Annotated in this window: 58 protein-coding genes (1 of these 58 running past the window's edge); 21 read left to right on the top strand and 37 right to left on the bottom strand. The window is 30.4% G+C overall.

Features of this window, described 5'->3' with window-relative positions; genetic code table 11:
• From gndA to WG951_RS10705, 9 genes are all read right to left on the bottom strand, one after another.
• A protein-coding gene (gndA, locus tag WG951_RS10745; protein ID WP_105049806.1) for an NADP-dependent phosphogluconate dehydrogenase crosses the window boundary here: on the bottom strand, positions 1 to 350 show its start. It extends 1,549 nt beyond the left edge of the window; the window shows 350 of its 1,899 coding nt (coding positions 1-350); the start codon lies at positions 348 to 350; its stop codon lies beyond the left edge, outside the window.
• Positions 351 to 1,059: 709 nt separating this feature from the next.
• Positions 1,060 to 1,656: an MCP four helix bundle domain-containing protein gene (locus tag WG951_RS10740; protein WP_105049807.1), complete on the bottom strand. Its 597-nt coding sequence runs from the start codon at positions 1,654 to 1,656 to the stop codon at positions 1,060 to 1,062.
• A 221-nt stretch (positions 1,657 to 1,877) separates the two neighbouring features.
• Complete coding sequence (locus tag WG951_RS10735) at positions 1,878 to 3,215, bottom strand: TrkH family potassium uptake protein (RefSeq protein ID WP_105049808.1); 1,338 nt, start codon at positions 3,213 to 3,215, stop codon at positions 1,878 to 1,880.
• Positions 3,216 to 3,256: 41 nt separating this feature from the next.
• On the bottom strand, positions 3,257 to 3,403 hold the full coding sequence (locus tag WG951_RS10730; RefSeq protein ID WP_170062915.1) for a hypothetical protein: 147 nt from the start codon (positions 3,401 to 3,403) through the stop codon (positions 3,257 to 3,259).
• A gap of 91 nt (positions 3,404 to 3,494) precedes the next feature.
• A complete protein-coding gene (locus WG951_RS10725) occupies positions 3,495 to 4,172 on the bottom strand; it encodes a response regulator (protein WP_105049809.1) in 678 nt (225 codons plus the stop codon).
• Positions 4,165 to 5,247, bottom strand: a complete 1,083-nt coding sequence (locus tag WG951_RS10720; RefSeq protein WP_211296738.1) for a sensor histidine kinase — start codon at positions 5,245 to 5,247, stop codon at positions 4,165 to 4,167. Before WG951_RS10720 ends, WG951_RS10725 begins: the two co-directional genes overlap by 8 nt.
• Positions 5,248 to 5,429: 182 nt before the next feature.
• Positions 5,430 to 6,350: a hypothetical protein gene (locus WG951_RS10715; RefSeq protein WP_105049810.1), complete on the bottom strand. Its 921-nt coding sequence runs from the start codon at positions 6,348 to 6,350 to the stop codon at positions 5,430 to 5,432.
• 108 nt (positions 6,351 to 6,458) lie between these two features.
• On the bottom strand, positions 6,459 to 6,917 hold the full coding sequence (gene mscL / locus WG951_RS10710) for a large conductance mechanosensitive channel protein MscL (RefSeq protein ID WP_105049811.1): 459 nt from the start codon (positions 6,915 to 6,917) through the stop codon (positions 6,459 to 6,461).
• A gap of 11 nt (positions 6,918 to 6,928) precedes the next feature.
• Positions 6,929 to 7,903: an acyl transferase gene (locus WG951_RS10705; RefSeq protein ID WP_105049812.1), complete on the bottom strand. Its 975-nt coding sequence runs from the start codon at positions 7,901 to 7,903 to the stop codon at positions 6,929 to 6,931.
• A gap of 73 nt (positions 7,904 to 7,976) precedes the next feature.
• Here WG951_RS10705 and WG951_RS10700 point away from each other — a divergent pair, with 73 nt between their 5' ends.
• The 6 genes from WG951_RS10700 (at position 7,977) to WG951_RS10675 (ending at position 11,884) form a co-directional block, all read left to right on the top strand.
• A complete protein-coding gene (locus WG951_RS10700; protein ID WP_170062916.1) occupies positions 7,977 to 8,321 on the top strand; it encodes a DUF4377 domain-containing protein in 345 nt (114 codons plus the stop codon).
• A 12-nt stretch (positions 8,322 to 8,333) separates the two neighbouring features.
• The gene (locus WG951_RS10695) at positions 8,334 to 9,026 is read left to right on the top strand and encodes a hypothetical protein (protein ID WP_105049814.1); all 693 of its coding nucleotides are present in this window, start codon (positions 8,334 to 8,336) and stop codon (positions 9,024 to 9,026) included.
• Positions 9,027 to 9,044: 18 nt separating this feature from the next.
• The gene (locus WG951_RS10690) at positions 9,045 to 9,452 is read left to right on the top strand and encodes a hypothetical protein (protein WP_105049815.1); all 408 of its coding nucleotides are present in this window, start codon (positions 9,045 to 9,047) and stop codon (positions 9,450 to 9,452) included.
• Positions 9,448 to 10,020 (top strand): RNA polymerase sigma factor, encoded by a 573-nt coding sequence (locus WG951_RS10685; protein WP_340916171.1) that lies wholly within the window; start codon positions 9,448 to 9,450, stop codon positions 10,018 to 10,020. Before WG951_RS10690 ends, WG951_RS10685 begins: the two co-directional genes overlap by 5 nt.
• Positions 10,007 to 11,359 carry an outer membrane beta-barrel protein gene (locus tag WG951_RS10680; RefSeq protein WP_105049817.1) on the top strand — a complete coding sequence of 451 codons (1,353 nt, stop codon included), beginning with the start codon at positions 10,007 to 10,009 and terminating at the stop codon, positions 11,357 to 11,359. Before WG951_RS10685 ends, WG951_RS10680 begins: the two co-directional genes overlap by 14 nt.
• Positions 11,360 to 11,539: 180 nt before the next feature.
• A complete protein-coding gene (locus WG951_RS10675) occupies positions 11,540 to 11,884 on the top strand; it encodes a hypothetical protein (protein WP_105049818.1) in 345 nt (114 codons plus the stop codon).
• On the opposite strand, the gene WG951_RS10670 is transcribed toward WG951_RS10675, so the two are convergent.
• Positions 11,872 to 12,930, bottom strand: a complete 1,059-nt coding sequence (locus WG951_RS10670) for an isoaspartyl peptidase/L-asparaginase family protein (protein WP_105049819.1) — start codon at positions 12,928 to 12,930, stop codon at positions 11,872 to 11,874. The two genes, WG951_RS10675 and WG951_RS10670, sit on opposite strands and share 13 nt — an antisense overlap.
• Before the next feature lie 112 nt (positions 12,931 to 13,042).
• Between WG951_RS10670 and WG951_RS10665 the strand changes: the two genes are divergently transcribed.
• The 4 genes from WG951_RS10665 to WG951_RS10650 all read left to right on the top strand — a co-directional run bounded on the left by WG951_RS10665 (position 13,043) and on the right by WG951_RS10650 (position 18,421).
• A complete protein-coding gene (locus tag WG951_RS10665; protein WP_105049820.1) occupies positions 13,043 to 14,584 on the top strand; it encodes an aldehyde dehydrogenase family protein in 1,542 nt (513 codons plus the stop codon).
• Positions 14,585 to 14,683: 99 nt separating this feature from the next.
• On the top strand, positions 14,684 to 16,057 hold the full coding sequence (locus WG951_RS10660; RefSeq protein ID WP_105049821.1) for a DUF1800 domain-containing protein: 1,374 nt from the start codon (positions 14,684 to 14,686) through the stop codon (positions 16,055 to 16,057).
• A gap of 101 nt (positions 16,058 to 16,158) precedes the next feature.
• Positions 16,159 to 17,349, top strand: coding sequence for a DUF1501 domain-containing protein (locus WG951_RS10655; protein ID WP_105049822.1), 1,191 nt, complete (start codon positions 16,159 to 16,161; stop codon positions 17,347 to 17,349).
• A gap of 97 nt (positions 17,350 to 17,446) precedes the next feature.
• Positions 17,447 to 18,421, top strand: coding sequence for a YitT family protein (locus WG951_RS10650; protein WP_105049823.1), 975 nt, complete (start codon positions 17,447 to 17,449; stop codon positions 18,419 to 18,421).
• A gap of 34 nt (positions 18,422 to 18,455) precedes the next feature.
• Here the strand turns inward: WG951_RS10650 and WG951_RS10645 are convergent, their stop codons facing one another.
• The 20 genes from WG951_RS10645 to WG951_RS10550 form a co-directional block, all read right to left on the bottom strand.
• Positions 18,456 to 19,595, bottom strand: coding sequence for an ATP-binding protein (locus WG951_RS10645; RefSeq protein ID WP_105049824.1), 1,140 nt, complete (start codon positions 19,593 to 19,595; stop codon positions 18,456 to 18,458).
• A 2-nt stretch (positions 19,596 to 19,597) separates the two neighbouring features.
• Positions 19,598 to 20,350 (bottom strand): SDR family NAD(P)-dependent oxidoreductase, encoded by a 753-nt coding sequence (locus tag WG951_RS10640; protein WP_105049825.1) that lies wholly within the window; start codon positions 20,348 to 20,350, stop codon positions 19,598 to 19,600.
• A gap of 193 nt (positions 20,351 to 20,543) precedes the next feature.
• Positions 20,544 to 21,485, bottom strand: coding sequence for a hypothetical protein (locus WG951_RS10635; protein ID WP_105049826.1), 942 nt, complete (start codon positions 21,483 to 21,485; stop codon positions 20,544 to 20,546).
• A 79-nt stretch (positions 21,486 to 21,564) separates the two neighbouring features.
• Positions 21,565 to 22,032: a hypothetical protein gene (locus tag WG951_RS10630; protein WP_146105296.1), complete on the bottom strand. Its 468-nt coding sequence runs from the start codon at positions 22,030 to 22,032 to the stop codon at positions 21,565 to 21,567.
• Between the two features lie 97 nt (positions 22,033 to 22,129).
• The gene (gene atpG, locus WG951_RS10625; protein WP_105049828.1) at positions 22,130 to 22,996 is read right to left on the bottom strand and encodes an ATP synthase F1 subunit gamma; all 867 of its coding nucleotides are present in this window, start codon (positions 22,994 to 22,996) and stop codon (positions 22,130 to 22,132) included.
• A 49-nt stretch (positions 22,997 to 23,045) separates the two neighbouring features.
• Positions 23,046 to 24,623: a F0F1 ATP synthase subunit alpha gene (gene atpA / locus WG951_RS10620; protein ID WP_105049829.1), complete on the bottom strand. Its 1,578-nt coding sequence runs from the start codon at positions 24,621 to 24,623 to the stop codon at positions 23,046 to 23,048.
• A gap of 21 nt (positions 24,624 to 24,644) precedes the next feature.
• The gene (gene atpH, locus WG951_RS10615) at positions 24,645 to 25,202 is read right to left on the bottom strand and encodes an ATP synthase F1 subunit delta (RefSeq protein WP_105049830.1); all 558 of its coding nucleotides are present in this window, start codon (positions 25,200 to 25,202) and stop codon (positions 24,645 to 24,647) included.
• Between the two features lie 8 nt (positions 25,203 to 25,210).
• A complete protein-coding gene (locus tag WG951_RS10610; RefSeq protein ID WP_105049831.1) occupies positions 25,211 to 25,711 on the bottom strand; it encodes a F0F1 ATP synthase subunit B in 501 nt (166 codons plus the stop codon).
• Between the two features lie 154 nt (positions 25,712 to 25,865).
• Complete coding sequence (atpE, locus tag WG951_RS10605; RefSeq protein WP_013993139.1) at positions 25,866 to 26,054, bottom strand: ATP synthase F0 subunit C; 189 nt, start codon at positions 26,052 to 26,054, stop codon at positions 25,866 to 25,868.
• A 36-nt stretch (positions 26,055 to 26,090) separates the two neighbouring features.
• Positions 26,091 to 27,224: a F0F1 ATP synthase subunit A gene (gene atpB, locus WG951_RS10600; RefSeq protein WP_105049832.1), complete on the bottom strand. Its 1,134-nt coding sequence runs from the start codon at positions 27,222 to 27,224 to the stop codon at positions 26,091 to 26,093.
• An 84-nt stretch (positions 27,225 to 27,308) separates the two neighbouring features.
• Positions 27,309 to 27,695 carry a DUF6168 family protein gene (locus tag WG951_RS10595; protein ID WP_105049833.1) on the bottom strand — a complete coding sequence of 129 codons (387 nt, stop codon included), beginning with the start codon at positions 27,693 to 27,695 and terminating at the stop codon, positions 27,309 to 27,311.
• The gene (locus WG951_RS10590) at positions 27,688 to 27,906 is read right to left on the bottom strand and encodes an AtpZ/AtpI family protein (RefSeq protein WP_105049834.1); all 219 of its coding nucleotides are present in this window, start codon (positions 27,904 to 27,906) and stop codon (positions 27,688 to 27,690) included. The genes WG951_RS10595 and WG951_RS10590 overlap by 8 nt, the downstream gene beginning before the upstream one ends.
• Positions 27,872 to 28,243 (bottom strand): bactofilin family protein, encoded by a 372-nt coding sequence (locus WG951_RS10585; protein WP_317044734.1) that lies wholly within the window; start codon positions 28,241 to 28,243, stop codon positions 27,872 to 27,874. The genes WG951_RS10590 and WG951_RS10585 overlap by 35 nt, the downstream gene beginning before the upstream one ends.
• 43 nt (positions 28,244 to 28,286) lie before the next feature.
• A complete protein-coding gene (locus tag WG951_RS10580) occupies positions 28,287 to 30,509 on the bottom strand; it encodes a tetratricopeptide repeat protein (RefSeq protein ID WP_105049836.1) in 2,223 nt (740 codons plus the stop codon).
• Positions 30,510 to 30,637: 128 nt separating this feature from the next.
• Positions 30,638 to 31,333, bottom strand: a complete 696-nt coding sequence (locus tag WG951_RS10575; RefSeq protein ID WP_105049837.1) for an ABC transporter ATP-binding protein — start codon at positions 31,331 to 31,333, stop codon at positions 30,638 to 30,640.
• 11 nt (positions 31,334 to 31,344) lie between these two features.
• Positions 31,345 to 32,811 carry a DUF5687 family protein gene (locus WG951_RS10570; protein WP_105049838.1) on the bottom strand — a complete coding sequence of 489 codons (1,467 nt, stop codon included), beginning with the start codon at positions 32,809 to 32,811 and terminating at the stop codon, positions 31,345 to 31,347.
• A gap of 61 nt (positions 32,812 to 32,872) precedes the next feature.
• Complete coding sequence (locus WG951_RS10565; RefSeq protein ID WP_105049839.1) at positions 32,873 to 33,571, bottom strand: hypothetical protein; 699 nt, start codon at positions 33,569 to 33,571, stop codon at positions 32,873 to 32,875.
• Between the two features lie 3 nt (positions 33,572 to 33,574).
• A complete protein-coding gene (locus WG951_RS10560) occupies positions 33,575 to 34,252 on the bottom strand; it encodes a hypothetical protein (RefSeq protein WP_105049840.1) in 678 nt (225 codons plus the stop codon).
• Positions 34,253 to 34,254: 2 nt separating this feature from the next.
• The gene (locus WG951_RS10555) at positions 34,255 to 34,905 is read right to left on the bottom strand and encodes a hypothetical protein (RefSeq protein WP_105049841.1); all 651 of its coding nucleotides are present in this window, start codon (positions 34,903 to 34,905) and stop codon (positions 34,255 to 34,257) included.
• 12 nt (positions 34,906 to 34,917) lie between these two features.
• Positions 34,918 to 35,256 carry a PadR family transcriptional regulator gene (locus WG951_RS10550; protein ID WP_105049842.1) on the bottom strand — a complete coding sequence of 113 codons (339 nt, stop codon included), beginning with the start codon at positions 35,254 to 35,256 and terminating at the stop codon, positions 34,918 to 34,920.
• 250 nt (positions 35,257 to 35,506) lie between these two features.
• Between WG951_RS10550 and WG951_RS10545 the strand changes: the two genes are divergently transcribed.
• The gene (locus WG951_RS10545) at positions 35,507 to 36,853 is read left to right on the top strand and encodes an OmpA family protein (protein WP_170062917.1); all 1,347 of its coding nucleotides are present in this window, start codon (positions 35,507 to 35,509) and stop codon (positions 36,851 to 36,853) included.
• Positions 36,854 to 36,925: 72 nt separating this feature from the next.
• Here the strand turns inward: WG951_RS10545 and trxA (WG951_RS10540) are convergent, their stop codons facing one another.
• Positions 36,926 to 37,285, bottom strand: coding sequence for a thioredoxin (gene trxA, locus WG951_RS10540; RefSeq protein ID WP_105049844.1), 360 nt, complete (start codon positions 37,283 to 37,285; stop codon positions 36,926 to 36,928).
• Between the two features lie 195 nt (positions 37,286 to 37,480).
• On the opposite strand from trxA (WG951_RS10540), the gene WG951_RS10535 reads away from it, so the two are divergent.
• The 3 genes from WG951_RS10535 to WG951_RS10525 all read left to right on the top strand — a co-directional run bounded on the left by WG951_RS10535 (position 37,481) and on the right by WG951_RS10525 (position 43,034).
• Positions 37,481 to 39,538, top strand: a complete 2,058-nt coding sequence (locus WG951_RS10535) for a prolyl oligopeptidase family serine peptidase (RefSeq protein WP_105049845.1) — start codon at positions 37,481 to 37,483, stop codon at positions 39,536 to 39,538.
• A gap of 263 nt (positions 39,539 to 39,801) precedes the next feature.
• The gene (locus WG951_RS10530) at positions 39,802 to 41,880 is read left to right on the top strand and encodes a M13 family metallopeptidase (protein ID WP_105049846.1); all 2,079 of its coding nucleotides are present in this window, start codon (positions 39,802 to 39,804) and stop codon (positions 41,878 to 41,880) included.
• A gap of 230 nt (positions 41,881 to 42,110) precedes the next feature.
• Positions 42,111 to 43,034: an ABC transporter ATP-binding protein gene (locus tag WG951_RS10525; protein ID WP_105049847.1), complete on the top strand. Its 924-nt coding sequence runs from the start codon at positions 42,111 to 42,113 to the stop codon at positions 43,032 to 43,034.
• A gap of 149 nt (positions 43,035 to 43,183) precedes the next feature.
• Here the strand turns inward: WG951_RS10525 and WG951_RS10520 are convergent, their stop codons facing one another.
• The gene (locus tag WG951_RS10520) at positions 43,184 to 46,012 is read right to left on the bottom strand and encodes a WD40/YVTN/BNR-like repeat-containing protein (protein ID WP_211296739.1); all 2,829 of its coding nucleotides are present in this window, start codon (positions 46,010 to 46,012) and stop codon (positions 43,184 to 43,186) included.
• 164 nt (positions 46,013 to 46,176) lie between these two features.
• On the opposite strand from WG951_RS10520, the gene WG951_RS10515 reads away from it, so the two are divergent.
• The 6 genes from WG951_RS10515 (at position 46,177) to WG951_RS10490 (ending at position 52,768) form a co-directional block, all read left to right on the top strand.
• Positions 46,177 to 47,496, top strand: coding sequence for a DEAD/DEAH box helicase (locus WG951_RS10515; RefSeq protein ID WP_105049848.1), 1,320 nt, complete (start codon positions 46,177 to 46,179; stop codon positions 47,494 to 47,496).
• Positions 47,497 to 47,990: 494 nt separating this feature from the next.
• Positions 47,991 to 49,283, top strand: a complete 1,293-nt coding sequence (locus tag WG951_RS10510) for an aminopeptidase P family protein (protein WP_105049849.1) — start codon at positions 47,991 to 47,993, stop codon at positions 49,281 to 49,283.
• Positions 49,284 to 49,624: 341 nt separating this feature from the next.
• Complete coding sequence (locus WG951_RS10505; protein WP_170062918.1) at positions 49,625 to 49,786, top strand: hypothetical protein; 162 nt, start codon at positions 49,625 to 49,627, stop codon at positions 49,784 to 49,786.
• 141 nt (positions 49,787 to 49,927) lie between these two features.
• Positions 49,928 to 50,710, top strand: a complete 783-nt coding sequence (locus tag WG951_RS10500; RefSeq protein ID WP_105049850.1) for an MbnP family protein — start codon at positions 49,928 to 49,930, stop codon at positions 50,708 to 50,710.
• Between the two features lie 56 nt (positions 50,711 to 50,766).
• Positions 50,767 to 51,819, top strand: a complete 1,053-nt coding sequence (locus WG951_RS10495) for a cytochrome-c peroxidase (protein ID WP_105049851.1) — start codon at positions 50,767 to 50,769, stop codon at positions 51,817 to 51,819.
• Positions 51,794 to 52,768 (top strand): hypothetical protein, encoded by a 975-nt coding sequence (locus WG951_RS10490; RefSeq protein ID WP_105049852.1) that lies wholly within the window; start codon positions 51,794 to 51,796, stop codon positions 52,766 to 52,768. The genes WG951_RS10495 and WG951_RS10490 overlap by 26 nt, the downstream gene beginning before the upstream one ends.
• Positions 52,769 to 52,834: 66 nt before the next feature.
• On the opposite strand, the gene WG951_RS10485 is transcribed toward WG951_RS10490, so the two are convergent.
• Together WG951_RS10485 and WG951_RS10480 are read right to left on the bottom strand one after the other, a co-directional pair.
• Positions 52,835 to 53,839: a sugar kinase gene (locus tag WG951_RS10485; RefSeq protein ID WP_105049853.1), complete on the bottom strand. Its 1,005-nt coding sequence runs from the start codon at positions 53,837 to 53,839 to the stop codon at positions 52,835 to 52,837.
• A gap of 264 nt (positions 53,840 to 54,103) precedes the next feature.
• Complete coding sequence (locus tag WG951_RS10480; RefSeq protein WP_105049854.1) at positions 54,104 to 54,889, bottom strand: alpha/beta fold hydrolase; 786 nt, start codon at positions 54,887 to 54,889, stop codon at positions 54,104 to 54,106.
• A gap of 164 nt (positions 54,890 to 55,053) precedes the next feature.
• Here WG951_RS10480 and ppk2 point away from each other — a divergent pair, with 164 nt between their 5' ends.
• On the top strand, positions 55,054 to 55,854 hold the full coding sequence (gene ppk2, locus WG951_RS10475) for a polyphosphate kinase 2 (RefSeq protein WP_105049855.1): 801 nt from the start codon (positions 55,054 to 55,056) through the stop codon (positions 55,852 to 55,854).
• A gap of 61 nt (positions 55,855 to 55,915) precedes the next feature.
• Here the strand turns inward: ppk2 and WG951_RS10470 are convergent, their stop codons facing one another.
• From WG951_RS10470 to trxA (WG951_RS10460), 3 genes are all read right to left on the bottom strand, one after another.
• Complete coding sequence (locus WG951_RS10470) at positions 55,916 to 56,272, bottom strand: cupredoxin domain-containing protein (RefSeq protein WP_105049856.1); 357 nt, start codon at positions 56,270 to 56,272, stop codon at positions 55,916 to 55,918.
• 42 nt (positions 56,273 to 56,314) lie between these two features.
• The gene (locus WG951_RS10465; RefSeq protein WP_105049857.1) at positions 56,315 to 56,863 is read right to left on the bottom strand and encodes a carboxymuconolactone decarboxylase family protein; all 549 of its coding nucleotides are present in this window, start codon (positions 56,861 to 56,863) and stop codon (positions 56,315 to 56,317) included.
• Between the two features lie 280 nt (positions 56,864 to 57,143).
• The gene (gene trxA / locus WG951_RS10460) at positions 57,144 to 57,458 is read right to left on the bottom strand and encodes a thioredoxin (protein WP_105049858.1); all 315 of its coding nucleotides are present in this window, start codon (positions 57,456 to 57,458) and stop codon (positions 57,144 to 57,146) included.
• Positions 57,459 to 57,671 lie beyond the last annotated feature (213 nt).

The following is a 57,671-nucleotide window of genomic DNA, read 5'->3' as shown; positions in this document are numbered from 1 at the left end:
TCTTTTATTTGCTCGAAAGAACCATTTAGAAAAACCCATTTTGCATTTTCTTTTATTTTTGCATTTAAAATATCGCGATATTTTTCTTTTAAAGCAGAACAAACAATAATACAACCGCCTTTTTTTAATTGCTCTTTGGCAAGTTTATTTAAGGTTTGTAACCAACCCAATCTGTCATTATCATTTAATGCCTCTCCTTTAGACATTTTTAAAATATTTTCTTCGGGATGAAAATCATCTCCATCAAAAAACGGAATGTTTAATTTTTCTGATAGCAAGTTTCCTATGGTGCTTTTACCAACCCCAGAAACTCCCATAATAAAGATAATTGTTGATTTTTTTTGAAGCATAATTTTGGTTAACCAGTTTGGGTACCCAAATATATGTTTTTTAAATTTAAAAAAGTGCTTAAGAATCAGATTATTATAAAATTTATAAGAATTTGATCTTTAACGGATTAAAAAAGAGGGGTGTTTTGTACGTGTTTTCGCTTTCTTTTCGAAGAGATAAAATAGTTAAAGAAATATTACTTTTAACTGTTGATGAATTTCTGTTTCTAGTGATTTAAATTCAGGGAATTGAAAGGTAGATTTAGGGTTAAGAACTGTGTAAGAAATAAAGTTGAGGTATTGTAGGGAAGGATTAAAACAAAAAGAGTGAAAATTTTAAAATTTTCACTCTTTTTGTTTTTTTAAAGGTTTTTTTAAAGGTTTTTTTAAAGGTTTTTTTAAAGGTTTTTTTAAAGGTTTTTTTAAAGGTTTTTTTAAAGGTTTTTTTAAAGGTGTTTGGTTATTGGCGTGTTTAAACCATTAATTATACACGGCTTAAGTTACTTTTGATTTATTTTTTATAATAGTGTATTAGCTTGTACGTTGGGTAGATTTCACATTTTTAATGCCAATATTTGCGTCAACAGATTGAGAATCATCAACGATTTGTAATAAGAATAGTCCGAGGAATAATGAGTATTTAATGCTTTATAATTTAGGTTTTGTGTTTTTTATAAAGCGAATGCTTTTTATTATTCTGTGTGTAGAAAATTAATAGATGCTTTAAATTTTAGTTTTCTTTTGGTTTGTAAATAACAATTACTTGAATTAGAATTGCAAGAAAAATCAATATATAAATTTCTATTTTTGTAAAAAGCTCTACCGAATCAATGGCTTTTTCACTTAAAAACATTTGTCTTTTACCTTCATCTAACTGAATTTTTGACAAATCATTAAGATTTAGTTTTACTGATGAAATATGATTGATTAAAGGTGTTTTATCAGCAAATTTAGACTGGATGAAATTGGTTTCTGAGCTTTTTAATATTTCTAAATTATTTTTATAATCACTAAATATTTTTTTCTCTTGTAGTGTTAGATTTGTTTGTTCAAACAGCTTAACAAAATCTTGAATATCTTGGCTAACTTTTTTATTTCTGTTTGAAAAAAATACGGAATCTGAAGCAACAACAGCCAACTCTTTTTCTTGTACTGAGTTAGACATTTTAAAGATTAAATCTTTTGCAATAAGTCTATCTTTATAAATTGCAACAACAGAATCTTTAACTCTAGAAAAATTGTTTCTATCAATAAGATTTGTTGCAATAATTAATATAAAAACCATTAAAATACCAAGAACCCATTTTACTTTGTTGTAGAATACCATAGTTTATTGTAAAAATTAATACCTATCAAATTTAAATAAAATGTAAACTATTAACAAAAAAAAGTCATAACTGCTTATAATTCTACAATAGAAGAAACTAATTTACTGAATAGAAAACCAAAGAGTTTGTTAATAATTTAACTTTAAATATTCTCTTTTTAACTACACCTGTTAATTTATGTTTTTAAAAGAAGAGTGCTTTTAAAATTGATATTATTTTATTAAACAGCCAAATCGCTTTCATCTTCAATGGTTTTAAGTTTGTTTTTTCTAGCTAAAATAGCTAAACCAAAAGTTAGCAAGCCTAACCTGCCTATAAACATCACAAAGATTATTACCAATTTTCCCCAGGTACTTAGATTACCAGTTATGCCTGTACTTAAACCCACGGTACTAATAGCAGATGTAGTTTCAAATAAAATTTGATGAAGAGGTAAATTTTCTGTGATAGCTAATAAAAAGGTAGAAATAAAAATAACAGATGCATACAACATAAAAATGGAAGTTGCTACATATAAACGTTCTAACGGAATTACTTTTCCTAAAAAAGTAACTTGTTTATTATTTCTAATTCTGTTCCACATTATAGCAATTAGTGCTGTTAAAGTGGTTGTTTTTAAACCACCGCCTGTACCAGACGGAGAAGCGCCCACATACATTAAAAAGATAATTATTAGCATAATACCTAAAGAAAACGAACCTATTGGTACAGTGTTAAAACCTACTGTAGTTAAGGCAGTCATAGATTGAAAAAAGGAAATCATAAGTTTGTTTTCGCTTAAATGATTTACAGAAGGTTCAAAAAAGTAAATCATTGCTGTACCAATGGATAGTAGTGTAATAATTGCCCCGAAAATAATTTTGGTTGTAAAGGTGATATTTTTTGTTTTACCAACAATTCTATTCCAAATATCGGTAACTACAATAAAACCTAATGATCCACTTATGGCTAATACAGAAATAATAGTGTTTATAGAAGTGTTACCAGAAAATTGTTCAAAGCTATTGTTATAGAGTCCAAAACCAGCAGTACAAAAAGCAGAAACACTATGAAAAATACTGCTCCAAATGGCAAAATTATGTTCAACTCCTTCTTGTCTAAAGGCAATGTAAAAACACAATGCACCAATGGTTTCTACTATAAATGTAAAAATGATGACCGATTTTAAAAAATCTTTCAATTCAAAACCTTTAGGCATGGTAAATTCTGCATTTAATACACGGTGATGCCAATGTGTTAACGGACTCTTTTTTGATAGTAATATAAAGGAAGTAAAAGTCATATACCCAATACCACCAATTTGAAAAAGCAACATGATAATAAATTGACCCAAGCCATTATAAGTGTCAAAAATACTAGCAGTTACTAATCCGGTGGTTGAAATAGCCGATGTGGCAATAAACAAATTGTCTACTATTGAAATGGTTTGCTTGTGAAAAAACGGGACGCACAGCAATGCCCAACCTATTATAGTATAAGTTAAAAAACCATAAAGTAGATTTTGTTGGGGAGTTAGTGATAATTGAAATTTTCGATATGTTTTTGTAATCTTTTTCATGTTATTTAATTTTATTATTTAACAAGGTTTATAGTATAAAATTAGAAAGAGAAATAGAGATAAATGGCAATTACAAAAGCCACCATTATAATTGTAGGAATAATTAAATGCGCTATATCTTTATGCCAATTTTTAATAGATTGGTATGGTTTTGCATTATCCTCATTATAAAAAATATCCCATTTCATTTCTTTGTTTTTTTTGATACTACAAAGGTGGGCTGAAAGGGATAAGTAAAAAATTAATAATTAGACAGTATCTATAAAGATTTTATAAAGACTATTGAAAACGATAACCAACACCGCTTTCTGTAATAATATGTTGTGGGTTATTTGGGTTTTTTTCAATTTTTTTACGAAGTGTACCAACAAAAACACGCAGGTATTGCGTTTCGGTTTGATAGCTGTAACCCCAAATTTCTTTTAGAAGATATTGATGTGTTAAAACTTTGCCTTCGTTTTTAGCAAATAAGGCCAATAAATTATATTCTGTAGATGTAAGTTTTATAATTTCATCATTTCGTTTTACAATGCGGGCTACTAAATCAATGATAATAGATCCACAAATAATAACAGAATTATTTTCGGTATTTTGACTTCGTTTTATTGCAGAACGTATTCTAGCCAAAAGTTCGCCTGTGCGGAAAGGTTTGGTTAAATAGTCGGTTGCACCATTATCTAGCGCAGAAACAATATCGGTTTCATTGTCTAGTACAGATAGAATAATGATAGGTTTATTATACCATTCTCTTAGTTCTTTTAAAATGTCGTGGCCGCTTTTATCGGGTAACCCAATATCTAGTAAAATTAACTCTGGTGGATGGTTGGCAGATAAAATTAAGCCTTCATTTCCGGTACTGGCTTGGGTTACTTTATAATTGTTACTTTCTAAATTTATTTGAAGTAATTTTCTTATTTGTGGTTCATCATCAATAATGAGTATTTCTGCCTTATTCATTTTCTATATGTATGTTTAGTGAAAATTCACAAGGAATTTCAATTCTAAATTTAGCGCCACCTTGCAATAAATTTTCTAAATAAACTTTTCCGTTCATTGCTTCTGTAAAGCCTTTTACAATAGAAAGGCCTAAACCAGTTCCGCCAGTAGAGGTTCTTGTTAAACGGTAAAATTTATTAAAAACATTATCAATTTCATTGTCAGGGAATCCTTTTCCATTATCAAAAATAGAGATAATACAATGTGTTTCATTATAGTCTAATTCAATTGATATAGTAGTGTTTTTTGGTGTATGCTGAATAGCATTATGAATTAAGTTGTAAAGAATTTGTTGTATTAAACCGTTGTCTATTTTAAAAAGTGGTAGCTGCTCATTTGCTAAAAACTTAATGTTATGCTGGCTAGCGTCATCTGCATTGTCTTTAATTGCAGCGAAAACAAGTTCGTTTAAATCGCACCAGTCTATTTTGGGTTTAATAAAACCAGCCTCAAGCCTGCTCATACTTAAAAGATTTTCTACTTGTTGGTTTAACCGAAAGCTTGCAATTTCAATCTCTGTATAAAGTTCATTTTTGTTGTTTTCAGAAATGTTAGTTTGGGGGTCTTTAATGGTGTCTATTGCACCAATTATGGTTGCAATGGGGGTTCTTAGTTCATGAGAAAGTGAATTAAGTAAAGTATTGTATAATTTAATAGATTTTTCTTTTTCAGCCTCATCTCTTTCCTTTCGTTCTACTTCTCTAATTTTGTAAGTTAAAACGGCATTTATAGAGGCAATAACAAAATACATTAAAAACATTAATGCATCTTCTGCTGTGCCAATGTGTAAATTAAATGTTGGCGGAATAAAAAAGAAATTCCAAATTAAGGCACTTAATATTGAAGAAAGTAATACAGGGTAAATGTCAAAAAGAATGGCATTAACAGAAACTACTAAAAGCAAAATAAGGGCAACAGCTCTGTAACCAATAATATTAATAGATATAAAACATAATACAGCCGTTATTGTAATAAGTAAAACACTTATTAGGTATTGTTTTTTTCTGCTGTATTTTCTTGTTTTAAATAAGTCCAATCTTTTTATTCAAAGTTAATGATTGAGTTGTAAATATTTTATAAAAATTTTAAGCATTGGTAAGGTTGAGTATTTTAATTTATTTTATCAAAATTTAACGCTTAGAATCGTTTTGTAAGGAAATTAAAATTTATCAGTAAAATAATTAAATATATATCGATTTTAAGAGAAAAAAGACGCTATTAGTAATTTAACTTTAGCTCTTTTCTTTTGGGCTTGTTTGCTAATTTATGTTGTTCCCAATAAGGTTCATTTCTACTTGCTTTTAGTGTAGCTGTTGTTATTAAATTAGTTTCATCACTTTCTGACCAACCTAAAATTTTGAACGGAAATTGTTTTTCTACATCAATAGAAACTATTCTATCAATATTTAGGTATTTTATTTGATAATTTAAGGTGTTGTCTGTTGTTGTTTTGCTGATGATTGCTTTTTCTACGTCCATTTTTTTATGCTTAAAACGACTGTAAATAGTAGATGGAATTAAATCTATTTTTCCTTCTGGTAATTGCCCTTTGTTAATACGAATTCGGGTCATTAAATCTTCTTCTAAAAAGACTTTTTTTATTGTTTTTTCTTCGTCGCCTTCAGGTTCAAAATAAGAGAATTGTTTAAAATTATATGCGTTATCACCAAGGTTTAATTGCGTAAAAGTATGTCCGCACCATTCTTGTATACTTGTAGATGATTTTAATGTAAAGGGATGCTTTGTAGTGTTGACAGGTGTAAAAGTAGAGGTGATGATAGAATAATCATAAATACCAGTATAAAACTTACGTACATGGTTTAATTTCATTACAGAAACGTTGTCGTTACCTGCCTTTTTGGGGTAGTCTAATTTAACTTGTTTGCTTATAGAAAAAGGTTCTGTAACAAAAACTAAAACAACTTCACCATCGCGTATTTCACCGTATCTAGCTTGTTTTAAAGTATAACTACTTAATTCTGCTTTACCAGAATACCAGTATTTATTAAATGCATCGTTTATAGAAAGTGCGTTGTTTTCTTTATTTACAGTTACTTGGGGAGCTGTATTGGTTTGTCCGGATTGGCAACCGATAAAAGAAAAAAGAAATAGGTAAAAAAGTGTTGTTTTAATATTCATAATTTTCGATTTACTAATTATCTGATAAAACTATTAAGCGGTTTTAATGCAGAGGTTAAAAATAAGTAAGTCGTTTTTTATAAATAAGTTTACAAAACGAGTTTATAGTTATTTTTTATCATTTAAAACCTTTAATAGATATTCATTTTGTTTTTCTAAAAGTTCATTGGTTTTGTTCATCAACTCAATGTTTTTAGGAGTAACAATAGCTTTGTTTTTTGGGTCGTCTGCTTTCTTTTTCATGGCATTCATTGCTTTTACAACCATAAAAACGGTAAAAGCAATAATTAAAAAATCGATGCCTGCTTCAAATAGTTTACCATAACCAATGGCAATTTCTTCAACAGTAATCTTCTCTTTAACAAGAACAGCTTCTCTTAATATAATTTTTTTGTTTTCCCACTTTGTACCATCTGTTATAAACGCTAATGGAGGCATTAAAACTTCTTTTACTAAGGTACTAACTACTTTATTAAAAGCAGCGCCAATAATAACACCAATAGCAATATCTATCATGTTTCCTTTTACGGCAAACTCTTTAAATTCTTCTAATAATTTAAATTTCATCGCTTATTTTTTTACAATACCATTAAATTACAACCTCTAATATCAGAATTGTCAAAACGACCAATAATCTCAAAAGTTCCGTTTTGGTGTACCTTGCCTAAATCTTGCGTAGCAATAAAAGAGCAAGAATTATAATTGGCCAAATCTATTACATTAATTCCGCCTGTTTTTCCAACTTGTTGAATGGTTAAGGCATCTTCTGTGTCTCTGGTAAGAATCTGCATCCAAGGAGGCGTATCAAAAATACCATTTCCGTTAGAATATCCTTGGCTCAATAATTCTGTCATTCCGTATTCTGAGTGAATTTTAGAAACTCCAAATCCGTTTTGTAAAATATCGTGTAATTCTTCTCTAATGAGTTCTTTTCTACGCCCTTTCATACCACCTGTTTCCATAATAATGGTATTTTTTAGGTAGAATTGTTGCATTTCTACCAAATCTAACAAAGCAAAAGAAACACCTATTAAAAGTACTTTTTGTCCTTTTTGGTCTAAATCTGTTAGTTTTTTGGCTAATTCTGCTATATTATTAAGATAAAATCCGCTTTCTGAGTTTTTAGATTTCTTAATTAAATCATCTACCATATAGACTAAAGAAGAACCATTTCTTTCTAAATAATTTGGTAATAACGCCAAAACTACATAGTCTTCTATATTGCCATAAAAATGAGCAAATCCTTTTAAATAACTTTCCTCGTAAAGCTTAATGTCTGTTACATAATGGTTGCTTGTTAGGCTACCTGTGGTACCAGAGCTTGTAAAAGTTTCTTGAATCTCTTTGGTAGAAGAAAGTACTTCTCTACTCTTAAAAAACTGAATCGGTAAAAACGGAATTTCATCCACCTTTGTAACGTCTGAAGGATGAATATATAATAAATCGCAAAAAGATCGGTACACTCTATTATTTTTAAATTGATGTTTAAAAACGGATAAAGCAACTTGCTTAAAATCTTCTTGATTTTGGATGTTAAAAATATTGTTTTCCATATACTTTGCAAAAATAACATTATTAGACGCAACCTTTTTAAAATTTCTGCATCTTATAAGAAATAACCCAATAATGAAATTAAAAACTATAATGCTAGCAATTTTTATTTTGATGGTTTCATGCGAAAAAAATGATTTTGGGTTAAATAATAAAACACTTGTAATTGCATCAGAAAAAGTAGATTGTGTGGGTATTTCTCCTCAAAAATGTTTTTTAGTAAGAGAAGTAGATAAACAAGATTGGCACTTTTTTTATGATTCAATAATCGGTTTTACGTATGAAGCAGGTTTCGAATATGAAATTTTAATTTCTGAAAAAGAATTAGAAAATCCGCCAGCAGACGCATCATCAATAGAATATAAATTGATACGTATTATTTCTAAGATAGAAAAAACATCAGAAAATTTACCCAATTAAAAACAGCTAAAAATGAATTTAAAAAACCTTTTCCTTTTACTCGTTGTAACTGTACTTTTTTCTTGCGAAAAGAATGATGTTGCTATAGATGCAGATAATTTATTGTTAGGAACCTGGGTAAATCCTGTTTATAATGATGAAACTACCACTTTTAAAAGAGCCAACGCTTTACCAAATGATGGATATGGGCTTTCATTTACCGAAAACGGTAATTTGGTAGAACGAACTTCTGGTTGGTGTGGTACACCGCCTTTATCTTACTTTAATATTGAGGGGTCTTTTGAGTTAGATAATACACTTGTTCGTATTTCTACACAAAACTATCCTACAGATTATGCATGGAGAATAATATCGCTTACCGAAAATGAATTGGTGGTAAAAAGAGAGCTTACAGCACAAGAAATTGAGCACAGAAATTTAATGGATTTATTTAATGAAATTCAGGAGTGGTCTTACAGTGTTTCTTGTTCAAACGCTAGTAATTGGTTGTTTACAGCCTATGGAGCGAAAGCCTGTGGAGGTGCGCAAGGTTATATTGCGTATTCCTCTAGAATAGACACTAGTTCTTTTTTAAATAAAATAGCAACTTATACACAAGCAGAAAAAGAGTTTAACGTTAAATGGGGCATAATTTCAGACTGTTCTATAACAAAAGCACCAATTTCTGTAGTATGCCAAAACGGATATCCAACACTTAAATATTAACTTAATTACACAAAAAAAATGAAAAAAACTGCCTTACTTTTATTTGGATTACTTGTATTTTATTCTTGTTTAAATAGCGACAATGATTCGCCAAATTACACTTTTGAGTATGTGCCAATAGATTCTGCCATAACGCCTGCAAGTTTTACTCTCGGTCAAATAGATACAATTACAGTAAAGTATTCTTTACCAAATAGCTGTTTTACTTTTGATCAAATTTATTACCAACCAAAAGATTCTACAAGAACTATTGCAATTATTGCGGCTGTAAAATTAGACGACATCTGTACAGAAGCTATTGTACAAGAAGAAAAAAAGATTGCCGTAAAAGCAACACAAGAAGAAGACTATGTGTTTAAATTTTTTAAAGGAAAAGATAGTGATGGTGAAAATATTTTTGAGGAAGTAATAGTTCCTGTAAATTAGACCCATCAAACAAGAAGAACTCATAAAGGAATGCTGCAAGCAAAATATAGCAGCGCAAGCAAAGGTTTATCAGATTTTTTCTGATAAACTCTTTGCTGTTTGTTTAAAATATTCAAGAAATTATCAAGATGCAGAAGATAATTTACAAGATAGTTTTATGACTATTTTTAGCAAAATAGAACAATATAAAAATAAAGGTTCTTTTGAGGGGTGGTTAAAAAGAATTACCATACATACTGTTTTACAAAAGTACCGAAAGAAATCTCCTTTACAATTTGTAAAAGAAGTTTCTGAAGAGGTAGAAGAAGAAGAAGAACTTAGTTTAGAAACATATAATTTTAGTATTGATGTTTTGTTGAGGTGTATTCAGCAACTTCCAGATAAGTATCGATTAATATTTAACTTATATGTTTTAGATAATTATTCTCATAAAGAGATTGCAGAAATGTTGCAAATTTCTGTTGGAACCTCAAAATCTAACTTGTCTAGAGCAAGAAAAATCTTGAGAGATCAGTTAGAAATTTATCAAAATAAACAACAGAAAATACTCATAAATGAATCAGAATAATTTAGATAAATTGTTTCAAGAACAACTTAATAATTTGGAGGCAACTCCAAATAAAAGAGTATGGAACAATATTGAGTCTAAACTTAAAAAGAAGAAGAGGCGCGTAGTACCTTTTTGGTGGTTTGCAAGTGGCATTGCTGCAATGTTGCTTTTAGGATTGTTTTTATTTCCTTTTTCTGATGATAAAACAGATGCTATTAAAACGGATTCTAAAATTATAATTACAGAAAGCCCAAAAAAGGAATTAGAGATAATAGATAACTTTAAAGTAGATGCTGTAATTAAAAACGAAACAAGGAAAGAAGAAATGTTTGTTGTTGATAAAAAATTAAATGCTAGCTCAATAAAACCTAAAAGAAACACTAGTAAAAATACCGAGAATAAAAACAATTTAGTTAGCACAAAAAACGCTATGAAAAAGAATTTTTTAGCTGATAAATTTACAAAGATAACAGAAGGTTCTGTAAAGAATAAGCAGATTATTCTGGATGAAAACAATGTAGTGATTGCCGAAAATAAGAATACAGGTATTGAAAAAAAAGTTACGCAAATAGATAAAGAATCCCTTAAAAATAAAGTTGATTTAAATAAATTTATAGAAAAAAAGGACAGCGTTTTTTCTACAAAATCGTTAAAAAAGAAATGGTCTATTGCACCTGTTTTTGCGGTGTTAAAATCTAATTCTTTTTCAAGCGGTTCGCCTATAAACGAGCACTTATCTAACTCTACAAAAGGTAAAAGTTCTTTTTCTTATGGCTTTAAAATAGGATATCAAATTACTGAAAGGTGGAGCATTCAATCTGGTGTTCATTTACAAGAAATGGGTTTTAAAAACAATCAAGTAACTGCCGTTCCTTCAATTTCAAAAAGTTCGTTACCAGTTGTATTTAATAATGGAGATTCTTTTTCTTTTAACGAGGAAGAGGTTTCACAAAGTTCAGATTTTATAAGTAACTCTGCATTAAATAAAACCAGTTTAAATGGAGATTTAAGTCAAAATTATGGCTACATAGAAATTCCTTTAGAGTTAAAATATAATTTTTTAAACACTAAAAAATTTAATACACAGGTGGTTGTGGGGTTTAGTTCTTTGTTTTTAAATAAAAATACTGTAAACTTTACCACTTCCATTATCTCTACATCAGGTAAATCTAAAAATTTAAATAACATTAATTTTAGTGGAAACTTAGGTTTCGATCTTAATTATTCTTTAAATAAAAAGTGGTCTTTAAATTTAACCCCAATGTTTAAAGCGCAATTGCATACTTTTAGTGAAGATGTTAATGGTTTTTCTCCTTTTAATTTAGGGGTATATTCTGGTATTAAATATAAATTTTAAGGAGTGTCTTTAAATAGGTGCGTTTAACGAGTTTTATTGTTCATTAATCGAAAAAAAACAAGTAGAAACTTTTAATTAATTAATTTTACTCACTGAGTTTTTTGTATATTTATCAAGGTTTAAGCGTTTGTTTTATGAATTGGTTAATTTGAAGCTCTTAAATTAATAATTAGATAGGATATGACATTTTTAGCAACTACATATAGAACGTTAAGCGGAACGAAAGAAGTTATAGAAACATTAGAAAAAAAAGCAACGCAATGGGTTGTTTATAAAGATAATAAACCATCGTATTTTGTAGATTTTTACGATTTAGAAAAAGAATCTAATGCTATGATGAATAGTTTAGTTTTATGTACAAAAAGATCTATGCAAGAGGTTTTAGAAATTATTAATAAAAAGAATAATATTAATTTATCGGTGCCTGTTGTATCTAGATTAGGTTATAAAAAACTTGTAAAATCTAAAAAAATAGAATTAGATTTAGAGCCTATTCCAGAAAAATGGTTGGCTTATTCTTTGTAAATTTTAACAACCAATTCATCTTTATCATTCATAGAAGCTCTATACATTCCTGCTGTATTAAATTCAAAAGACATATTTCCATTCTTATCTAAAGCAATAACACCACCCGTTCCTCCAAGTTTTGTTAGTTTGTTTTTAATAACATCTGTAGTAGCTTCTTTTAAAGATTTATTTTGATATTCCATTTGAGCAGAAATATCATACGCAACCATACCTCTTATAAAATATTCTCCCCAACCGGTAGATGATACTCCGCAGGTTTTATTATTTGCATAAGTTCCTGCACCAATAATTGGCGCGTCTCCAATTCTTCCCCAACGTTTATTTGTCATGCCTCCTGTAGAAGTACCTGCAGCAATATTTCCATTTTTATCTAATGCAACACAACCTACTGTTCCAAATTTTGCATTTTTAATATCAGCATCATAAAAAGCGGCTTTTTTATCGTTATGATCTAATTCGGTTTTTGTTTTATTTTTTATTCTTTGCAGCGATTGAAAACGTTTTTCTGTGTAAAAATAACTTGGGTCTACAATTTCTAAGCCTTTTTCTTTTGCAAAAATAGAAGCTCCTTTACCAGAAAGCATCACATGGTCAGAATCGGTCATTACTTTTATAGCCAATTCAATAGGGCTTTTTACATTCGTTACACCAGCAACAGCACCCGCATTTAAAGTTTTTCCATCCATAAAAGAGGCATCCAATTCGTTAGTTTCTTCATGTGTAAAAACAGCTCCTTTACCAGCGTTAAATAAAGGAGATTCTTCCATTATTTGTATTGTTTTCATGACTGCTTCTTGGCTTGTTCCTCCGTTTTTTAAAATAGTATGACCTACTTTTACAGCTTCTTCTAGTTTTGCTTTGTAAGCAGCTTCTTTTTCATCAGATAAATTCTTTTTTAAAATTGTTCCTGCACCACCATGAATTATAATTGCAAATTCATGTTGTTGTTTCGTTGTATTTTTTTCTTCGGATGATGGTACTGTTTCTTGTTTGCATCCTACAGAAATTAATACTAACAAGATGATAAAAAAGGCATTTTTCATAGCTAAGTGTTTATAATTAAACAAAATTTATTGTTTTTGTTTAATTTACAATTAATTAAAATTATTCGTAAATTGGTCATTCGAATGTAAACAACAAAAACGGAATAGCAAAATGACAGACTTTGGAATACAAGAAGCTTTACAAGAATTAGGTTTAAAAGCTATCAATAATGGGACTTCTACAGGATCTCATAATTTTTCTAGTGGCGAATTGATAGAAAGTTACTCTCCTGTTGATGGAAAGTTAATTGGAAAAGTAAAAACAACTACAAAAGAAGATTATGAAAAAGTGATGGAAGCTGCCACAAAAGCATTTCTATCATTTAGAAATATTCCTGCGCCACAAAGAGGAGAAATTATTCGTCAGTTTGGTAATAAATTAAGAGAAAAGAAGGCAGCACTTGGTAAATTAGTTTCTTACGAAATGGGAAAAAGTTACCAAGAAGGTTTAGGTGAGGTGCAAGAGATGATAGACATCTGTGATTTTGCTGTAGGTTTATCTCGTCAATTAAACGGACAAACAATTCCGTCTGAAAGACCAGGGCATGTAATGAGAGAACAATGGCACCCAATAGGCGTTGTTGGTATAATATCTGCCTTTAATTTTCCTGTGGCTGTTTGGGCTTGGAACACCGCTTTAGCGTGGATTTGCGGTGATGTTTGCGTTTGGAAAGGTTCGGAAAAAGCACCTTTATGTACCGTTGCTTGCCAAAATATAATTACTGAAATTTTAAAAGAAAATAATTTACCAGAAGGAATTTCTTGCATTATCAATGGAGATTACAAAGTAGGAGAGATGATGACTACCGACACAAGAATTCCATTAATTTCTGCTACAGGATCTACCAAAATGGGACGAATTGTTGGCGCAACCGTTGCACAACGTTTTGGAAAATTCTTATTAGAATTAGGCGGAAATAATGCCATTATTATTACGCCTACGGCGGATTTAAAAGTGGTGGTTCCTGGTGCTGTTTTTGGCGCTGTTGGTACTTGCGGACAACGTTGCACATCAACCAGAAGATTAATTATTCACGAATCTGTGTATGATAAAGTAAGAGATGCAATTGTTGGCGCTTACAAACAAATTAAAATAGGGAATCCTTTAGATGAAAACAATCATGTTGGTCCGTTAATAGACAAAGATGCTGTAAATACGTATTTAGCTGCTATAGAAAAAGCAAAAGCCGAAGGTGGTACTATTTTAGTTGAAGGTGGTGTTTTAGAAGGTAAAGGGTACGAAAGCGGTTGCTACGTTAAACCAGCAATTATAGAAGCCGAAAATCATTTTGAAATTGTACAACATGAAACTTTTGCGCCTATTTTATATCTAATGAAATATAGTGGAGAAGTAGAAAATGCAATTGATCAACAAAACGGGGTTGCCCAAGGATTGTCATCTGCAATTATGACCAATGAACTAAAAGAAGCAGAGAAGTTTTTATCGTATTCGGGTTCAGATTGTGGAATTGCAAACGTAAATATTGGTACTTCTGGTGCAGAAATTGGAGGAGCTTTTGGTGGTGAAAAAGAAACGGGTGGAGGTAGAGAATCTGGTTCTGATGCATGGAAAGTATACATGCGTAGACAAACAAATACCGTAAATTATTCTGATGAGTTACCTTTGGCTCAAGGCATAAAATTCGATTTATAAGAGATACATTTTAATCATTCTATATAAAAACCCAATTCGTAAGAGTTGGGTTTTTTATTGATAAATTAAACTATCTTTAAGTTATTAAGTCTAAAGGTCATGAAATCAGCACATATACAACACTTATATAATAGAATTGGTTTTGGTATTACACCAAAAGAACTTGCACGTTTATCTAAAAAAAGTAAGAAAAATGTGGTAAACGAGTTATTTACTGCCTCTAATAAAACAACAGTTTTAAAGGTTGATATTTCTTTTCTAAAAGGTAAAACGTATAAAGATTTTAAAGATAAAGAGCAGAAGAAAGAGCTTCAAAAAATTAGTAGAAAAAAAGTTTTAGAATTGTCTACAGCTTGGTTTCAAAGATTAAATAATCCTTCTGAAATTTTACGTGAAAAAATGACCTTGTTTTGGGCAAATCATTTTGTGTGTGAGAGTAAAAACATCTTATTTGTAGAGAGTTACAATAATGCATTGCGTAAAAATGCTTTGGGTAATTTTAGAGATTTTACAAAAATTGTTTCTAAAGAACCAGCAATGTTGGCATATTTAAACAACAAACAAAATAAAAAAAAGAGTCCGAATGAGAATTTTGCTCGCGAATTAATGGAGCTATTTACTTTGGGGCAAGATCAGTATACAGAACAAGATATAAAAGAGTCTGCAAGGTCTTTTACAGGGTATAATCATAATTTTAGGGGGCAATTTACTTTTAAAGAAAAACAGCACGACAATAAAGAAAAAACTTTTTTTGGTAAATCGGGTAATTTTAATGGGGATGATATTATAGACATTATTCTACAAAAGGAACAATGTGCAAGGTTTATTTCAGAAAAAATTTACACTTATTTTGTAAATGAAAATATCAATAAAAAACATATTGATGAAATGGTTGCTGTTTTTTATAAAGATTACAACATCGAAAAATTAATGCGTTTTGTATTGCTTTCTAAATGGTTTTATGAGGATGAAAATATTGGAACAAAAATAAAATCGCCCATAGAATTTTTGGTAGGCATTAATACCGTTGTGCCTTATAAAATAGAGAAAACGAGACAAATTATTCTGGTTCAAAGATTATTAGGTCAAATATTAATGAGTCCGCCAAATGTTTCCGGATGGAAAACAGGTAGAAATTGGATTGATAGCAATACCATTGTTACACGTTTACGTTTGCCCTCTGTACTGCTAAATAATGCTGAAATTGCCTATTCTGAAATTGGTGATGAAGAAACTATGATTACCAATTTTAAGAAAAGAAAACTTCGTAGAAAGGCTTTTATAAAAGTAAGTGCAGATTGGAATTCTTTTGAAGAAAACTATAAAAACAATTCTAATAAAGAGTTGGTGCATCAAATAATTACTTCAAAAATAAATAAAGGAACAGAAGAAATGTTAGAAAGAAATCAGCAACTTTCTAAACACGATTTTGTTGTACAATTAATGAGTTTGCCAGAATATCAACTTTGCTAAATAAAAACACATGAACCTTTCTACTAACAAATACATGATGATTTTTCTATTTAATTTTGGAAAGCAACATGTGACCATCAAAAAAAAATAAAAACGACCACATGAAACGTAGAGATTTTTTAAAACAGACAACTTTTGCTTCGGGGATGTTTTTTGTGCCTCAGTTTTTAAAGGCTTTCGAGAACAATTCTATGAAATCTTTTAGCAATAAGAAAGTAGTCATTATTCAGTTAAAAGGAGGGAATGATGGTTTAAATACGGTTGTGCCTTTTAACAACGATATTTATTATCAACAAAGAAGTAACATCGCCATAAAACAAAACGATTTATTTAAAATTTCTGATGAAGTTGGATTGCATAAAAGTCTACAACCTTTGCAGGATTTGTACAATAAAGGCTTTGTAAGCATCATAAACAATGTTGGGTATCCAAACCCTAATTTATCACATTTTAGAGCTACAGACATTTGGCAAACCGCTAGTGATAGTAATGAGTATTTGCAAAATGGTTGGGTAGGTCGTTATTTAGATTACACCAAAGGAAATCCTTATAGTGCAATTGAAGTTGATGAAAGTTTGTCTTTAATGTTAAAAGGAAAAACCCAAAATGGATTGGCAATTACAGATCCAAAAATGTTTTATAATTCTATGCGTGCACCATTTTTTAATAACGTGGTTGCTAATTATAAAGATGCACATTTAAGTGAGCACAACTTGGGGTATTTGTACAATACCATGATTGATGCAAAATCATCTGCAAAACATATTTACGAGCAAAGTAATACCAAAAACACATTTGCAGAATACCCAAAAAATATTTTTGGAAAACAACTAAAAACCATATCTCAATTTATAAATTCTGGTTTAGAAACACAGGTTTATTATGCAGGTTTAAGTGGGTTTGATACACATGCAAACCAAGCAGGCACACAAGAAAGATTGCTAAAAATATATGCAGAAAGTATGGAGGTGTTTATTAATGATTTGCAAAAAAATAATGCTTTTGATGATGTCTTGATTCTTACTTTTTCTGAATTTGGTAGACGCGTAAAACAAAACGAATCTAAAGGGACCGATCATGGTACCGCAAATAATGTTTTTGTAATGGGAAAAAACTTAAAGAAACAAGGTTTGTATAATGATTTGCCAGATTTAGGAAACTTAGATAAAAATGGAAACCTTACATATGAGATAGATTTTAGAGAAATTTACGCAACTATTTTAGACAAATGGCTACAAGTAGATGATGTAGCTATTTTAAATAAATCATTTTCTAAATTGGGGTTTGTTTAATGCTTGCTATTGTTAAAAAAACCATTAATTTCGTCTAAGTCCTGATAGATTTATCTTATTATCATTTCCCCTATAACCGGAAAAAACTTAGAAATAAATGAAAGCATTTTTAGCAAACATTATTATTAAAACCACGTTAAAGTTTAAAGACAAAAAAAAATATCCAAAAGGAAGCCCTTCTGAATATAAATTAGCCAAAAGATATAGAGAACTTTTGGTAACCTTTAAACGGAATTTTAAAAATGTAGTACTTATAGTAATTGGTATTTTTTCTGCCTCTTTTGGTTTTAAAGGCTTTTTGCTAACAAACGATTTTATTGATGGTGGTGCTACGGGTATTTCTTTATTAATAGCTGCCGTTACCGGAATTCCGCTTTATATTCTCATTATTGGTATTAATGTTCCCTTTGTGTTTTTAGGATATAAAATTATGGGAAAACAATTTGCTATAAAAACAGCTTTGGCAATTACTGGGCTAGCTCTTTGTGTGGCAATTGTTCCTTTTCCTAATGTTACAGATGATGATTTATTGGTTGCAATTTTTGGTGGTTTTTTTCTTGGAGCAGGAATAGGACTTGCAATTAGAGGGGGTGCAGTAATTGATGGTACAGAGGTCTTAGCCATTTACCTAAGTAGAAAGTTTGGTGCAACCATTGGCGATATCATTATATTAATTAATGTTTTCATTTTCTCTTTTGCAGCCTATTTACTTTCTATAGAAGTGGCTCTTTATTCTATGATAACCTATATGGCAGCCTCAAAAACCTTAGATTTTATAATTGAAGGAATCGAAGAATACATTGGCGTTACTATTATTTCATCACAAAGTAATAGAATAAGAGAAATGATTGTAGAAAAGCTAGGTAGAGCTGTTACTATTTATAAAGGAGAAGGTGGTTACGCTAAACATGGTGTTAGTAAAGAAATGGACATTATTTACACCGTAATTACACGTTTAGAGGTAAATAAACTAAATACAGAAATAGAAAAAATAGAATCAAATGCTTTTATCATTATGAATAGTATAAAGGATATAAAAGGAGGGATGATTAAAAAAAGACCTTTGCATTAACTAATGTTATTTTGTTTAAATAATTAGAAGAATTCTAATTATACTGTACTTTTCTAATAACACGCATGGCCTCTTTGTATTTTATATAAGTGGTTTTATCTTCTAAGTTTCTGATATAAGTTTTTGCTTTTTTTAGTTGATCTGCAGCATCTATAAAACCATGAAGAAAGCAAATAAGGTAGTTTGTAGGTAAGCGTAAAACAGCTTCGTTTTCTATATCAGAAAGCGGAATTTCTTTCTCAATTTTTTGTATAATAGCTTTGTTGTTTTTATAAATGTGTAGCATAATACCAACATCTAACTTAGGAGGAACAAATAAAAATTCTTTTACAATAACGTGTTTTCCGTTTTCTTTAAAATTGATAATTGTTTTCTCTAAAGGATACAGTTTTTCTTGCTTTTCTAAACCTAAATAAATGTATTCAGTAATAATAAAAGATTGATTATTATAACTAATTTGTACATCATCTAAAGCAGAAAAAAATAGTTTTACTTGTTCATTAATTAATTCAATATCTACTCTAGAAAAGAATTCTTCCCCATTTATAATTTTCTTTTCTCCTGCCCAACACAACACAAATTGCTCATTAAAAACCTTGTATTGTGGGTTGTATGCTGGTTTGTGATTGTTGATGAAATCAAAAACACCGTCTAACGTTAGTTCTATATTGTTACGTGCATTTTTTTCTATTGCTTCAACAATTTCCTTATTGGTGTTTCGTAATTCAAAATTGCCAGATGAAGGTATTGAGTTACTTCCTCGTCTGTAAAACGTGTTTCCTTTTCTATATTTCCAAGTATTTTTTAAAAGAGATGTAATTTTATTATTCGGATAAATAGTAACCAAACCAATTACTTTATGACGCGGTAGCCTCGGAAAAGGAACATTTTCATATTCTATTTTTGGTGGGTTTTTTAAATACGCGTTTACCAAATTCTGAATTTTGCTATCATCAAAAAAATCGACACCAATAATCTTGTTTTCTTCGTCCTCGATACCAATTACCAAGTAAGAGTTGTTTTCTGGATTGGAGTTAGAAAGTGCACAAATATGTTTTAAAAACTTTGCTTTACCTTCTTTAGAATTTAAAGATAACTTTTGCTTTTTATCGTAAAAACTATTCTCATCATTATGAGAAAGTAAGTTTTTAATAAGTAAGCGTTTGTTTATCATTTTTAATTTCTATTCAAAATTGTAGGTGTTGCCTGTGCTGTTGGGTATACCACTAAATCTTCAATATTAACATGGTAAGGTCTAGATATAACAAAGTAAATAATATCGGCAATATCATCAGCTTGCAAAGCTTTATAACCAGCATACACAGATTTTGCTTTTTCGGTGTCTCCTTTAAAACGAACTTCAGAAAATTCTGTTTCTACTGCCCCAGGATGAATTGCAGACACACGAATGTTATGTTTGTTTAAATCTATTCTCATCGCCTTATTTAAGGCATTTACGGCATGTTTAGAAGCACAATATACATTTCCGTTAGGATACACATCTTTTCCTGCAATAGAGCCTATATTAACAATAAAACCGTTGTTTCTATCCGTCATTTGTGGAATGATAGCTTTAGAAACGTATAAAAGACCTTTTACGTTAATATCTATCATTGCATCCCAATCATCAATAGATCCATCTTGTATGCTAGATAAACCATGTGCATTTCCTGCATTGTTTATTAAAATATCAATTTTCTTAAAATTTTCTGGTAATGAATTTATGGCAGTCTCTACAGATGTTCTATCGGAAACATCAAACTGTAAAGTGGTTACCTCGGTAAGTTTGCTTAATTCTTCTTTAAGCTTTGTTAATCTATCTGTTCTTCTTCCGCAAAGAATTAAACGAATATTATTTTTTGCAAAAATTTCTGCTGTTGCTTTTCCTATTCCAGAAGTTGCTCCGGTTATAAATGCTGTTTGTTTCATTATTTTTTATGACGATTGTTTAAACGCTGTAAGAACGTTAAATATGGTTATAAAATTATGAAAACATCTGTTGGTTGTCAGTATTTTAAGTATTATTTTTTCATCAAATTATTAACAAAGAAAAAACCGTCCTCCTCAGGACGGTTTATCTTTCAATTGGTAACTAACCAATCAAAAATCAACTAACCAAACTTTATTTTAAATTTCTTCTATTCTTTTGTTTTCTTATTACCTTAGTACGTTTTCTATTTTCATTCCTTACAACTTCTTTTAAATCTTTTTTAGAATTTTCACCTTTTAGGTATTGTACAAATCCTCTTCCTAAAAAATTATATGTGGTTTCAGAATTTACGTTATATAACTCTATTCTTCCATCATTAATAACGGTCAACTCAAATTCTTCAATATCTCCTCCATCATAATTTAATGTTAAAATCTTTAGATCGTCATAACCTGTCACGTCAAATATTTCATACCCACCTACATAATCCCAATTGATATTATCAATTTGTGTGCCAAAAGAATCTTGAGAACTATAAAAAGTTGTTATATTTTCTGGTGTAAAAGCTAAATAATTTTCATCATCAAAAGCATTTGGTACACCACCTTTAGTCGATACTTTTTCCCAACCAATATATTCTTGTAAAAAGTATTCTATGTTTTCGTAAAACAATTTATCGTAATCAAATTCATTTACCTGATATCCAATTAAATAGTAATCAACGTTTTGTCTGTAATTGTATAATTTAATTTCATTATTAGAAAGCACTGTAACTTCAAAATCGCTAATACCATCTATATCATGGTTGGTTTTTAATATTCCATTGAAAGTATTGTACGTCCCAACATCAATACCAAAACCATCTCCTGTTCTGCCAATATCGGTAATATTGTTATTTGCATATAAAACACCATTTATAAAAGACAATGTAAATGCTCTAGAAACATAAGGAATATCTCCATTTCCTGTAGTTTGGTTATAATCTACATACCATAAATCATAATTAGAAATTACTCGTTCTAATGAAACTTGATTTTGATAACCGTCGTCAAATGAATCTTGATAAACTGTAGAACAAGAAGATAAAAGTGTTCCTGTAATGATAATTGTTAAAAGTAGTTTTATCGATTTCATAAGCTTCTATTTATTGGTTACGCTTAACTGATTTCAAAATACGTGCCAAAATAATAATAGGTTGTCTAAATGTGTCTTTTTAATGAATATTTGTATCTGTTTTTTCTACGTTTTTAATTTTATAATAATTTGTTTTTCCTTTATGTTGATAACTAATCACAGCTTCATTTTCTTTTAAATTAAATGGAAACTGTTCTGATATAGGAATTGGGTTTTCTAATTCTTTAATGGGATTAGCATCTAGCGTAAAATCTTTTAAAAGATTATTTTTTTTAAATGTGGCATATGCGTATTTATTTCCTTTTATATCTTTAATTTTAAGCTTTATTTTATTTTTTCTGAAATATAGACTATCAAAATTGATATTATTTTTTGATGTATATTTAATATGAATTTCAGAAAACGTATCTTTAGTTGTGTTGCTTAAAGCACTGTAATAAGTACTAGATAAAATAGAAAAAGGTGGTTGTTTTTCTAAATGAGAACTGGCACATTGTAAATAAAATAATGCAATACAGAGCGTTAAAATTATTTTTATAGTTTTCATAGGAGTGTAATTTAAAATAAATTTTTCAAATTCTATGCCAATAAATAAAAAAAAGCGAACCAAATTGGTTCGCTTTATATTTTATAAAAAACTAATCTTAGTTATTTAAAGCTTCTGCTCCACCAACAATTTCTAATATTTCATTAGTAATTGCTGCCTGACGAGCTTTATTATAAGTTAATAATAATTCGTCTCTTAATTCTGTTGCGTTGTCTGTAGCCTTATGCATTGCAGTCATACGTGCACCGTGTTCAGAAGCAAAACTATCTCTAATAGCTTTGTATAATTGTGTTTTTAAAGACTTTGGTATTAAAGCTTCTACAATTTCTTCTTTAGAAGGTTCAAATATATAATCAGAGTTTACTGCATCAGCATCTCCTCCTTCTATAGGTTTAATTGGCAAAAATTGTTCTATTTGAGGTATTTGAGTTGCTGCGTTTTTAAATTGATTGTAAAAAACTTCAATTCTATCATAAGTTCCATTGGCATAAAAACTCATTAACTCTTCTGCAATTACTGCAACATTATCAAAAGTTAAATCGTCGTAGATATGATTTCTAGATTCAACAATATTAAATTGTTTTGCCAAAACATCACCACCTTTTTTACCAATAGTAAGTAAATCTACTTCAACATTACTATATTTTTCTTTTACCGTTTTAATAACTTCTTTGGTTATTGATGAGTTAAAACCACCACATAAACCTCTGTTAGAAGTTACTACAACTAATAAAACTTTAGAAACTTCTCTTTGAGTTGAATATACACCACCTGCATCACTATCTAAAGTTGCACTTAAATTTTGCAACAATTCAGTTAGTTTAGATGAATAAGGGCGCATTGCCGTAATTGCATCTTGTGCTTTTTTCAACTTTGCAGCAGATACCATTTTCATGGCAGATGTAATCTGCATTGTAGATTTAATAGAAGTAATTCTATTACGTATTTCTTTTAAGTTTGCCATTCTATTGGAATTTTGAAATTCCCGCTTTCGCGGGAATGACAACTATGTTTTATGCGAAATGAGTAGAAATTTCTTTAGCTGCTGCTTCTAATACTGTAATTGTTTCTGGAGTTAATTTACCAGATTTCAATACATCTAAAGTATCTCTATGTTTAGAGTTTAAATAATCTATATAATCTCTTTCGAATTTTTTAACTTGGTCTACTGGTACATCTTTTAACAAGTTTTTAGAACCTGCATAGATAATTGCTACTTGATCTTCTACTGAGTAAGGATCATTTTGTGCTTGTTTTAAAATTTCAACGTTACGTTGTCCTTTAGAAATTACACTCATTGTAGCTGCATCTAAATCAGAACCAAACTTTGCAAACGCTTCTAATTCACGGTATTGAGCTTGATCTAATTTTAAAGTACCAGATACTTTTTTCATAGATTTAATTTGTGCGTTACCACCAACACGAGATACAGAAATACCTACGTTAATTGCCGGACGAACACCAGAGTTAAATAAATCTCCATCTAAGAAAATTTGTCCATCTGTAATCGAAATTACGTTTGTTGGAATATATGCAGAAACGTCACCTGCTTGTGTTTCAATAATTGGCAATGCAGTTAAAGAACCTCCACCTTTTACAATTCCTTTTAAAGAATCTGGTAAATCGTTCATTTCACTTGCAATTTTGTCATCATTAATAACTTTTGCAGCACGTTCTAATAATCTAGAGTGTAAGTAAAATACATCACCAGGATATGCCTCACGTCCTGGAGGTCTTCTTAATAATAAAGAAATCTCACGGTATGCAACAGCTTGTTTAGATAAATCATCATAAATAATTAAAGCTGGTCTACCAGAATCTCTAAAGTATTCTCCAATTGCAGCTCCTGCAAATGGTGCATATACTTGCATTGCTGCAGGGTCTGATGCATTTGCTGCTACGATTGTAGTGTAGGCTAAAGCTCCTTTTTCTTCTAACATATTAGCAATTGCTGCAACAGTAGATGCTTTTTGACCGATAGCTACGTATATACAATATACTGGTTCACCAGCATCAAAAAATTCTTTTTGATTTAAGATGGTATCAATAGCAACTGTAGATTTACCAGTCTGACGGTCTCCAATGATTAACTCACGTTGTCCACGTCCAACAGGAATCATTGCATCAATAGATTTAATACCAGTTTGTAAAGGTTCTGTTACAGGTTCTCTAAAGATAACCCCAGGAGCTCTACGCTCTAGTGGCATTTCGTAAGTTTTACCTTTAATAGGTCCTTTACCATCAATAGGATTTCCTAAAGTATCTAAAACACGTCCTACAACGCCTTCACCTGCTCTTAAAGAGGCAATACGTTCTGTACGTTTTACAGTAGAACCTTCTCTAATAGAAGTAGAGGCTCCTAATAATACAACTCCTGCATTATCTTCTTCTAAGTTTAATACGATACCTTCTAATCCGTTTTCGAATTCTACTAATTCACCATATTGAACATTAGAAAGACCGTAAACACGAGCAATTCCATCTCCTACTTGTAAAACAGTTCCTACTTCATTTAAAGTTGCTTTAGCTTCAAAATTTGTTAACTGTTGTTTTAAAATTGCTGATACTTCAGCTGGTTTAATACTTGCCATCTTTTATGATTTGATGTATAATTAAATTTTTGGAATGTAATGACTGTTGTCAAATTCCTTTTTCAATTCGTTTAAATAATTAGAGATACTTGCATCATATTGCACATCTCCAACTCGTAATATAAATCCTCCTAAAATAGCAGGGTTTACCACGTTTTCTAAATTTGCTTTGTCTCCTGTTAAGGCAACAATTTTTTCTAAAATTTGTTTTTCGATATCTGCAGTTAAAGGAACAGCTGTTGTTACTTTAGCAACTTGCATGTGTTTATCAAAATCATAAATTAGAGCATATTGTTTTGCTATAGAAGCAAGCATTGCTATTCTTTTATTATCTTGTAATAAATGAAATAACCCAAGAGTAATATTGTTAACTTTACCTTCAAATAATGCGTTTAACACATTTCTTTTATCAGTAGCTTTAACAATAGGACTTCTTAACATTACTTCAAACTCAGCGTTTTCAGAAATTGTTTTTGTTATAAATAACATATCGTCATTTACGGCAGTTTCTTCTTTAGAATCTTTAGCAAGGTTTAAAATTGCTTTTGCATAACGTATTGCTGCTCTTGCGTTTTTCATGCCCTAACTTAGTTTAAAGTAACATCTTTTAAGATTCCTTCAACTAATTCTAGTTGATCTTTCTTATTAGATAATTCTTTTTTAATAACTGATTCTGCAATACCTATAGACAATTCTGCAACATTCTTTTTTAATTCTGCTAAAGCTGCTTGTTTTTCTTGAATGATAGCTGCTTGTGCATTTTCAATCAATTTAGTAGTTACTTCTTTAGCATCTTCTTTAGCTTCTGCAATCATATTATCTCTAATATCTCTTGCTTCTTTCATCATTGCTTCTCTTTCTGCTCTTGCTTCTTTTACTAGCTTTTCGTTATCGGCTTGTAAATTTTGCATTTCTTTACGTGCATTGTCTGCAGCTGCTAAAGCATCTTCTATACCAGATTCTCTTTCTTCCAAAGAAGTTAAAATTGGTTTCCAAGCAAATTTTACCATTAAAGCGATTAACGCTATTAATAGGATTAATGAAACTACAAATAACCCCGGTGAAAAATCGTTTAATAAGGTTTCCATTCTATAAACTAATTAATTTTTTATTTCTTTTTTTGTTTAATTTAAAAGAACTCCTTTATGTTTCTTTTAAAATTAGTTTTCCCATGCGATGGGAGTTTAAAAATAGGTTCTGTAACCAACCGTTACAGAACACTATTTTTTGTTTTTGTTTGGATTATTTTCCTAAGAATAATGCACCAAATGCTAAACCTTCTAATAATGCAGCGATAATAATCATTGCTGTTTGAATTTTTCCAGTTGCTTCTGGTTGACGAGCAATACCTTCCATTGCTTTACCACCAATTTGACCTAAACCAATTCCTGCTCCGATTACGATTAATCCTGCTCCAATTAAATTGTACATAATAAATGTATTTTTATTAAATTAAACAAATTTGTATTAATGATGCTCAGGCTCTGCTACTGCCATACCTATAAATAATGCTGAAAGCATTGTAAAGATATATGCTTGTAAGAAAGCTACTAAAACCTCAATTAATGTTATAAAAAATGATAAGGCAAAAGACAAACCTGTTGCTCCAACCACACCAAGTGATTCTTTTAGAGTAAACATAATTGCTATTAAGCTCATTACCACAATATGACCTGCTGAAATGTTTGCGAACAAACGTACTGATAATGCAAATGGTTTAATTAAAAAGGCACCTGCTAATTCTATAATTGCTAAAATTGGTCGAATTAAGTATGGTACACCTGGCATCCAAATCATGTGCATCCAGTATCCTTTATTACCACTTACTGTGTAAATTACAAATGTAAATACCGCTAAACATAATGTAATTGTTATTTGTCCTGTTACGTTAAATCCTAACGGAGTTAAACCTACTAAGTTTAAAACCCAAATAAAGAAAAATACAGTTAATAAGTATCCTGTAAATCTTCTGTAGTGCTTTTCACCGATATTTGGTCTAGCTATTTCATCTCTAACATATAATACTAAAGGCTCTAAAACTCTAGAGAAACCTGTAGGTATTTTTTTTGTTTTGTATTGATTTGCCAATCTAGAAAACCAGAACAATAATAATAAACCTATTAAAAGAACTCCTACAACTGTTTTAGTCATAGAGAAATCTAAAGGTTTATGAGCATTTGTTGCATGGTGGTGTTCATCAAAAGAGATTGCTGAAGCACCTTTTTCTAATTCGTAAATCTTAGAATGAAGCTTCGCAAATTTTAACCCATTTTTTTCTACGATTACATGACCGTCATCATTATGATGAAACTCTGATGACATAAATGTAACCAAACCTTCACTAGACCATAAGATTATTGGTAAAGGAAAACCAACATGTTTTCTTTCTCCATGATCACCTGTGTATGAAAACAAAGTAAAATCATGAGAATCCTTAATGTGATGTAACACATAGGCTTCTATTTCTTCTTTCGTATTTACGCGACCACCATCACTTTGGTCATCGTGCTTTTTATCAGATTCTAATGCAAATCCCACTGAAGTAAAGAGGGATACTGCTGCTATTAAAAGAAACTTGATTGTTTTTTGTGCAATCTTCATTGTTAAAATACGCTTTCTAAATTCGCGGCAAAGATATGTAATAATTCAAAACTACAAACCTTTTTTTCGGGTATTTAATTATTATTATTTTTTCTTCAATATTTTGGCTACAAATAGGGCTTCTATTAATAAAAAAACAATTGCCGGAATGAATAAGGATAATCTTTCAGAAAAAGTTAATTCGTTTTCCGAAAATAGGGATGTGTAAAACAAGATGCTAAATAGTGTTAATTTTAAGAGTATTGTACCAAGGTAAATAAAACCTAATTGCTCAAAAATTTTAGGAATTCTAGAAAAAAACAAGAAATTTGTGCATATTAATAAGGAGAACGCATAATGGAATAAGTATACCTTTTTTAATGAGTATGGCAATGTAATGGTTTGTTCTTCTATAAAATAACTATGTATTGTAAAGCTTAATAAAAAAAGTGTAAAGAATACAATAGAAAATACGAGTATGCTTTTAATCATTAATTTTGTTGGCTTGTTTTATTAATGAATACATGGCCAAAAAGATGGCTAATAAAGTGATGGTTTCTTTTAAAAAAGAAGTCTCTATTTTTTTATCTAACCATTCCCCTAACAAAAATCCTAGGTAAATAGTTAATCCCATTTGCAAACCTGCTCCAGAGAGTTGCATGGCTTTATTAAGCGGTCTTTTCTGAGAGTCTTTTTTGTTCATTACTAGCTTTTAATTCTTTTAATGTTCCTTTCATAGTACAAGTTGCATTAAAAGAAGCGCCTGGTTCTACAGAAAGTTTAGAAATTACTACTTCTCCAGAAATGTTAGCAGTTGCTTTTACGGTTAAAATGTTCGATACTAAAAGTTGTCCAGAGAATTTACCTTCTATATCTGCGTTGCCACTCTCTACTTTACCTTTAATAAAACCTTCTGCACCAATAATAACTCTACCGTTGGTTACTAAAGTTCCTTCTAAAGATCCATCAATTCTAAAATCACCATCAGATTTAATATCACCAACAATTGTTGTGTTTTTAGCTATAACATTTCTTTCCATAACTTTATTCTTTTGCGGTTTTTTTGTTTTACTACTAAACATTTTACTTACTTAATTGGTTAACTATTTCTTTTGCTTTCTTTCCTTCTTCTGTGTTTCCATAGCTAACAGCTACAAAATCTAGCGCAATTTTGTAAGCTTCTTTATCTTTGTACTTACCTATAGCATATGCTTTTAAAAGTTCGAATTTAGGAATTAATTTCGAATTTTGAATGGTAGGTAGTATTTCATTTATTTTTGTAACTGTTTCATCAAACTTATCTTCTTTGTATAAATAGTACATTTCTTTGTACAATTCTTCAATTTTATTAACAGCTATTTCTTCTTTAATAGGTTTGTTTGGGTTTTTAATTACTTGTGCAAACTTTGTTGTAGAGTAATCTGTTAGAATTATATTTTTATGTTTTGCAGCCTTTATGTCATTATTTAAATTGGTGTATATTTGATATAAATGCCAGTTAATTGGCAAAATTAATTCTTTATTAGGGTTTAAAGAAGCAACTCTTTCTAAGCGATTAATTGCTAATTTAGTGTCTTTAAATTGTTCTTTATAAATTACTCCTAATTGATACAATGCTTCGTTTCTTTCTAAGTGTAAGGAGTCAATTTTTTCTTTTTCAGTAGGAATTGTTTTTAAATAACTTGCTAAATCGTAACGAGAACTCTTTTTGTTTACCGTTATAGAATCGTTATCTGTAATGTTTGAATTTATTTGAGAAGACCATCTCCAATCATCTTCTAAGGCTCTGTTTCCCCAAATTTTTTGAAATTCTGCTTTCCCATAATTTAATGATTCTGTATTGTAGAAATACCACTTTCCTTTTTTGTTAGATTTTAAAATATTTCCACCAAAAGTATCTCCAAAAGCTTGCTGGTTTAACTTTAATTGGGCAGCTTCTTCGTCTTTCTTTTTTAAATCATCAATATATTTTTGAAAAAAGGCTTCTTGTTCTGATTTAGGTAGTGATACAATTCTTAAAATACTATCATTTTTAGAAACTGTTTTTTCAAAATCAATTAAGGAGGCTAAGTTTCTATGTTTTCTTTTGATGCGTCTAAATCTTAAATTTAGGGTATCTACAGCAATATTTAAAATACTATCGTAATAAGCACTTGCTGCAAGATATTCTGAATTCTGAAAATTGATGTTTCCAAGTCTTTCGTATGTAAATGTTTTTTGTTTTATATTGTCAGATTCGGCTCTAAGAGATTTGTTGTAAAAATCTACAGCTAACTCTATACTGTCATTTTGTTCGTGCAAATAACCAATTTGGTAATTCAGTTCGTCTAAATAAGGTCTATTTTCTCTTTCCTTAATTAATGCGTACATTTTTTCTAATATAGCAGCAGAAGTAGAATCGTTGGTAGCGTTTTTTGCCAGCTCAATATGGGCATGCATTTTATATTTGTAAGGTGCTTTTTTAAAGTTGATGATTTTGTTAAACGCCAATAAAGCAGAGTCTTTTTTGTTTTCTGAACTATAAATCTGACCTAAAACAAACAAGTTTCTTGCTCCTTGGTTTCTGTCTTTTAAAATATCTGTAGCTTTAATTAAGTATTTTTTTGCATTTTGTATACTATCAGCTTTTATATACGCCATGGCTAAGGTTGTGTAACCATGTTCTTTCGTTTCTTCTGGTAAATCTGCTTCTAAAGTGTCTTTTATTTTAAGAAGTAAATTCATAGATTCTATAGCAAACTCTTCATTATCGATTCTAATGTTTGTTTTTGCTCTCCAAATTTTAGTTTCTGCAATTAAGTTTGCATCAGGATAGGTGGCTATTACATAGTTAAAAGCTTCTAAAGCAGGAATAAAACGTTGCTCGTAATAACGAGCCTTTCCTAATAAAAAATAAGCATCATCAATTTGCCTATTGCGCTCTAGATCGTTAATATTCATTCCGTGTTTTTGGATTGCTTTTACAGCTTTTTCTTCTGCAATACCAAAAGGAGTGGTTGCTTTTGATTCTTCCTTTTTGTTGTCATTAAAACCAGACCCCATTCCAGAATTTAAATTAGGAATGATAATTTTATCTTCTTCAAACTTAATAGGTTCTAGAGGTAATTGTTGAAACCAGTCATCTTTATAACCATCATTAATTTCTTTAACACCTTTTTTAAAAGCTTCCTGACCATTAAATAACACATTAAATTTTGTGTTTAGAGCGTGCCAATTTCTACTAATTAAAGTATCTTTTCTTGTGCTACAAGAGTATAAAACTGTAAATACAGAAAGAAGTAAAACTATTTTTTTAGTATATTTCACACAAATAAATATTTGGTTACACAATTTTTAAAGGTTGAGAGTATTAAATACTCTTATTTACAACTATTTTCTTTTAAAAATAGTATAAATCATTGTGTAAAAATAGTAATAAAATAAGAATAGAACGCTTATACAGAAAAATAGCTTTCTAATTCTTTTAAAGTTGCTGTAGATGTTTCTATATCTTTCACTACATTTCCTTTGTCTAAAACTACAATTCGTTCGCAAACTTCTGTTACATGTGTTAAATCGTGACTAGAAATTAAAACGGTAATTTCTCTATTTTCGGTTAGTGTTTTAATGATTGTTTTTAAGCGTATTTGTGTTGTTGGATCTAAATTAGCAAAAGGTTCGTCTAAAATAACCACTTTTGGGTTTCCCATTAAGGCGGCAACAATGCCTACTTTTTTCTGATTTCCTTTACTTAAATCTCTTAAATATTTTTTCTTACCGATGATTTCTTCGTTAAAAAAATCATTAAATTGAGTTAAAAAGGTAGCAATGTCAGCTTTATTCATGCCTCTTAAATCACCAACAAATTCAAAATATTCTTCTGGGGTTAAGTAACCAATTAAAAAAGATTCATCAATAAAAGAACCTGTAAAGTTTTTCCAGTCTTCACTTTGGTTTACTTGTATATCATGATTTACAATTGCTCCTGTAGTAGGTCTTATTAAATCTAAAAGAATATTAAAATAAGTGGTTTTTCCTGCGCCATTATTTCCTACTAAACCAAAACTTTGACCTGTTGGAATTTCTAATGAATCTATGTTTAGTACTGCTACTTTTCCGTATTTTTTTGAAAGTTGTGTAGTTTGTATCATTGTTTTGTAAATTAATTTTCTTGTTTAAAAGAATGAATCATTATGTATTTTGATGCAACATATTTTTTGGTGATTGCTGCCATTAATTTTTTATGTAAAGCAACACCTATAAAGCCTAGGCCTGCTAAAACAATTACGGCAACTTCAAAGCTAACTAACCAGTTTATCAAACCAAAAAGTCCCATGGGTACAAACATTAAAGGAATACCTATTAACCATTGTACTGCTCCTGTTCCTTGATAATTAAAAGCTGCTTTTTCATCTAAATTTATTTTCTTTCGGTTAAAGGAACCTCCGTATAAAATTACATGTGTGTTTACGCCAATATTGTAAATCATGGCTGCAAAATGTACTACTAAAATTTTCCATCCAAAATATACATAAGGTATACCAAGAAGAAATAAAATGATAATACTAGCGGTCATCAGCGTAAATTTTGATTTTAAATAACGCTCGTATTTAAAATTCTGACTCATTAAAAGATTGTAATAACCACTGTCCCAGGCAGGAATAAATTGTCCAAAATTGATTAAAAATGTTCCTGTAGAAAAGATTCCGACCAAAACATACATAAAAGCCATGTCTTTATAGGCAGCTTGTGGATAAAAGAATAAACCATACAACAAACCAATAATTAAGATAAAAAAGGAAGATTTTGTTCTTTTATTTCTTGTTATTAAGCGCAGGTCGTTTTTTATAAATGGCGCAACATCTCCTAACTTATCCGCCCAAGATAAATCAGACGAGTTTGCTTCTTTTACTTTGGTTGCAACTGCTTGGTCTAAATAGACTTGGTTTCTTAGTTGTTTATAGTTTAGTTGATATAAAACTGCAAGTAAAATAAAACCTAAAAAACTATAAATTGGGTTGTGATAAATAAAATCGAAACCTTGACCAATAAAGCCTGCTATATTAAAAATTTCATAACGCTGCACTAAGAAACCACCTAATAAAATGACCAATAAAGCTCCAAAAGCAACATTGTTTTTATTGATTAAAAAATTTAAAAAGTTAGCAGATTGAATTAATAAAAGCATTAGTAATAACCATCCTAAAACGCCTTCTGTTACATAGCCTTCTTTAATTAAAACTAGAGAAAACGGAATGTAAAAAAACAAACTCATAATGTTAAAAAACGAAAAAGACGATTTTACCAAGACATAATGTACAATGGTATTTTTTTTAACGGGTAAGACCAACAATGGTTTAATATTCATTATTGGTAAATTTTGCATTAGGTACCTAAAAATTAAATCTCCTGTAATTGCAAAGAGTAAAAAACTATTTACAACCACTAAAGGATCTTGATTTGGAAATTGTTCTTTTACCATAAAAAAGCCTCCAATCCCTAAACCTAAAAACATTAAAATAAAGTACAGAGCAAAAAAGCCCATCAAAATTTTTACGCCAATACTTTTACCGAAGGAAGCAGACCGTGTAAATTGTTTCCATTCTAATTTTAAAAAGTGTGAAATCATAAGTTGGTTAATTAGTTCGATTGATAATAAGTAGTTTATAAAACGATTTTGTTACAGAAATTTAAGATATTTTATATTCTGGATACGTTTCTCTTAATAATTCTTCTGCTTTCTGAGGAATGATTATAGAGGTAATGTAAGACGTAATAGCAAAGAAAGTTGCTAAGGCGGCAATAAAGAGCAACCAATAATTATTTAACGTATTAAAATCTATTTGAGTAAGGTTAATAATATTAAAAAGATTAACAAATGTTATTAAAGTAAAAGTACTTCTTGTTTCTCCAATCATAGCTTCTAGTAAAAAGATGTTTTCTTTTTTCTTGACTTTTATTTTGTGTTTCCTTCTTGTAATAGCTGTTTTGATCATTTCGTGAATAGCCAAACCTAAAATAGCAGCCATCAAAACATATATTGAAAAAGGTAGTGATAAAGCAAGGTAAAAAGTTAAAAAAATAGCGGAAGTAACCACTATTTTAGGTACTGTAAACCACTCTTTTGCAAAACGTAAAATTATTTTCCAATAGCGTTTATTCATTGCTTTTTGTCTGCTTTCTACAACATCCATAAAACCAAAAATGCCAAATTTTTTAAAAGATGCATCCCGAGCATCGTCAAATGATAGTTGTGGCTGCGCCACCCAAATACTTTCAATATCATTTGCTAAATGATCTACTAATTCTGTTTGCACATCGTAGTGATATACATAATGTTTTCTGGTGAATTTGTAGAGTTCTTCTATGTGAGATTGGGTTAACTGCATAGTTTATATACTTACATTTGGATATTGCTCTTTTACCATTTTTTTATTCTGATAAAAAATATTTTCTCCAGACCAATAAAACAACAATAACAATATAAAAACGCTTAATTGAATGTTATTATGTATCGGGTTTAAAAAGCTTTCATCACTTCTAAGATTCGTTAGAAAATTAAAAGAAATAAAAATGACGTTAAACAATTGTAAAAAGTTATTCGTTTTGTTTAAAACTAAGAAGCGTTCTTTTTGTTGTTTTTTAGTTTTAAAGCTTTGGTAGAAAATTCTAACAATTAGAAATAGTAAAAAAGTATAAGTCCAAAAGAAAAAATTCTCTTTATCGTTAATAAAATTCATTATCAAAAATAACCCGTAAGATAAAACACCCGTAATGATGATTTTAGGTAGTTTAAAAAAAGTAATTAAATGCTTAAAAGATTGTTTGTAGAATTTTTTATGTACTGATTTTGTCTTCTCTTTTAGTAATTTATTAAAACCTTTATCAGAAAAATTTCTATGTATATTTTTAATTTCTTGCTTAAAATTAAGAGTAGGGTTTTTAGCTAATTTTTCTTCTAAGATATTAGCAAAATGGTCTACAATTTCTGTTCTAACATCACAGTATTTTATTCCGCAAGAAAAAATGTAATTGTCTATTTGTAAGAGTTGTTCGTTAGAAAGTTCCATAGTTATGAAATTTTATATTTTTGAATAGCTTCTTGGTGTTTTTTATAGAAATGGTAATAAATATAAGTTCCCAAAATAAAAGAGAATAAAAGTCCAACTTGAAAGGGATTAAGATGTCCTTTTCTATTAAAAAAATCGAAGTCTATTAAAAGAATGGCTCCTAATAAAATATTTAAACCTTGAGTTTTTAAGATAAAACTATAAGTTGTTCTTTTTTTATTTTTTGAAATCAATAGAAAAACAAACAATACAACAGTTAAAACAGTAACAATTTGAAAAACTAAATTGAGGCTATTTTCTATATTTATAGAATATAGAAAATCCATTTTATTTATTAAAAAATATGATAGTAAATAAGATGCTGGCATCAAGAAAAACCATTTTTTAAAACTCTTTTTTGCTTTTTCTAATATTATTTTTGGAGCAGAAAAACCTACACCAAAAAGCCAACTAGAAGTTTCTTTTAACTGGGTATTCCATTTATTTGTAACGTTATAAAAGACGGTTTCAAAATCAAGATTTTCTTCTGTCATTTTCGTTTCTATATCAGAAACAATATGATCTAAAACCTCTAAACGAACATCAATATAAGTAATGTTTTTAAGGTTTAAATAATGTTCTACTCTTTGTAGTTGTTCTTTGTTTAATTCCATAGCTAAATTTTTTTACTCCAAACTAAATTTAGGATTCACCAATTGTTGCATCGTTTTTAAAAACTCTTGCATTTCATCCAACTTGTTGGCTGTTTCTTTGGTGCCGATTTCTGTTAACTTGTAATATTTCCTAAGTCGGTTACCAACTTTTGCAACCTCTACATCTAACAAACCATCGGCTTCTAGTTTGTGTAATGCAGGATACAAGGCACCCTCGGTAATTTTTAATTCGCCTTTGGTTAATTCTTTTACTTTTTGAGTAATCTCGTAACCATACATTTTATCGTTTGTTTCTAATAACTTTAAAATGATGGTTTGTAAAGACCCTTTATATAATTTCTGATTTCCCATTTTATTGACGTGTAATCGTGTAACTGTTTATTTGTTTAATTGTCATTGCAAGTTTACCAAGCAATCTTATCATTAAAAACAGATTGCTTTGTTCTTTGTTGTGACAATTTCTTAAATACAAATATATACATAATTTTCTTATACATAAAATTCTTATGTATTATTTCCTTTTTAATTTATAGTGTTTATCCTTGTAGGTGTTTTTATAATTACACACACTTTTGTAATCAATAAAAAACATGCTATGAAAATGAAAAAATTTTACACTTACTTATTTATTTTAACATTGGGAGTTACCAATGCGCAAACAAAAGAAAACAAATTTATGAATGGAGAAAGTCAATATGATTCTTGGGCATTAAGCCTCTTTGTTGGCCCTAGTTCTATTTATACCGGAGATTTAAGAACAGATGAAACTGCTTTTAAGTTTGGTGTTGATGCACAAATAGGAGCTACAAAATGGTTTAACCATGGTTTTGGTTTAGAAACATTACTGCAATTTGGTAAAACAAAACAGACAAATGGAACACGAAACATGAATGGGAATACTAAATATGTAGGTCTTTCTGTAAATGGTTTGATAAATCTTAATTCAGTTTTTAGAAGAGGCGATTTACAAAGTAAAAGAAAATGGAATTTGTATGCTTATGCTGGGTTAGGTATAATGGATTTTACATCTAGGGTAACTAATACAAAAACCAATATAACTACAGAATTTAAAAATGATGGTCCTTGGCGAGGTTTATACGTTCAAGGTGGTGCTATTATATCTCGAAAACTTAACAAGAAATTCGATATTTCTGCAAGAGCCAATTTTTTACATTCAGGTAGAGATATGTTTGATGGCGTTAAAAAAACAAACGTTTCTGTTTCTGAAGAAAGACTACTTACAGCAAGTATTGGTATAACTTATCATTTCGGAACAAAAGAAAAATTAGTTTGGTCAGACCCTTATGAACTTAGGTTAAAAGATGCTTTAAGTAAACAAGAATTAAATAAACCAGTTAATAAAATTTTAGATTTAAACGATGATGATAATGATGGTGTAGTCAATGAGTTTGATAAAGAACCAAACACTTTAAGTAACGCAGTGGTGGATGGTGCCGGAAGAGCATTAGATACAGATAATGATGGTGTAGCTGATGGTATTGATAAATGTCCTTTGGTTAAAGGAGAACAAAAAAATAATGGTTGCTCAAGTGAAGTGTCTAAAAAAATAGTTCAAGAAAATGAACTAGATGCCTTAAACCTTTCTTTAAGAGGTATTCAATTTGATACATCAAAAGCTATAATTAAAACAGAATTTTATTCTGTATTAAATAATGCTGTTTCAGTGGTTAAAAAGATGCCTAACAAAAAGTTTATGATTACAGGGTATACAGATTGTTTAGGGAATTTAGATTCCAACCAAAGATTATCTGAAAGGAGAGCTAATTCTGTGAAGAATTACCTCATAAAAAACGGAGTTTCAAAATCTCAAATTTTTGTAAATGGACTCGGAGAAAATTCTCCTTTGCATTATTGTTCTCCATGTAATTCTTGTAGTAAAGAAGAGCACAAAGAAAATAGAAGAATAGAAATTAAAATTTTAAATTAGAGTTCGTTAATTATGCTGAATGAAAAGTGTTTAAACTATTATAGTTTAAACACTTTTTTTATTATGGTAATCTTACTTTGTTACCTTTAAAACATCAGCAATAATGCGTTCTAATTCTGCTTTTGGTAAAGCACCATTTGCCATTTGTGGATCTCCTTCTGCAGGGCAAAATAACATCGAAGGAATACTTCTAATGCCGAAAGCAGCAGATAATTCTTGTTCTGCTTCTGTATCTATTTTATAAATGTCAATTTTACCTTCATATTCATTAGATAATTGTTCTAAAACAGGTGCAATTGCTTTACAAGGTCCACACCAATCTGCATAAAAATCTATTAAAGCGGGTCTTTTCCCTTCAAATTTCCATTCTTTGTTTTCTTCAAAATTAAACACCTTTTCTAAAAAGGCTGCTTTTGTTAAGTTTTCTGTCATAATAATATTATTTTCTTTCGATTAAAATCGAAAATATTTAATTTGTCTTTTTTGCCTAAGCAAGAATCTATTTATACAAAAGTAGTCGTTTTTATATACTTTAAATTACAGTATGTTAATAATTAGGTAAAAGTAGAGAAGCTTACAAAGGATGTATTATTTTAGTATCTTCTAAAGAAACAATAAAAAAAGTTGATGTATCCAAAAACAAACAAAAAACCAGTTGTAGATTCTTATTTTGGAATCGATATTGTAGACAATTACAGATGGTTAGAAGATGATGAAAGTCCAGAAACAAAAGCTTGGGTAAAAGAAGAAAACCAAGTTACTTTTAAATATTTAGATCAAATTCCGTACAGAAAACAATTAAAAGAACGTTTGTCTAAATTATGGAACTACGAAAAAATAGGAACTCCTTTTATAGAAGGCGATTACACGTATTTTTCTAAAAATGATGGATTACAAAATCAAAATGTAATTTATAGAACCAAAGGAAATTCTGAACCTGAAATATTTTTAGACCCAAATACTTTTTCTGAAGACGGAACCACTTCTTTAGGTGCTTTAAGTTTTTCTGAAGATGGTAAAACAGCTGCCTATTCTATTTCTGAAGGAGGTTCTGATTGGCGTAAAATTATTATTATTGATGTGGAAACCAAAACCACAAAAGAAGATGTTTTGGTGGATGTAAAGTTCTCGGGAATTTCTTGGTACAAAAACGAAGGTTTTTACTATTCTAGTTACGATAAGCCAACCGGAAGCGAGTTATCTGCCAAAACAGATCAACACAAATTATATTATCACAAATTAGATACTTCTCAAAAAGACGATACCATTATTTTTGGAGGAACTCCTGCAGAAAAACACAGATATGTTGGTGGTTACTTAACCGAAGATTTTAAATACTTGGTAATAACCGCACAAGTTTCTACTTCTGGAAATAAATTGTTTATCAAAGATTTATCTGATAAAAATAATGAGTTAAAACCAATTATAGAAACAGTAGAAAGTGATACTTATGTTATTGATAATAGAAATGATACACTGTTTTTGGTAACCAATTTAAATGCACCAAATAAAAAAGTAGTTACGGTAAACTTTACAAATCCTACGGCAGAAAATTGGCAAGACTTTATTCCGGAAACAGAAAATGTTTTAAGTATTTCTACAGGTTCTAATTATCTGTTTGCACATTATATGGTAGATGCGGTTTCTAAGGTTTTTCAGTATAATTTTACTGGAGAAATTATTAGAGAAATTAATTTACCAGGTATTGGTTCTGCTGGTGGTTTCAGCGGAAAAACAAAAGCCAAAGAATTGTATTTTTCATTTACCAATTATAACACACCAAATTCGTCTTATAAATTCAACCCTAAAGAAGGGAATTACAAATCTTATTGGAAGCCAAAAGTAGCTTTTAATGCAGATGATTATGTAAGTCAGCAAGTTTTTTATCCATCGAAAGATGGAACAAAAATTCCGATGATTATCACGCATAAAAAGGGAATGGAACTAAACGGTAAAAACCCAACTATTTTATATGGCTATGGAGGTTTCAACATTAGTTTAACTCCTGCTTTTAGTATTGCAAACGTAGTTTGGATGGAACAAGGCGGAATTTACGCAGTTGCAAATTTAAGAGGGGGAGGAGAATACGGAAAGAAATGGCACGATGCCGGAACGCAATTAAAAAAACAAAATGTTTTTGACGATTTTATTGCGGCTGCCGAGTTTTTAATCAGCAAAAAATATACTACGTCAGAATATTTAGCAATTCGTGGTGGTTCTAATGGCGGACTTTTAGTTGGTGCAACCATGACGCAAAGACCCCAATTGGCAAAAGTAGTTTTACCTGCTGTTGGTGTTTTAGATATGTTGCGTTATCACACGTTTACTGCTGGCGCAGGATGGGCGTATGATTATGGAACCGCAAATGACAGCAAAGAAATGTTTGAATATTTAAAAGGATATTCGCCAGTACATACTATAAAAAAAGGTGTAAAATATCCTGCAACTTTAATAACCACAGGCGATCATGATGATAGAGTAGTGCCTGCACATAGTTTTAAATTTGCTGCAGAATTACAAGAAAAACAAACAGGAGATAATCCTACTTTAATAAGAATAGAAACCAATGCGGGACATGGAGCAGGAACACCTGTTGCAAAAACAATAGCGCAATATGCAGATATTTTTGGCTTTACATTGTTTAATATGGGTTTTAAGCAATTACCAAATTCTAAAAAATCATAAAAAATAAAGAATTTGTTATACTTAATATTTCTTAGTACTTCGCTAATTGCAAGATTATTAGCTATAATCGCTCAAAATAAATTTAGCTTCATAGGCATCTAAAACGGATGTAATAGAGTTACAATTTTTTAATTCTTTATATTTGATATGGAATTAAAAAATTACAGAATCAGCAAAAAAAGAGAATTAAAAGTTAAAAGCTGTAACAATTTGTAATTGTTGTTACTAATTGTATCAATTAAACTCAATCAAATCAAAAAATCATGAAGACAATTAAAAAAGTGTTTTTTGTATCGGCTATTGCCTCTTTAGGTTTAGTAGCTTGTAAACAAGACAAACCTAAGGAAGAAAAAGCCCCTGGTATTGCCTTAGAAAATATGGATAAAACTGTAAAACCTACAGACGATTTTTTTAGACATGTAAATGGAACTTGGATCGATAAAACAGAAATTCCAGACGATCAAACTTCTTGGGGTGGTTTTAATCAACTTCGTAAAAAAACAGATGCAGACGTTTTGACTATTTTAAACAAAGCAATTGAAGAAAGAAATTTCCCAAAAGTAAAAGATGCTAAAGGAAACGAAATAGATTCAGATCAAGAGAAAGCGGTAAATTATTACCAAACCATAATGGACACGGTTGCTAGAAATGCCCAGGGTAAAGCACCAGTAATGCCTTATTTAGCAAAAGTAGACGAAATTAAAACGAAGAAAGACGTAGAAACATATTTAACAAACATGGCACCTTATGGTGGTGGAGGTTTTTATGGTTTTGGTGTTTATAACGATTTAAAAAACAGCAGCCAATATGCAGGTTATATGGGCGGAGGAAGCTTAGGTTTATCTAGAGATTATTATGTAGATGCTAAAGTAAAAGACAAGCTAGAAAAATACCAAGAATTTGTAGCAAAAATGTTACAAGAATTTGGAGACGATGCAACTACTGCTAAAAAGAACGCAGCTACAATTGTTGCCTTAGAAACTAGTTTAGCAACACCAATGATGTCTAAAGAAGAAAGCAGAGATATTCGTAAGCTTTACAATCCTATGACGGTTGCAGAATTGCAAAAATTATCTCCAGCAATAGATTGGCAAGCACATTTAGATGGTGTTGGTGTAAAAGATTTAGATAAAGTTATTGTAACAGATCTGGGTTATTTTAAAGCGTTAAGCGATGTTTTTGCAAAAACGTCTGTTGCAGATATTAAATTATTATTACGTTGGAACACGATAAACAGTGCTTTAGGTTCTCTTTCTACAGATTTAGAAACTGCAAACTGGGAATTCTATTCTAAAGAAATGCGTGGCGCTAAAAAACAACGTGCAAGAGATGAGCGTGCTTTAGGTAGCTTAAATGGTGCTGTTGGTGAAGCTTTAGGAAAACTATATGTAGAAAAAATGTTTCCACCAGAAGCAAAGGAAAAAGCCAAAGAAATGATTGACAATGTAATGTTAGGTTTCGAAGCTAGAATTGCACAATTACCTTGGATGAGTGAAGTTACCAAAGAAAAAGCCTTAGAAAAATTACACAAATTAACCGTTAAGATAGCTTATCCAGATGTTTGGAAAGATTATTCAGAATTACAAGTTAAAGGATTAAAAGAAGGTGGTTCTTACTTTGAAAACGCTATTAATGTTACCAAATGGAACTACAACAAAGAAATGGCAAAATTAGGGAAAGAAGTAGATAGAACAGAATGGGGCATGTCTCCTCAAACAGTAAACGCTTACTTTAATCCTGTAAATAATGAAATCGTTTTTCCAGCAGCAATTTTACAACCTCCTTTCTATGATTATAAAGCAGATGAAGCTGTAAATTATGGTGGAATTGGAGCTGTTATTGGGCACGAAATTTCTCATAGTTTCGATGATTCTGGTGCTCGTTTTGATGGTGATGGAAACCTTAAAAACTGGTGGACAGAAGAAGATGCTGTAAAGTTTAAAGAAATTGGCGGAAAATTAATTAAGCAATACAGCGATATTATTGCAATAGACAGCATGCACTTAAATGGAGAATATACTTTAGGAGAAAATATTGGAGATTTAGGAGGTGTACAAGCGGCTTATGAAGGTTTACAAATTTTCTTACAAAAGAACGGAAGACCAGCAGATATAGATGGTTACACGCCAGAGCAACGTTTTTTCCTTTCTTGGGGAACCATCTGGAGAACTAAAATGAGAGACGAAGCACTTAAAAATTTAATTATGACAAACACACATTCTCCTGGAATGTACAGAGCATATATGCCACTTAAAAACGTAGATGCTTTTTACAAAGCGTTTAATGTTAAAGAAGGAGATAAAATGTATCTAAAACCAGAAGAAAGAGTGAAAATTTGGTAGTCCCCCAATTGTTTTATCAATGTAATTTTTTATAGAAATTACTTTTTAGAACTTAAGAACCGATACGAAAGTGTCGGTTCTTTTTTTGGGCGTTACCACAAGGGTCACGCTTTCACTACTCGCTTCTTGCTAAAAAGCAAGAGAGCTCAAACAAGCCGTTCAATCGTTAACGCAGCATACTTGCCGTCTTTTAGCTATAAGAAATCAAATAGAAATCTTATTTTTGTAAAATGCTAAAAGTAGAAACTATTTCTTTTTCTTATCGTAAAAACAAAACAATCTTAAACGATTTTAAATTCACTTTACAACAAGGAGAACACTTGTGTGTTATGGGAGAAAGTGGTTGCGGAAAATCGACACTATTAAAAGCCATTTACGGTTTAGTAGATTTAAATAAAGGAAAAATATTTTGGAAAGAAGACCAAATTTTTGGACCAGAAAAACACCTTGTTCCCGGTTTCGAAAACTTTAAATACGTAGCACAAGATTTCGATTTAATGCCTTACATTTCTGTTTCAGAAAATATTAAAAAATTCTTATCTCGCTTTTATCCAGAAGAAAGCGAACTAAGAACACAAGAGTTATTAGAAGTCATACAAATGACCGCTTTTGCTAATACTAAAGTTAAAAATTTAAGCGGCGGACAAAAACAACGTGTTGCCATTGCAAGAGCTTTGGCAAAAGAACCTCAGTTATTGTTGTTAGATGAACCTTTTGGACAAATAGATAATTTTAAAAAGAACTCTTTACGAAGAAATCTTTTCAGTTATTTAAAAGAAAAAAATATTGCCTGCATTATTGCAACCCACGATAAAAATGATGCACTTTCTTTTGCGGATAAGCTAATTATCATCAAAGATAATAAGATTATTGAAAACAATGCTCCAAAAGAGATTTACAACAATCCAAAAGAAAAATATGTTGCTGCCTTGTTCGATGATGTAAACGAATTAACCATCAATAATAAAAAGGAGTTATTATATCCGCATCAAATAAAAATTGTAGAAAATTCAGTATTAAAAGCAACCGCGTTAAACTCTTATTTTAAAGGTTCTTATTGGTTAATAGAAGCAGATTTTAATGAACAAAAAGTGTTTTTTAATCATATGATAGATTTAGAAAAGAATACTGAAATAAATCTTCAATTTTTATAAGTTATAAATAGTGTCACTTCGAGTGATTTCCGACGATAGGAGGAAATTGTATCGAGAAGTAATTCAGTTTTCAATAGTTCCCGATACATTTTATTTCACCAAAAAAACAGCAATTCCATCACTGTTAAAATATTCTTGCTGATGTAGTTTTATTCCACTTTAAAACTTATTTTTTCATCACCAATTTTAAGAGTGTATTTCCCTTTTGGTAAATAATAGCTTTCATTGTCTGCTTTCTGTATGGCTGCTTTCTTATTTGCTTTTTTGTAAGATTTTAATCCTTTTTCAGAAAAAGAAACATCATAAATAGCCTTGTTAAAACCTTTATCTGCATCAATAGAAATTGAATTTATTTTTACCTTTCCAGAAAATACATCAATCGTTATTTTTTTATCAGCATTTACGTAAAACGGAACCTCTACTTGCGGTGTGTTAGCTGCTCTCCAGGGGCTTCTAGAATTTCCCCACCTTTTACTTTTAGTAATGTTTTTAACTTTAAAAATAGCAACGGATTTCGCTAAAATACTGTCGTTTATTTTTTGTAATGCAGCAATATTTGTTTTGTATAAACTGCGTCCGTGTGTGGCAACAATTAAATCTTTTGCTATTGGTTGAATCACTAAATCGTGTACAGCCACATTGGGTAAATTGTTACTAAATGCTTCCCAAGAAGTTCCTTGGTTTAAAGAAACGTACAAGCCATTATCGGTACCTAAATACAAGATGTTTTCGTTCTCAGAATCTTCTTTTATGACGTTTACTGCAGAAGTCGGAATTTCTTTACCAATGTTTATCCAAGTTTGTCCGTAATCATCAGACCTGTATATATAAGGCGTAAAATCATCAAATCTATAACCGTTTAAGGTGGCGTACACACGCGCTTTTTTAAATTTTGATGCAATTACTCTAGAAACCCATAAATCTTGAGGAAGGTTGTCAGAAATTTTTGTCCAACTGCCACCTCCGTTGGTTGTTAAACTGATAATTCCGTCATCAGAACCTGTGTAAATCAATCCAAATTGAAACGGACTTTCAGAAATTGTGGTTAACGTTCCGTAAGCAACATTTCCTTTTTTGCCACCATGCGTTAAATCTTCAGAAATTGTTTCCCAAGTATCACCTTGGTTTAAAGATCGGTGTAATTTATTACTTCCTAAATATAAAATATCTTGGTTGTGTTTAGATAACTGAATTGGCGTTTGCCAGTTAAATCGATACGGTTTTTCTTTTTTAGCGGGTTTAGGCTGTATGTATTTTCTGCTCCCCGTTTGTCTATCTATTCTAAAATAACTTCCAAATTGAGAGCCCGTGTATACAATGTTAGAATTTCTATCATCAATTTGAACCTGCATGCCGTCTCCACCCATTATAGATTGATACGGGTTTTGACCATATTGTTTCCAACTTTTATCGATTCTTGCATTATTAGGACCAAACCAAACTCCATTATCTTGTAAACCCCCGTATACATTATAGTTTTTTTCATGGTCTACATTTACAGCATAAAATTGACCTACCGGAATGTTGTTTAACTTTTCCCAATTTTCTCCATCATCATAAGAAATATTTAAACCACCATCATTACCTTCTAGTAAATGACCCGATTTTTTAGGATTTACCCACAATGCCTGATGATCTGAATGTGTATTTTCTTTACTAATAGAAGTAAAATTTTTACCACCATTTTTAGATTTTATAATAGTAACACCTAGCACATAAATGCTGTTTTCATCTTGTAAATCCACTCTAATTTCACCAAAATAATATCCGTAAGAACTATAAATACCGTCTAAATAATTAGTGTGTGTTTTTTTCCAATTTTTACCACCATTTGTAGTTTTAAAAACTTCTGCACCAATTACAGGTTCTTCAAAAGCAACGGCCATTTCATTGTCTAAAAAAGTCATTAATTCTTTTGGCTTCATTCCGCCAGGTTTTAATAATTGTTTTACACCTTCTGCTCTAAATTTTTCTCTAAAACCATATTCTTTTAAATAGGTATCTAATGTTTTGTTTCTAAGTGCTAAAACTTCTGCAGACGTTAAGTTTTTAAATTGCTCTTTGGTTAAATTATAAGAAGTAACTTTTTTACTTTTTGGCTCTCTTTTGTATTGGCTATCATGCAAAGCATACACGGTATTTTCATTAAAAACAGCTAACCCAATTCTACCAACTCCGTTTCCTGTTGGAAAACCACTGTTATCGGCAATTTTTGTCCAAGAATTCCCTGCGTCTGTACTTTTGTAAATAGCAGAATTTTCTCCATCTCCATCAAAATTCCAAGCTTTACGCTCTCTTTGCCAAGAAGCAGCATACATTACGTTAAAATTTTCTGGCGCAACGGCAACATCTATAATTCCGGTGTTTTCATTAATAAACAAGGTTTTTGCCCATGTTTTTCCTCCGTCTGTAGTTTTAAAAATTCCTCTTTCTTTATTTGAAGAATATAAATGACCAATGGCACCTACAATAACCTCATCAGGATTGTTAGGGTTAATTAAAATTCTACCAATATGATGTGTATCTAGCAAACCAACATTTTGCCAAGTTTGACCTTTATCCGTAGATTTTAAAATTCCGATACCTGCATAACTAGAGCGCGAAGAATTATTTTCTCCTGTACCTACCCAAATAGTTCCGGTTTTCCAATCTACTGCAATATCACCAATATTTAAAGTTGCGGCATTGTCTAAAACAGGAGTAAGTGTTGTTCCGTTATTGTTGGTGTACCAAAGTCCACCAGAAGCATAACCCACATAAAATTCGGTGGTGTTTTCTGGGTTTACAGCAACATCTACTACACGTCCGCTCATTACGGTTGGACCGATATTGATAAATTCAATATTCTTTACTAAAGAAGAATTCATCATCAGAGATTTCTGTTCTAAAGATTGTTGAATGCTATTTGCATCTGTTGTTGTTTGTGCAAGTAAAGAAATAGAAAAAAAGAAGGCTAAAAAGCGGAAAATAAACTTCATAAAAGATGTGGTTTGGTTTAAAATGATGAAATTACCAATTGTATTTTCAATACCAAAAAAATTAACATAAAAAGGAATTTTAAGAAAAATTCATCCTCAATTTTAAACAACGTATCTTTGCAGGCTGAAACAACTACATAAAGTTGCTTTCAAAAATAACTTTTATGACATTTAAAGATTTAGGTTTATCTCCCGCTTTGGTAAAAGCAGTAGAAGAAAAAGGATACACCAAACCATCACCAATACAAGAAAAAGCAATACCACATATATTAGAAGGTAAAGATATTTTAGCATCTGCACAAACAGGTACAGGAAAAACAGCAGGTTTTACCTTACCAGTTTTACAACATTTAGCAGAAACAAAGCATCCAAAATACAGACCATTACGTGCGTTAGTGTTAACGCCTACAAGAGAACTGGCAGCGCAAGTTTATGATAACGTTAGAGAATACAGTAAGTATGTAAACATAAAATCTGCCGTAGTTTTTGGTGGAGTTAATGCAAAACCACAGATTGCAACGTTAAGAAGTGGTGTAGATATTTTAGTAGCAACACCAGGTAGATTATTAGATTTACACAGTCAGAAAGCAGTGTCTTTTAACAGAATAGATGTTTTAATTTTAGATGAAGCAGACAGAATGTTAGACATGGGTTTTGCAAGAGACCTAAATAAACTGATTAGTTTTATGCCTGCAAAACGTCAGAACTTAATGTTTTCTGCAACTTTTTCTGCGGATATTAAAAAATTAGCTTCGGGTATTTTAAATAATCCTGTTTCTGTAGAAGCAGAACCACAGAATTCAACCGCTAAAAAAGTAACACATAAAGTGTATCAGGTTGATAAAGGTAAAAAAACTGAGTTTACCATTAAGTTGATAAAAGACGGAAACTGGAGCCAGGTTTTAATCTTTACAAGAACCAAACATGGGGCAAATAAATTAACCGAGAAATTGATAAAAGCAGGAATTTCTGCTGCTGCAATTCACGGAAATAAGAGTCAGGGTGCAAGAACAAAAGCATTAAGAAACTTTAAAGAAAATACTATTAAGGCATTGGTTGCTACAGATATTGCGGCACGTGGTTTAGACATTCCTTTATTACCGCACGTAATTAACTTTGAGTTACCAAATGTGCCAGAAGATTACGTACATAGAATTGGTAGAACTGGTAGAGCAGGAGCAGCTGGAGAAGCAATTTCTTTAGTTTGTAGTGAAGAAACGGAATACCAAAGTGAAATAGAAAAATTACTAAAAGAGAAATTAAACTCTACAGTAGTAGAAGGTTTTGAGCCTACAGATACTGCAGCACCTAAAAGAGCGGCAACACAAAGTAAAGGTTCTTTTGGTAAGAAAAAAAGACCTACAAATGGAGGTGCTTCTCAAGGAGACAGACCAAAAAAGAAACCTCATTTTAAAGGAAATAAACCAGCAGGAGCTACTTCTGGAAGAGGAAGAACGGGAGCACCTAAAAAGAAGCGTTTTTAGACACTAATTTCTCTAATTCAGACAAATTTTATTATCCTACAAGGTTGTTAACCTTGTAGGATTTTTACTTTTAAAGAACCTTTACTACTTCCTTTTAGGAACAAAAACCACAAAGTCTGTCATTTCGAGCGTAGAGAGAAATCTCATATTGTTTGTTTATTGTTTTGTTATCACTGTTATGTGGCTTCTCAATGCTTCGAAGTGACTGGTTATGATGTCTTTTTTAAGCTAACGGAATTTGCGTTAGGGATTGCAATGACATCCTTTTTGCTTTTTTAGCAAAAAGATATAACCTTTCGACTTCGCTCAAGATAAATTACAAGCCCGCTTGAACGCCTAAAAAACAACAATTATAATATATTATTTTAGTCTTTTTGATGTAAAATACAATTGAGCATAATAAAATATAGAAAGAGATTTTTATATTTTATTAATAGTGAAATTGTAGCTACCTAAATATTGCTACCTTTGTTAGTAAACATAAATTCATCAGTATGAAATACGATAAAATAGACTCAAAATTATTTATAAAAAATCGAAAAAACTTTATGGCTGCAATGCAACCAAATAGTTTGGCAATTTTTAATTCTAATGACATTTATCCGATTAGTGCAGATAGTACAATGCCATTTGAACAACACAGAGATATCTTGTATTTAAGTGGTGTAGACCAAGAAGAAAGTGTATTGTTTTTGTTTCCTGATTGTCCTAACGAAGCTTATAGAGAAATATTATTTGTTAGAGAAACCAATGACCATATTGCGGTTTGGGAAGGTGCTAAATTAACTAAAGAAGCTGCTTTTGAAACAAGTGGTATTAAAACAGTTTTATGGTTGCAAGATTTAGAAAAAGTATTATTTGAACTTTCTACATATGCAGATACTTTTTACATTAACACAAACGAGCATTATAGAGCAAATGTAGAAACAGAAACTCGTGAAGATCGTTTTACAAAGTGGTTGTTGGCTAAATATCCTGCACATGGTGTTGCAAAAAGTGGTCCTATTTTACATAAATTACGTTCTGTAAAAGATACTATTGAGTTAGATTTAATACAAAAGGCATGTAATATTACAGAAAAAGGATTTCGTAGAATTTTACCTTTTATAAAACCAGGTGTTTGGGAATATGAAATTGAGGCAGAATTATTACATGAGTTTGTAAGAAATAGGTCTAAAGGCTTTGCCTATACGCCAATTATTGCAAGTGGTAACAATGCAAATGTTTTACATTATATAGAAAATAATAAAGAGTGTAAAGCTGGCGATTTAATTCTGTTTGATATTGCGGCAGAATATGCAAATTATAAAAGTGATTTATCTAGAACAGTACCTGTTTCTGGTAAGTTTTCTGATAGACAAAGAGCTGTTTATAACGCAGTACACCATGTTAAAAAAGAAGCTACAAAATTATTGGTACCAGGAACTTTGTGGAAAGAATACCATGTTGAGGTTGGTGATATTATGACTGCAGAATTGCTAAAATTAGGTTTGTTAGACAAAGCAGATGTGCAAAATGAAGATAAAAACTGGCCAGCATATAAAAAGTATTTTATGCATGGAACTTCGCACCACATGGGGTTAGATACGCATGATTATGGTTTGTTACACAAGCCAATGGAAGCCAATATGGTGTTTACCGTAGAACCAGGAATTTATATTCCAGAAGAAGGTTTTGGAATTCGTTTAGAAGATGATGTGGTGGTGCAAGAAAAAGGAGAACCGTTTAACTTAATGGGAAACATACCTATAGATGCAGAAGAGATAGAAGATTTAATGCAAGGTTAATTCTTAATATTAATATTTAAAAGCGAGTTGTACAACTCGCTTTTTTTATGGTTTAAATTTTATAACAAATATTCTTAATTGTAAGAAACCTATATTATATTTGCCGAAAGTCGAATTTTCTGAAAAAAACAGTTTGCATATTAATTTTTATAGCCTTTGCTTTTAGGCCAATATATTCTATTGGTTATATAGCCTATTTTGAGCTAAATCTTAATTATATAATAGAAACCTACTGTGTAAATAAAGACAAGCCAGAATTACAGTGTAACGGAAAATGTCATTTAGCAAAACAAATTGCACCCAAGGTAGATTTTGATAACGGAGAAACAAAAGGTGTACACATGATAACGGAAGCATTTTTTCCTGTTTTTAAAGAAAATGACTACAGCTATTCTATTAAAAAACTTCTTTTTATAAAAATAAAAGATAATTGGAAATTAACCACTTTACATCCAATTACGCTTATTGGTTCTTTAGAAGAGCCACCTGATTTTCTTTCATAAATAACAAACAATCAATAAACATTACAATCATTTTAGTAATGTGTTTTTGTGGTAATTGTATTAATTACTACCAAATACACTATGCTATCATTTATTTATGAAACCAAGTGCTTTAAATATAAGGCGCTAAAAACCAATATAATGAAAATCACAAAATATATAGCTGCTTTTTTAGTAGCAGTAACTTTATCATCATGTACGTCTAATAATGACGAAGAACTTATTAGTGGAGAAGGAGCATTAATTTTAGAGTTTGACAATGCTTATAATACGTCTGATTTGTTAATAAACAGCACTACTTATGATGCTAATGCAACCGAAGATATTACCATTTCTAAAGTAAAATACATTGTTAGTAATATTCGTTTAGAAGATGAAAACGGAACGGTTTTTACCTACCCCAAAAACGATTCTTATTTTATAGTAAGTGAAGAAGATGTAGCTTCTCAATTTGTAAACTTAGCAAATGTTCCTGCTGCAAATTACACAAAAGTAACTTTTGGAATTGGAGTTGATCAAGAAAAATACTTAGAAGGAGCAACCGGACAAGGAGATTTCTTAACAATAGCTCAAGAAGAAGGTATGATGTGGAGCTGGCAAGCTGGGTATAAGTTTTTTGTTTATGAAGGAGCATATACTTCAGAAACAACAACTACAGCAACTGCTTTTGCTTTTCATATGGGTAGCCACGGTACTTCTTTAGATAATTATAAAGAGGTTACACTAGATTTGCCTAATACAGCAAGAGTTAGAACAGATTTAACTCCAGAGGTTCACTTTATAGCAAATGTTTCTAAGGTGTTATCTGGCACTACAGAATTTTTATTAGATGATGCACCTCAGATTCATGTAGATGGTGTAAAATCGCCACAAATTGCAACCAATATTAATGGTATGTTTACGGTAGATCACGTGCATAATTAATCTAATTTATATAAAACGTAACTAGAAAATTTTTAGTTGCGTTTTATCATTTATGTATGAAAAAAATAATCCTACTTGTTTTTGGGGTTTGTTTATTTGTTTCTTGTTCTAACGATGAGGAAGAATATGTGGCAATCCCTACAAACTTAGCTTTAAAAATACCGAGTAATTTTCCTGAAATAGCATATAATTTAGAGCAAAATCCTTTAACAGAAGAAGGTGTTGCTTTAGGTAAAAAACTTTTTTATGAAGGAAGATTGTCTTCTAACGGAATTATTGCGTGCGGTTTTTGTCATGAACAAGCTTCTGCTTTTACACATCATGGTCATACGGTTAGTCATGGTGTTGATGGTGCAATTGGTTTTAGAAATGCACAACCTATTCAAAATTTAGCTTTTTTTAGTGAGTTTACTTGGGATGGAGCAGCAATTCATTTAGATCTGCAACCTATAATACCAATTACTAGCGAGGTAGAAATGAATGAAACCATTCCTTCTATTTTAGCAAAACTAAATTCTTACTCAGAGTATAATACTTTATTTACCAATGCTTTTGGCGATGCCGAAGTAACCTCAGAAAGAATGTTAAAAGCACTCTCTCAATTTATGGTTACGATGATTTCTGGAGATTCTAAATACGATAAAGTAGTTAGAAATGAAGATAATGTAGAATTTACAGATTCAGAAAAAAACGGATTCGAAATTTTTAAAAATAAATGTGCTGCTTGCCATTCTGGAGCCTTATTTTCTGATAAAACATATCGAAATAACGGAATTCCAGAAAATCCAAGATATCCAGAAGAAGAAGGTAGAAAACGCGTTTCTGGCTTTGTAGAAGATCTTTATAAATTTAGAGTGCCTAGTTTAAGAAATGTAGAAAAATCTTTTCCGTATATGCATGATGGTAGGTTTGGTACTTTAGAAGATGTTCTTAATTTTTATACGGATGGAATAACAGAAAACGGAGGTGTGGTAGACCCTTTATTGATAAAAGCCGATGGTAGTTTGGGGATCGATTTAACTACAAAAGATAAAGAAGATTTAATTGCTTTTTTAAAAACATTAACAGACAATACATTTTTAAATGATGAACGATTTGCAGAATATTAACATAAAAAACAAAACACTTATAATTGCTCTTTTTTTAATTTTATTTTCTAATATTAAAGCAACGCATGCTTGCGATTTGTGCGGCTGTTCTACAACAAGTGGTAGTTTTGGTTTAGGAACTTTAAATAATGCTAGTTTTTTTGGGTTGCGTTATATTTATCAAAGTTTCGAATCTAAAGATGGTATTTTTACCAACTCACCTGTAAGTAAAGAAACCTTTCATACGTATCAACTTTGGGGAAGAGTCCCTGTAAGTGAAAATTTTTATGTGAGTGCCATATTGCCTTATCAAGATTTAAATAGAGCATTTACAGATAGAAATGAGCATATAAATGGTTTAGGAGATGCTACAATTATGGGGTGGTATAAAATTAGATTTTATAAAAAAAAGGATAAAGAAAAAGAAAAACTATACACCGTTGTGGCTAAAGAACCTTCTGGTCATTCTTTAGAAATTGGTTTGGGTACCAAGCTCCCTACAGGTAAATTTCAACAAGTGCTTACAGATAGAGTAAACCCAGGTTTTCAATTAGGATCTGGAAGTTTTGATGGAATTTTGGCACTTTCTCACAGTTATGGTGCAGATAAGTTTGGTATAAATAGTACGTTAACGTATTATTTAAAAGGAGAAAATAAAAATGATTATAAGTTTGGAAACCAGTTTAGTTATGCGTCTAATTTCTTTTATGCAATTTCTAAAGAAAAATACATGGTTTTGCCATTTGTAGGGCTTTCTGGCAATGTTTATAACAAAATAGAGCAGTATGGCGAAAAGATTGATAAAACCGAAGGAAACATCTTTAATGGTACTTTTGGAGCAGAAATAACGACTAAAGATTTTATTTTTGGCGCAAATTATACAGCACCAATAACTCATGATTTATTTGGTGGAAATGTAACTCCAAAACAATCATTCTCTCTTTATTTAAACTTTAATTTAAATAATTAATTTATACAAAAAAAAAGACAAACGTATAAGTTTGTCTTTTTTTGTATAGATATATATTGCTTGTTATTATCTCTGTAATCTACCAGTAGTATTTCCCTCTAAAATACTCATTACTTCTTTTTCGTTTGCGTAATTAATATCGCCTAAATAGGTATGTTTAATAGCACAAGCTGCACTACCAAATTCCATAGTTTTAAAGTCATCAAATTTTTGTAAACCATGAATTATTCCAGCAGCAAAAGCATCACCAGTACCAATTCTGTCTACAATATGTGTTATGTCTAAATCTTGGGTTTCTTTAAACTCTTTACCATTCCACATTCTTGCTCTAATTTTATGCCAAGAAGAATTAATAGAAGTTCTTATTTTGTCGAACACTTTTTCTATAGTAGGATATTTTTCCATTAATTGCTTACTAGCTTCAATAAAATCTTCATTAGAATAAGAAAAATTGGTGTCTAAAAGTTCATTTATTTCATTTACACCCCCAATAAAAACGGTAGAATAATTAACTAATTCAGATAAAATTTCTTTTGGAATTCCACCCCATTTCCATAAACCACTTCTGTACGTTGGATCCGCAGAAATTCCCATACCTTTTTTCTGAGCAAGAATTAATCCTTCTTTTAAAGTTTCATAACCACCTTTACAAAGCGCAGGTGTTATCCCTGTCCAATGAAACCATTTTCCTTTTTTTAAAGATTTTTCCCAATCAACCATTTCTGGTTGAATTTCAGAAAAAGAAGAGTGAGATCTGTTATAAGAAATAGAACTAGGTCTCATAACCGCACCAACTTCTAAAAAATAAACACCTAAAGGTCTATTAGAACGAACAATTGCAGAAGTACTAACGTCAAATTTTCTTAGAAAAGAAATTGCTGTATCACCTATAAAATCATTAGAAACACATGAAATATGTTTTACATCTGCTCCAAAATTTGATACAGAAATACCAACATTTAATTCTGTACCACCAAAATAAAATTCTACTTGGTTAGATTGAATAAATTTTTTATTTCCTGAAGGAGAAATTCGCATTAAAACTTCTCCAAATGTAATTATCTGATTCATAATAAAAGATTTTATAAAACAAATATACTTTATATAAAAGAATTAAAGCGTTGTTTTATTTTAATTATATTGAGGTATTATTGAAGATGTAATAATGTTAATCCCTTTGTATTAAAGGGTTTTTAGCTGTTTTGATTTTTAAACAGCTCTTTTAATAAAAATAAAAACTGAATAAAAAAGCCATATTTACGTCAATTGGTTAACCAATTTTAAGTAAAATAAGTTAAAATCAAATTTGTATAATAAAAGAAAATGAACAGCTAATTATGCTCTTAAAGAGGATATAAATCGAATTGTTTGGTTGTTAAACATTTCTGGTTGCTCTACATTAACAACATGACCACAATTTTCTATAACAAAAAGTGATGAAGTTACATGTTTGGCAACAATGTTTTTTATAGAAGGTAAAAACAAATGATCTTCGGCTCCCATTACGTATAGTGTAGGAATTTTAATATCTTTTGTTCTAAAAAAGCGTAAAAGTGGGTTAATTTCTGAGGTTAATTTAAACCAGCGTAAAAATTCTTTTTGATATAATTTTTTAGCTTCGTTTACAAACAACAATCTAGAGTTTTTATGATTTTTCTTTGGCATGATAATAAATGCAAAGAGTTTGTATAAAAGCATATACGGTACTACAGACTTAAAAATGTTACCTACTTTCATTAATACTTGAGAGCGGAAATTCATTTTTATAATAGCGCCTCCCATAATCATGCTTTTTACCAATTCTGGTCTTTTTTCAGCAAGATTTCTAATAAGAATGGTTCCTAAAGAAATACCAATAAAATGAGATTTTTTAATTTTTAAATGATCAATTACTTCTACAATATCTGCCGTAATAGAATCAAAAGTATATTTTGCTTTAAAAGTATCTTTTAAGGTTGGTTTGCTATCTCCATGACCACGTAAGTCTAAAATTAACACATTAAAATGTTTTTTAAAATCTCTAACTTGTTTAAACCAGATAGAACTACTGCCTCCTGCTCCATGAACAAAAGTTACCCATTCTTTAGATTCTGTATGTGGATATGAGTAGTAGTTTAACAAAAATTTATTTTTTTACGTAATTATGTGAAACGCAAAAATAGGGTATTTATTTTTGATGAAAAAGAAAACGTTTTTTGTGCCTAAATATTATTTATAATTAATTTAAAATAGCCGCCTAAAAACAATTCTGTTTCATTTTTTTAAAAATTTTGTAAATTGCCTAAATGGAAAAACAAACTTCATCTAACGGTAAAAAAAAGAAATTTAATTACGAACAAGAATTAACCCTTTTGCATACAGAATTAGTACACATGCAAGAATGGGTTAAAAGCCAAGGTTTAAAAGTAGTGGTGCTTTTTGAAGGTAGAGATGCTTCTGGTAAAGGAGGAACTATAAAACGTTTTACAGAGCCTTTAAACCCTAGAATTTGTAAAGTGGTTGCTTTGGGTGTGCCTACAGAAAAAGAGAAGTCGCAATGGTATTTTCAGCGTTACGTGCAGTATTTACCTGCAGCAGGAGAAATTGTGTTGTTTGATAGAAGTTGGTACAATAGAGCAGGTGTAGAAAAAGTAATGGGTTTTTGTACCGATGATGAGTATGATGAGTTTTTACGCTCTTGCCCAGAGTTTGAACGTATGTTGGTTAGATCTGGAATTATTGTTTTAAAATACTGGTTTTCTGTAAGTGATGAAGAACAAGAAAGACGTTTTAAAAACCGTATTTCTAATCCTTTAAAAAGATGGAAATTTAGCCCGATGGATTTAGAATCTCGTTCTCGTTGGTTAGAATATTCTAAGGCAAAAGATCAAATGTTTGCGCATACAGATACCAAGCAAGTGCCTTGGTTTGTGGTAAACTCCGAGAATAAAAAGAGAGCAAGGTTAAATTGTATAAGTCATATGTTAAGTAAAATTCCGTATAAAAAAATGGATTTAAAACCTATAGAGCTTCCACCGTTACCAGATGGTAAAGCGTATGTTAGGCCACCTATGGATTATCAAACTTTTGTGCCAGAAAAATTTTAGTGTATAAACACAAAAAAGGCGAGCATTTCTGCTCGCCCTTCCCCTAATTTGAATAAAGAAATTATTCTACTATTAACGTATATTGTGGTGTTGGGTTTAAAGGACAGAAATAAACATATTCTCCTTTTGTAAGTGTTACTTCTTTAGAAGTTTCTTTTGTGTTGTTTTTTACTTGTGCAGTTACATACGCGTTTTTAATGTGCGCTTTTACATCTGCTTTTGGAGCTAAAACAAAACCTACATTATGACCAACATTGTTGTTTGCTACTTCAAAAATATAAGTCCCTTCAGACAATGTAAGTTGTTTCTGAGTAAACTCACCTTTTGTTTGTTCTAAAGAAACTGTTTTTGCTTCTTGTGCATTTGTACTAAATGCAAAACCTAAAACTACTACTAAAATTGCGATTACTTTTTTCATGATTGTTGTGTATTACTAATTATTATTAAAATTGATTGTTTATTAAATTGTTGCTACTTCTAATGCTTGTGCTACAGGGAAATCTACGGCAACATCTGTTGTTTTATGAAAGTAGTTGGTAATGGTAATTTCTCCTATTAAGATAATTGCATCTGCCAAGTTTCCTTTGGTATATCCTGCTGCGTATAAGTTTTCTACTGCTTCTGGTGTTGCTGCTCCTCTGTTTTCTGCTACGCTTCTAGAAAAATTAGCTAAAGCGTTTAATTTTGTATCAAAAGATGCTTTACCAACTCTTAATTCTAAGATTTGCTCTTCTGTAAAACCATTCATTTTACCAATTGCTGTGTGTGCAGATAAACAATAAACACAATTGTTTACTTGACTTACTGCTAGGTTTATTACTTCTTTTTCTTTTGCAGAAAAACTAGTTTTTCCGTTTCCGATTGCTAAAAAGTTACCTAATGCAGTTTCACTGTGTGCAAATGCTGCGTATAAATTTGGTACAAAACCTAATCCTTTTTCTAACTGTGTAAAAATTGCTTGGTTATTTGCTGATACTTCGTTTTTTGTTGGTACGTTAAATGTGCTCATAATTTTATTTTTAAAATGTTTTATTATTACTGTTTTGTGTTGCTTTTATATTAAGCTTCGCATTTGCAAAGTTGTTGTTCTGGGTTTTGATCGTCGTATGTTTGGTATCCCCAACAGTTTGGGCATTGTGTGTTTTCTATAGTTTTCATAATTGTTGTTTTTTTGTTGTTATTAATTGACTCTGCAAAGATGCAACCGATAGTGACTTCAAAAATTGGACAAAAGTTCCTTTGATTTGGACTCGTTAAAAAGTTGTCTTTTTTTTTGATGATTGCAGTGCTTATTTTAAGCGGTCTATTTTACTTCTTAAGTTTCTTTCAGTAATTAAACCTGTGTGCCTGTCTGCAGGTGCTCCGTCTTTAAAGAAAATTAATGTTGGTATATTTCTAATATTAAACTTTGCTGCTACTTCTGGGTATTCATCAACATTTACTTTTTTAATGGTAATGTTGTCCTGTAACTCGTCTGCTAATTTGTTGATGGTTGGCAATAATGTTTGACAAGGTCCACACCAGTCTGCATAAAAATCTAATAATACATTGCTGTTATTTTCTATAACATTGTTAAAGTCTGTTTGTTCTAATTGAATTTCCATTTTTTCTTATTTTTAATTGCTGCTAAAGCAGGATTTATATCTTGTTGTTGTGTTGTTATTGTTACACACTGCAAAGATGCAACCGAGATGGAGGTTTAAAAATGGACAAAAGTTCCTACTGTTTGGACAAGGCAAAAAAAGTTAGCAAAAATGCACGCGTGAAGGATAGAGCAAGTTGTTTGAGCTCTTTTAAAGTTTGATAAAACTTTAAAA

Source organism: Polaribacter butkevichii (genome assembly GCF_038024105.1).
GTDB classification, from domain to species: Bacteria; Bacteroidota; Bacteroidia; order Flavobacteriales; family Flavobacteriaceae; genus Polaribacter; species Polaribacter butkevichii.
This window is presented reverse-complemented; position numbering and strand designations above follow the sequence as displayed.

What these genes read in the sequence shown, in the direction of transcription:
- WG951_RS10740 (WP_105049807.1), bottom strand. Translation starts at nt 1,656, where the DNA reads ATGGTATTCTACAACAAAGTAAAATGGGTTCTTGGTATTTTAATGGTT.
- WG951_RS10735 (WP_105049808.1), bottom strand. Translation starts at nt 3,215, where the DNA reads ATGAAAAAGATTACAAAAACATATCGAAAATTTCAATTATCACTAACT.
- WG951_RS10730 (WP_170062915.1), bottom strand. Translation starts at nt 3,403, where the DNA reads ATGAAATGGGATATTTTTTATAATGAGGATAATGCAAAACCATACCAA.
- WG951_RS10725 (WP_105049809.1), bottom strand. Translation starts at nt 4,172, where the DNA reads ATGAATAAGGCAGAAATACTCATTATTGATGATGAACCACAAATAAGA.
- WG951_RS10715 (WP_105049810.1), bottom strand. Translation starts at nt 6,350, where the DNA reads ATGAATATTAAAACAACACTTTTTTACCTATTTCTTTTTTCTTTTATC.
- mscL (WP_105049811.1), bottom strand. Translation starts at nt 6,917, where the DNA reads ATGAAATTTAAATTATTAGAAGAATTTAAAGAGTTTGCCGTAAAAGGA.
- WG951_RS10705 (WP_105049812.1), bottom strand. Translation starts at nt 7,903, where the DNA reads ATGGAAAACAATATTTTTAACATCCAAAATCAAGAAGATTTTAAGCAA.
- WG951_RS10700 (WP_170062916.1), top strand. Translation starts at nt 7,977, where the DNA reads ATGAAATTAAAAACTATAATGCTAGCAATTTTTATTTTGATGGTTTCA.
- WG951_RS10695 (WP_105049814.1), top strand. Translation starts at nt 8,334, where the DNA reads ATGAATTTAAAAAACCTTTTCCTTTTACTCGTTGTAACTGTACTTTTT.
- WG951_RS10690 (WP_105049815.1), top strand. Translation starts at nt 9,045, where the DNA reads ATGAAAAAAACTGCCTTACTTTTATTTGGATTACTTGTATTTTATTCT.
- WG951_RS10680 (WP_105049817.1), top strand. Translation starts at nt 10,007, where the DNA reads ATGAATCAGAATAATTTAGATAAATTGTTTCAAGAACAACTTAATAAT.
- WG951_RS10675 (WP_105049818.1), top strand. Translation starts at nt 11,540, where the DNA reads ATGACATTTTTAGCAACTACATATAGAACGTTAAGCGGAACGAAAGAA.
- WG951_RS10670 (WP_105049819.1), bottom strand. Translation starts at nt 12,930, where the DNA reads ATGAAAAATGCCTTTTTTATCATCTTGTTAGTATTAATTTCTGTAGGA.
- WG951_RS10665 (WP_105049820.1), top strand. Translation starts at nt 13,043, where the DNA reads ATGACAGACTTTGGAATACAAGAAGCTTTACAAGAATTAGGTTTAAAA.
- WG951_RS10660 (WP_105049821.1), top strand. Translation starts at nt 14,684, where the DNA reads ATGAAATCAGCACATATACAACACTTATATAATAGAATTGGTTTTGGT.
- WG951_RS10655 (WP_105049822.1), top strand. Translation starts at nt 16,159, where the DNA reads ATGAAACGTAGAGATTTTTTAAAACAGACAACTTTTGCTTCGGGGATG.
- WG951_RS10650 (WP_105049823.1), top strand. Translation starts at nt 17,447, where the DNA reads ATGAAAGCATTTTTAGCAAACATTATTATTAAAACCACGTTAAAGTTT.
- WG951_RS10645 (WP_105049824.1), bottom strand. Translation starts at nt 19,595, where the DNA reads ATGATAAACAAACGCTTACTTATTAAAAACTTACTTTCTCATAATGAT.
- WG951_RS10640 (WP_105049825.1), bottom strand. Translation starts at nt 20,350, where the DNA reads ATGAAACAAACAGCATTTATAACCGGAGCAACTTCTGGAATAGGAAAA.
- WG951_RS10635 (WP_105049826.1), bottom strand. Translation starts at nt 21,485, where the DNA reads ATGAAATCGATAAAACTACTTTTAACAATTATCATTACAGGAACACTT.
- WG951_RS10630 (WP_146105296.1), bottom strand. Translation starts at nt 22,032, where the DNA reads ATGAAAACTATAAAAATAATTTTAACGCTCTGTATTGCATTATTTTAT.
- atpG (WP_105049828.1), bottom strand. Translation starts at nt 22,996, where the DNA reads ATGGCAAACTTAAAAGAAATACGTAATAGAATTACTTCTATTAAATCT.
- atpA (WP_105049829.1), bottom strand. Translation starts at nt 24,623, where the DNA reads ATGGCAAGTATTAAACCAGCTGAAGTATCAGCAATTTTAAAACAACAG.
- atpH (WP_105049830.1), bottom strand. Translation starts at nt 25,202, where the DNA reads ATGAAAAACGCAAGAGCAGCAATACGTTATGCAAAAGCAATTTTAAAC.
- WG951_RS10610 (WP_105049831.1), bottom strand. Translation starts at nt 25,711, where the DNA reads ATGGAAACCTTATTAAACGATTTTTCACCGGGGTTATTTGTAGTTTCA.
- atpE (WP_013993139.1), bottom strand. Translation starts at nt 26,054, where the DNA reads ATGTACAATTTAATTGGAGCAGGATTAATCGTAATCGGAGCAGGAATT.
- atpB (WP_105049832.1), bottom strand. Translation starts at nt 27,224, where the DNA reads ATGAAGATTGCACAAAAAACAATCAAGTTTCTTTTAATAGCAGCAGTA.
- WG951_RS10595 (WP_105049833.1), bottom strand. Translation starts at nt 27,695, where the DNA reads ATGATTAAAAGCATACTCGTATTTTCTATTGTATTCTTTACACTTTTT.
- WG951_RS10590 (WP_105049834.1), bottom strand. Translation starts at nt 27,906, where the DNA reads ATGAACAAAAAAGACTCTCAGAAAAGACCGCTTAATAAAGCCATGCAA.
- WG951_RS10585 (WP_317044734.1), bottom strand. Translation starts at nt 28,243, where the DNA reads ATGGAAAGAAATGTTATAGCTAAAAACACAACAATTGTTGGTGATATT.
- WG951_RS10575 (WP_105049837.1), bottom strand. Translation starts at nt 31,333, where the DNA reads ATGATACAAACTACACAACTTTCAAAAAAATACGGAAAAGTAGCAGTA.
- WG951_RS10570 (WP_105049838.1), bottom strand. Translation starts at nt 32,811, where the DNA reads ATGATTTCACACTTTTTAAAATTAGAATGGAAACAATTTACACGGTCT.
- WG951_RS10565 (WP_105049839.1), bottom strand. Translation starts at nt 33,571, where the DNA reads ATGCAGTTAACCCAATCTCACATAGAAGAACTCTACAAATTCACCAGA.
- WG951_RS10560 (WP_105049840.1), bottom strand. Translation starts at nt 34,252, where the DNA reads ATGGAACTTTCTAACGAACAACTCTTACAAATAGACAATTACATTTTT.
- WG951_RS10555 (WP_105049841.1), bottom strand. Translation starts at nt 34,905, where the DNA reads ATGGAATTAAACAAAGAACAACTACAAAGAGTAGAACATTATTTAAAC.
- WG951_RS10550 (WP_105049842.1), bottom strand. Translation starts at nt 35,256, where the DNA reads ATGGGAAATCAGAAATTATATAAAGGGTCTTTACAAACCATCATTTTA.
- WG951_RS10545 (WP_170062917.1), top strand. Translation starts at nt 35,507, where the DNA reads ATGAAAAAATTTTACACTTACTTATTTATTTTAACATTGGGAGTTACC.
- trxA (WP_105049844.1), bottom strand. Translation starts at nt 37,285, where the DNA reads ATGACAGAAAACTTAACAAAAGCAGCCTTTTTAGAAAAGGTGTTTAAT.
- WG951_RS10535 (WP_105049845.1), top strand. Translation starts at nt 37,481, where the DNA reads ATGTATCCAAAAACAAACAAAAAACCAGTTGTAGATTCTTATTTTGGA.
- WG951_RS10530 (WP_105049846.1), top strand. Translation starts at nt 39,802, where the DNA reads ATGAAGACAATTAAAAAAGTGTTTTTTGTATCGGCTATTGCCTCTTTA.
- WG951_RS10525 (WP_105049847.1), top strand. Translation starts at nt 42,111, where the DNA reads ATGCTAAAAGTAGAAACTATTTCTTTTTCTTATCGTAAAAACAAAACA.
- WG951_RS10520 (WP_211296739.1), bottom strand. Translation starts at nt 46,012, where the DNA reads ATGAAGTTTATTTTCCGCTTTTTAGCCTTCTTTTTTTCTATTTCTTTA.
- WG951_RS10515 (WP_105049848.1), top strand. Translation starts at nt 46,177, where the DNA reads ATGACATTTAAAGATTTAGGTTTATCTCCCGCTTTGGTAAAAGCAGTA.
- WG951_RS10510 (WP_105049849.1), top strand. Translation starts at nt 47,991, where the DNA reads ATGAAATACGATAAAATAGACTCAAAATTATTTATAAAAAATCGAAAA.
- WG951_RS10505 (WP_170062918.1), top strand. Translation starts at nt 49,625, where the DNA reads ATGATAACGGAAGCATTTTTTCCTGTTTTTAAAGAAAATGACTACAGC.
- WG951_RS10500 (WP_105049850.1), top strand. Translation starts at nt 49,928, where the DNA reads ATGAAAATCACAAAATATATAGCTGCTTTTTTAGTAGCAGTAACTTTA.
- WG951_RS10495 (WP_105049851.1), top strand. Translation starts at nt 50,767, where the DNA reads ATGAAAAAAATAATCCTACTTGTTTTTGGGGTTTGTTTATTTGTTTCT.
- WG951_RS10490 (WP_105049852.1), top strand. Translation starts at nt 51,794, where the DNA reads ATGATGAACGATTTGCAGAATATTAACATAAAAAACAAAACACTTATA.
- WG951_RS10485 (WP_105049853.1), bottom strand. Translation starts at nt 53,839, where the DNA reads ATGAATCAGATAATTACATTTGGAGAAGTTTTAATGCGAATTTCTCCT.
- ppk2 (WP_105049855.1), top strand. Translation starts at nt 55,054, where the DNA reads ATGGAAAAACAAACTTCATCTAACGGTAAAAAAAAGAAATTTAATTAC.
- WG951_RS10470 (WP_105049856.1), bottom strand. Translation starts at nt 56,272, where the DNA reads ATGAAAAAAGTAATCGCAATTTTAGTAGTAGTTTTAGGTTTTGCATTT.
- WG951_RS10465 (WP_105049857.1), bottom strand. Translation starts at nt 56,863, where the DNA reads ATGAGCACATTTAACGTACCAACAAAAAACGAAGTATCAGCAAATAAC.
- trxA (WP_105049858.1), bottom strand. Translation starts at nt 57,458, where the DNA reads ATGGAAATTCAATTAGAACAAACAGACTTTAACAATGTTATAGAAAAT.